Origin of the sequence: Pseudomonas fluorescens (assembly GCF_902497855.1) — a bacterium.
GTDB classification, from domain to species: domain Bacteria; phylum Pseudomonadota; class Gammaproteobacteria; order Pseudomonadales; family Pseudomonadaceae; genus Aquipseudomonas; species Aquipseudomonas fluorescens_BI.
This window is the reverse complement of the sequence record NZ_CABVHU010000010.1, coordinates 115,343-173,013: the sequence shown is the minus strand read 5'-3', so window position 1 is coordinate 173,013 and position 57,671 is coordinate 115,343. Positions and strand designations below refer to the sequence as shown.

General features: G+C 62.7%; 48 protein-coding genes (1 of these 48 cut by a window edge). 13 read left to right on the top strand and 35 right to left on the bottom strand.

What is annotated here, in order from left to right; all coding sequences use genetic code 11:
* Both F8N96_RS20540 and F8N96_RS20535 read right to left on the bottom strand, forming a co-directional pair.
* Nucleotides 1–428 carry the 5' end (the start) of an ABC transporter permease gene (locus F8N96_RS20540; RefSeq protein ID WP_150799459.1) on the bottom strand. The gene continues 2,044 nt to the left of window position 1, outside the view, so the window shows 428 of its 2,472 coding nt (coding positions 1–428); its start codon is at nt 426–428; the stop codon falls past the left edge of the window.
* A gap of 1 nt (nt 429) precedes the next feature.
* Nucleotides 430–1,098, bottom strand: coding sequence for an ABC transporter ATP-binding protein (locus tag F8N96_RS20535; protein ID WP_150799362.1), 669 nt, complete (start codon nt 1,096–1,098; stop codon nt 430–432).
* Between the two features lie 239 nt (nt 1,099–1,337).
* Between F8N96_RS20535 and F8N96_RS20530 the strand changes: the two genes are divergently transcribed.
* Complete coding sequence (locus tag F8N96_RS20530) at nt 1,338–1,724, top strand: hypothetical protein (protein ID WP_150799361.1); 387 nt, start codon at nt 1,338–1,340, stop codon at nt 1,722–1,724.
* Here the strand turns inward: F8N96_RS20530 and F8N96_RS20525 are convergent.
* The 4 genes from F8N96_RS20525 to F8N96_RS20510 all read right to left on the bottom strand — a co-directional run bounded on the left by F8N96_RS20525 (nt 1,715) and on the right by F8N96_RS20510 (nt 7,431).
* Nucleotides 1,715–3,145, bottom strand: a complete 1,431-nt coding sequence (locus tag F8N96_RS20525) for a sigma-54-dependent transcriptional regulator (protein ID WP_150799360.1) — start codon at nt 3,143–3,145, stop codon at nt 1,715–1,717. The genes F8N96_RS20530 and F8N96_RS20525 overlap by 10 nt on opposite strands.
* Complete coding sequence (locus F8N96_RS20520; protein WP_150799359.1) at nt 3,114–4,610, bottom strand: ATP-binding protein; 1,497 nt, start codon at nt 4,608–4,610, stop codon at nt 3,114–3,116. The genes F8N96_RS20525 and F8N96_RS20520 overlap by 32 nt, the downstream gene beginning before the upstream one ends.
* 102 nt (nt 4,611–4,712) lie before the next feature.
* Entirely contained in the window at nt 4,713–5,687 is a 975-nt protein-coding gene (locus F8N96_RS20515) for an SCO family protein (protein ID WP_224794117.1), read from the bottom strand.
* A gap of 295 nt (nt 5,688–5,982) precedes the next feature.
* The gene (locus tag F8N96_RS20510; RefSeq protein ID WP_150799357.1) at nt 5,983–7,431 is read right to left on the bottom strand and encodes a sensor histidine kinase; all 1,449 of its coding nucleotides are present in this window, start codon (nt 7,429–7,431) and stop codon (nt 5,983–5,985) included.
* Between the two features lie 294 nt (nt 7,432–7,725).
* Between F8N96_RS20510 and F8N96_RS20505 the strand changes: the two genes are divergently transcribed.
* From F8N96_RS20505 to F8N96_RS20490, 4 genes are read left to right on the top strand one after another with little or no spacing between them, the layout of a single operon-like run.
* Nucleotides 7,726–9,072 (top strand): hypothetical protein, encoded by a 1,347-nt coding sequence (locus F8N96_RS20505; RefSeq protein WP_150799356.1) that lies wholly within the window; start codon nt 7,726–7,728, stop codon nt 9,070–9,072.
* Between the two features lie 35 nt (nt 9,073–9,107).
* On the top strand, nt 9,108–11,342 hold the full coding sequence (locus tag F8N96_RS20500; protein WP_150799355.1) for an Ig-like domain-containing protein: 2,235 nt from the start codon (nt 9,108–9,110) through the stop codon (nt 11,340–11,342).
* 60 nt (nt 11,343–11,402) lie between these two features.
* On the top strand, nt 11,403–11,864 hold the full coding sequence (locus tag F8N96_RS20495) for a curlin (protein ID WP_150799354.1): 462 nt from the start codon (nt 11,403–11,405) through the stop codon (nt 11,862–11,864).
* Between the two features lie 27 nt (nt 11,865–11,891).
* On the top strand, nt 11,892–13,343 hold the full coding sequence (locus F8N96_RS20490; protein WP_150799353.1) for a curlin: 1,452 nt from the start codon (nt 11,892–11,894) through the stop codon (nt 13,341–13,343).
* A gap of 277 nt (nt 13,344–13,620) precedes the next feature.
* Here the strand turns inward: F8N96_RS20490 and F8N96_RS20485 are convergent, their stop codons facing one another.
* The 21 genes from F8N96_RS20485 to F8N96_RS20380 all read right to left on the bottom strand — a co-directional run bounded on the left by F8N96_RS20485 (nt 13,621) and on the right by F8N96_RS20380 (nt 37,601).
* On the bottom strand, nt 13,621–13,950 hold the full coding sequence (locus F8N96_RS20485; protein ID WP_150799352.1) for a DUF6124 family protein: 330 nt from the start codon (nt 13,948–13,950) through the stop codon (nt 13,621–13,623).
* A gap of 1,280 nt (nt 13,951–15,230) precedes the next feature.
* The gene (locus F8N96_RS20475; RefSeq protein WP_150799350.1) at nt 15,231–16,097 is read right to left on the bottom strand and encodes a CsgG/HfaB family protein; all 867 of its coding nucleotides are present in this window, start codon (nt 16,095–16,097) and stop codon (nt 15,231–15,233) included.
* 29 nt (nt 16,098–16,126) lie between these two features.
* Nucleotides 16,127–16,561: a curli assembly protein CsgF gene (locus F8N96_RS20470; RefSeq protein WP_150799349.1), complete on the bottom strand. Its 435-nt coding sequence runs from the start codon at nt 16,559–16,561 to the stop codon at nt 16,127–16,129.
* A complete protein-coding gene (gene csgE / locus F8N96_RS20465; protein WP_064678367.1) occupies nt 16,558–16,947 on the bottom strand; it encodes a curli production assembly/transport protein CsgE in 390 nt (129 codons plus the stop codon). Before csgE ends, F8N96_RS20470 begins: the two co-directional genes overlap by 4 nt.
* Nucleotides 16,944–17,480: a type II secretion system protein gene (locus F8N96_RS20460; RefSeq protein WP_150799348.1), complete on the bottom strand. Its 537-nt coding sequence runs from the start codon at nt 17,478–17,480 to the stop codon at nt 16,944–16,946. Before F8N96_RS20460 ends, csgE begins: the two co-directional genes overlap by 4 nt.
* On the bottom strand, nt 17,455–17,829 hold the full coding sequence (locus F8N96_RS20455) for a type II secretion system protein (RefSeq protein ID WP_150762702.1): 375 nt from the start codon (nt 17,827–17,829) through the stop codon (nt 17,455–17,457). The genes F8N96_RS20460 and F8N96_RS20455 overlap by 26 nt, the downstream gene beginning before the upstream one ends.
* 3 nt (nt 17,830–17,832) lie before the next feature.
* Entirely contained in the window at nt 17,833–18,306 is a 474-nt protein-coding gene (locus F8N96_RS20450) for a type II secretion system protein (protein ID WP_150799347.1), read from the bottom strand.
* Nucleotides 18,307–18,308: 2 nt separating this feature from the next.
* Nucleotides 18,309–20,156, bottom strand: coding sequence for a secretin N-terminal domain-containing protein (locus F8N96_RS20445; RefSeq protein ID WP_150799346.1), 1,848 nt, complete (start codon nt 20,154–20,156; stop codon nt 18,309–18,311).
* Nucleotides 20,153–20,671 carry a hypothetical protein gene (locus F8N96_RS20440; protein WP_150799345.1) on the bottom strand — a complete coding sequence of 173 codons (519 nt, stop codon included), beginning with the start codon at nt 20,669–20,671 and terminating at the stop codon, nt 20,153–20,155. Before F8N96_RS20440 ends, F8N96_RS20445 begins: the two co-directional genes overlap by 4 nt.
* Nucleotides 20,671–21,219 (bottom strand): GspMb/PilO family protein, encoded by a 549-nt coding sequence (locus F8N96_RS20435; RefSeq protein WP_150799344.1) that lies wholly within the window; start codon nt 21,217–21,219, stop codon nt 20,671–20,673. The genes F8N96_RS20440 and F8N96_RS20435 overlap by 1 nt, the downstream gene beginning before the upstream one ends.
* Complete coding sequence (locus F8N96_RS20430) at nt 21,206–21,751, bottom strand: PilN domain-containing protein (RefSeq protein ID WP_150799343.1); 546 nt, start codon at nt 21,749–21,751, stop codon at nt 21,206–21,208. Before F8N96_RS20430 ends, F8N96_RS20435 begins: the two co-directional genes overlap by 14 nt.
* Before the next feature lies 1 nt (nt 21,752).
* Nucleotides 21,753–22,556, bottom strand: coding sequence for a hypothetical protein (locus F8N96_RS20425; protein WP_150799342.1), 804 nt, complete (start codon nt 22,554–22,556; stop codon nt 21,753–21,755).
* Nucleotides 22,537–24,243, bottom strand: a complete 1,707-nt coding sequence (locus F8N96_RS20420) for a GspE/PulE family protein (protein WP_150799341.1) — start codon at nt 24,241–24,243, stop codon at nt 22,537–22,539. The genes F8N96_RS20425 and F8N96_RS20420 overlap by 20 nt, the downstream gene beginning before the upstream one ends.
* Nucleotides 24,244–24,312: 69 nt before the next feature.
* Nucleotides 24,313–24,846: a response regulator gene (locus tag F8N96_RS20415; RefSeq protein WP_150762710.1), complete on the bottom strand. Its 534-nt coding sequence runs from the start codon at nt 24,844–24,846 to the stop codon at nt 24,313–24,315.
* A gap of 223 nt (nt 24,847–25,069) precedes the next feature.
* Complete coding sequence (locus tag F8N96_RS20410) at nt 25,070–25,813, bottom strand: SurA N-terminal domain-containing protein (protein WP_150799340.1); 744 nt, start codon at nt 25,811–25,813, stop codon at nt 25,070–25,072.
* 13 nt (nt 25,814–25,826) lie between these two features.
* Nucleotides 25,827–27,377 (bottom strand): ABC transporter substrate-binding protein, encoded by a 1,551-nt coding sequence (locus F8N96_RS20405; RefSeq protein ID WP_150799339.1) that lies wholly within the window; start codon nt 27,375–27,377, stop codon nt 25,827–25,829.
* Between the two features lie 9 nt (nt 27,378–27,386).
* The gene (locus F8N96_RS20400) at nt 27,387–28,007 is read right to left on the bottom strand and encodes an SCO family protein (RefSeq protein ID WP_150799338.1); all 621 of its coding nucleotides are present in this window, start codon (nt 28,005–28,007) and stop codon (nt 27,387–27,389) included.
* The gene (locus F8N96_RS20395; RefSeq protein ID WP_150799337.1) at nt 28,004–28,660 is read right to left on the bottom strand and encodes an SCO family protein; all 657 of its coding nucleotides are present in this window, start codon (nt 28,658–28,660) and stop codon (nt 28,004–28,006) included. The genes F8N96_RS20400 and F8N96_RS20395 overlap by 4 nt, the downstream gene beginning before the upstream one ends.
* A 12-nt stretch (nt 28,661–28,672) precedes the next feature.
* A complete protein-coding gene (locus F8N96_RS20390; protein ID WP_150799336.1) occupies nt 28,673–30,625 on the bottom strand; it encodes a YncE family protein in 1,953 nt (650 codons plus the stop codon).
* Between the two features lie 336 nt (nt 30,626–30,961).
* A complete protein-coding gene (gene mnxG, locus F8N96_RS20385; RefSeq protein WP_150799335.1) occupies nt 30,962–36,787 on the bottom strand; it encodes a manganese-oxidizing multicopper oxidase MnxG in 5,826 nt (1,941 codons plus the stop codon).
* Between the two features lie 205 nt (nt 36,788–36,992).
* Nucleotides 36,993–37,601, bottom strand: coding sequence for a lytic transglycosylase domain-containing protein (locus F8N96_RS20380; RefSeq protein ID WP_150762717.1), 609 nt, complete (start codon nt 37,599–37,601; stop codon nt 36,993–36,995).
* A gap of 196 nt (nt 37,602–37,797) precedes the next feature.
* Between F8N96_RS20380 and gspG the strand changes: the two genes are divergently transcribed.
* Together gspG and F8N96_RS20370 are read left to right on the top strand one after the other, a co-directional pair.
* Nucleotides 37,798–38,232, top strand: a complete 435-nt coding sequence (gspG, locus tag F8N96_RS20375; protein ID WP_150799334.1) for a type II secretion system major pseudopilin GspG — start codon at nt 37,798–37,800, stop codon at nt 38,230–38,232.
* A gap of 12 nt (nt 38,233–38,244) precedes the next feature.
* Nucleotides 38,245–39,432, top strand: a complete 1,188-nt coding sequence (locus F8N96_RS20370; RefSeq protein WP_150799333.1) for a type II secretion system F family protein — start codon at nt 38,245–38,247, stop codon at nt 39,430–39,432.
* A gap of 178 nt (nt 39,433–39,610) precedes the next feature.
* Here the strand turns inward: F8N96_RS20370 and F8N96_RS20365 are convergent, their stop codons facing one another.
* Nucleotides 39,611–40,507 (bottom strand): LysR family transcriptional regulator, encoded by an 897-nt coding sequence (locus tag F8N96_RS20365; RefSeq protein ID WP_150799332.1) that lies wholly within the window; start codon nt 40,505–40,507, stop codon nt 39,611–39,613.
* Between the two features lie 123 nt (nt 40,508–40,630).
* On the opposite strand from F8N96_RS20365, the gene F8N96_RS20360 reads away from it, so the two are divergent.
* Nucleotides 40,631–42,058 carry a mechanosensitive ion channel family protein gene (locus F8N96_RS20360; protein ID WP_150799331.1) on the top strand — a complete coding sequence of 476 codons (1,428 nt, stop codon included), beginning with the start codon at nt 40,631–40,633 and terminating at the stop codon, nt 42,056–42,058.
* A 130-nt stretch (nt 42,059–42,188) separates the two neighbouring features.
* Here F8N96_RS20360 and ycaC read toward each other — a convergent pair whose 3' ends face one another.
* The 4 genes from ycaC to F8N96_RS20340 all read right to left on the bottom strand — a co-directional run bounded on the left by ycaC (nt 42,189) and on the right by F8N96_RS20340 (nt 46,386).
* A complete protein-coding gene (ycaC, locus tag F8N96_RS20355; RefSeq protein WP_064678390.1) occupies nt 42,189–42,815 on the bottom strand; it encodes an isochorismate family cysteine hydrolase YcaC in 627 nt (208 codons plus the stop codon).
* Between the two features lie 68 nt (nt 42,816–42,883).
* Nucleotides 42,884–44,722, bottom strand: coding sequence for an amidohydrolase (locus tag F8N96_RS20350; protein ID WP_150799330.1), 1,839 nt, complete (start codon nt 44,720–44,722; stop codon nt 42,884–42,886).
* Nucleotides 44,719–45,309, bottom strand: a complete 591-nt coding sequence (locus F8N96_RS20345; protein WP_150799329.1) for an antibiotic biosynthesis monooxygenase — start codon at nt 45,307–45,309, stop codon at nt 44,719–44,721. The genes F8N96_RS20350 and F8N96_RS20345 overlap by 4 nt, the downstream gene beginning before the upstream one ends.
* Nucleotides 45,310–45,465: 156 nt before the next feature.
* Nucleotides 45,466–46,386: a LysR substrate-binding domain-containing protein gene (locus F8N96_RS20340; RefSeq protein ID WP_150799328.1), complete on the bottom strand. Its 921-nt coding sequence runs from the start codon at nt 46,384–46,386 to the stop codon at nt 45,466–45,468.
* 171 nt (nt 46,387–46,557) lie between these two features.
* Here F8N96_RS20340 and F8N96_RS20335 point away from each other — a divergent pair, with 171 nt between their 5' ends.
* A complete protein-coding gene (locus F8N96_RS20335; RefSeq protein WP_150799327.1) occupies nt 46,558–46,971 on the top strand; it encodes a helix-turn-helix domain-containing protein in 414 nt (137 codons plus the stop codon).
* 411 nt (nt 46,972–47,382) lie between these two features.
* Nucleotides 47,383–50,181, top strand: coding sequence for an ATP-binding protein (locus tag F8N96_RS20330; protein WP_150799326.1), 2,799 nt, complete (start codon nt 47,383–47,385; stop codon nt 50,179–50,181).
* Nucleotides 50,182–50,258: 77 nt separating this feature from the next.
* Here the strand turns inward: F8N96_RS20330 and F8N96_RS20325 are convergent, their stop codons facing one another.
* The gene (locus tag F8N96_RS20325) at nt 50,259–51,806 is read right to left on the bottom strand and encodes an ATP-binding protein (RefSeq protein WP_150799325.1); all 1,548 of its coding nucleotides are present in this window, start codon (nt 51,804–51,806) and stop codon (nt 50,259–50,261) included.
* A 184-nt stretch (nt 51,807–51,990) separates the two neighbouring features.
* Nucleotides 51,991–52,941 carry a GlxA family transcriptional regulator gene (locus tag F8N96_RS20320; protein WP_150799324.1) on the bottom strand — a complete coding sequence of 317 codons (951 nt, stop codon included), beginning with the start codon at nt 52,939–52,941 and terminating at the stop codon, nt 51,991–51,993.
* 315 nt (nt 52,942–53,256) lie between these two features.
* Between F8N96_RS20320 and F8N96_RS20315 the strand changes: the two genes are divergently transcribed.
* Nucleotides 53,257–53,979, top strand: a complete 723-nt coding sequence (locus F8N96_RS20315) for a pirin family protein (RefSeq protein ID WP_150799323.1) — start codon at nt 53,257–53,259, stop codon at nt 53,977–53,979.
* A 101-nt stretch (nt 53,980–54,080) separates the two neighbouring features.
* Here F8N96_RS20315 and F8N96_RS20310 read toward each other — a convergent pair whose 3' ends face one another.
* A complete protein-coding gene (locus tag F8N96_RS20310; RefSeq protein WP_150799322.1) occupies nt 54,081–54,956 on the bottom strand; it encodes a LysR family transcriptional regulator in 876 nt (291 codons plus the stop codon).
* A gap of 111 nt (nt 54,957–55,067) precedes the next feature.
* On the opposite strand from F8N96_RS20310, the gene F8N96_RS20305 reads away from it, so the two are divergent.
* Both F8N96_RS20305 and F8N96_RS20300 read left to right on the top strand, forming a co-directional pair.
* Nucleotides 55,068–56,285 carry a YbfB/YjiJ family MFS transporter gene (locus F8N96_RS20305; RefSeq protein ID WP_150799321.1) on the top strand — a complete coding sequence of 406 codons (1,218 nt, stop codon included), beginning with the start codon at nt 55,068–55,070 and terminating at the stop codon, nt 56,283–56,285.
* 99 nt (nt 56,286–56,384) lie between these two features.
* Nucleotides 56,385–57,383 carry an NAD(P)H-quinone oxidoreductase gene (locus F8N96_RS20300; protein WP_150799320.1) on the top strand — a complete coding sequence of 333 codons (999 nt, stop codon included), beginning with the start codon at nt 56,385–56,387 and terminating at the stop codon, nt 57,381–57,383.
* Nucleotides 57,384–57,671: the final 288 nt, after the last annotated feature.

Sequence of the window (57,671 nt, the reverse complement as noted above, 5' to 3'; positions counted from 1 at the left end):
CAGGTCCTGCCCGGCGGGCTGAAAAATTCGACGATCCGCTCGATCGCCAGTGCCTGCCCGGCCACCGCGGAACCGGCTGGCAGCGACACCGGCTCGATGCCCATCAGTTGCAAGCGCTGGTCTTCATGGCCCTTGAGGGTCAGCCGGCCCTGCAGCACCGGCGACACCGGCCAGCCGGCACGGCGCAGATCGACAAACACTTGCTGGGAGAAGGTTGCGCCGCTGGGGGTACCGAGGCTGGCCTGGGGTTCACCGCCGATCAACTGGCTGGCCCGGGCATAGCTGTCCCGCGCCTGGCTGTTCAGCGCCTGCACGCCGGCCAGCAGACTGGTAGCGAGCCAGAGCCCGGTCAATACGCTGAAAAATTGCACCGGGTGCTGCCGCCAGTGGCTGAGCAGCGCCCGCAAGGTTTCGCCAAGGACCCGCACGTCAGCGTTCGTCCGCGTCAGCCAGCCGGCCACCCTGCAGCACCACTTTTTCCGCCAGTCGCGCCGCGACCCGTTGGCTGTGGGTGACCATCAACAAGGACGTGGGGCTGTCGTCGAGCAGTTCCAGCAACAACTTCAACACCTCGTCGCTGGTGGCTTCATCGAGGCTGCCGGTGGGTTCGTCGGCCAGCAACAGTTTCGGTTGCGACGCCAGCGCCCGGCCCAGCGCCACCCGCTGCTGTTGCCCGCCGGACAACTGCTCCGGATAACGTCGCAGCACATCGGCCAACCCCAGACGCTGCACCAGGTGCGCCTGCCAACGCGGATCATGCCGCCCCGCCAGCCGCGCCTGGAACGCCAGGTTGTCTTCCACGCGCAAGCTGCCTATCAGGTTGAACTGCTGGAACACCAGGCCGATTTCAGTCCGCCGCCAGTTCGCCAGTTGCCCTTCGCTCATCTGTTCCAGGCGATGCCCGCCGCTGACGATGCTGCCGCGATCGACCTTGTCCAGCCCGGCGATCAAATGCAGCAAGGTGCTTTTGCCACTGCCCGACTCGCCCATCAGCGCCAGGCTGCTGCCGGGTTTCAAGGTCAGGTCGACACCTTGTAATACGGGTAATGGACCCTGGGGAGTGGCGTAGCTTTTGAAGACGCCTTGGACCGACAGCATGGGGGCAGGCTCGTTGAGGTCAGTGAGCCTAGGATAGCGGACGGCAGCGGCACCGCGTTATCGTTCTTCGCGGTGGTGCGGCGACCCGGCTTGCCGGCGAAGGCGTCAGTGGCAGCACGCTCCAGAACTCGGGTTTTGTTGGCTTCTTGTAACCGAGGCATCGCAAACGCGAGCCCCTATGCAAGCTATAGTTAATGACCTTGGGGAAATGCGCGAATACCGATTTCGCAGGTGCAACCATGAACAAAACCGATCTGACGCTAGCGTTCGCCCTCTGTCTGTCCACCACCGCCCAGGCGGACGACCTGACCCCCACCACCGATTACAGCAGCGGGTTCAACTATTACGGCGAGAACCAGCCCTTCGCCCATCCCGTTCCACCCTCCCTGAGCACCGTGCCGCCGCGGTCGTATATCCCCACGGCCCCGAAGGAATTCATCCCGATTGCGAGCCAGCATGTGTTCTATGACTCAAGATTGCCAACCGTCGCGGATGCCACCGTGCGGGTGTTCATCCGCTCCTACGACGCCGAACGCGGCGTCTACGTCAACGAAGAAGTGCTCGACCCCACCTGTATGCTCGCCTGCCTCAGCGGCCAGGGACAGGCGAGCGAGGTCTACCACTGACGTTTGTCCGGGCGCGCGAGGCCGAGTTTTTCGATCCGGTACCGCAGCATGTCGCGGCTCAGGCCCAGCAGCCGTGCGGATTTGGTGACGTTCCAGTCGGTCTTGTCGAGCATCTTGCGCACCATGTCGCGCTCCACTTCCGGCAGGTTCATCGACTCGGTGCCGTTGTAGGCCGGGCGCGGTTCGCTGTGTTGGGGTTCCTGCTGGTACGCGAGTGGCTCATCCACCAGGCTCAGGCACACGTTCAACTGGTGGGTGGCAATGGTGTCGTTCTGGGCCAGCAGCACGGTTTGCTCGAGCATGTTGCGCAACTCGCGCACGTTGCCCGGCCAGCTGTAGTTGAGCAGCAACTCTTCGGCCTGGTCGCTGAAATGCAGGTGCGGCTTGCCATAGCGCTTGCCATGGATCGCCAGGAAATGCCGTGCCAGTACCAGGATGTCTTCGCCCCGGGCATACAGGCGCGGCACCTTGATCGAGATGATGCGCAAGCGGAAGAACAGGTCGCGGCGGAACTTGCCCTGCTGCACCATTTGTTCGAGGTTGCAGTTGGTGGCGCTGATCACCCGCAAATCGACCTTGCGCTCCTTCACCGAACCGACCCGGCGAATGGTCCGGTCTTCCAGCAGCTTGAGCAGTTTGGCTTGCAGCAGCAGGTCCATTTCCCCGACTTCATCGAGAAACAGCGTACCGCCATCGGCCGCTTCCACCAGCCCGACCCGACGGTCCTTGGCGTCGGTGAAGGCGCCTTTCTCGTGACCGAACAGCTCCGACTCCACCAGGTTGGAAGGAATCGACGCGCAGTTGAACTCTATGAACGGGCCTTTGCTGCGCGGACCGTCGAAGTGCAGCGCCCGGGCCACCAGTTCCTTGCCGGTGCCGGTCTCGCCTTCGACGAGTACCGGCGGCAGGTCGGTGTTGGCCATGCGCCGCTCGGCGTCGAGTAACTGGCCGAGGGTGTTCTTCAGGTACTGCATGGGCGCCGAGTCGCCGATCAAGGCCTGCACCCCGGACTTCTGCGCTTCGCGTTCCTGATAAAACGACAGCGTGCGTTCCATCCGCTCGGTGGCCAGGGCCTTGTCCAGCAACAGCTTGAGCTCCGGCAGGGCCACCGGCTTGGTGACGTAATGGAACGCGCCCTCTTTCATCGCCGTCACGGCATCTTCGACGTTACCGTAACCGGTCATCATGATCACTTTCAGGTCCGGCGCGCTGATGCGCAGCTTCTGGATCAGGTCGTGACCGCTCATGCCCGGCAACGAATTGTCGGTGAGCACCACCTCCGGCACGAATGTGCTCAATTGCTCCAAAGCATCCTCGGCCGAGTGGCAGACTGTCACCTCGAAGTCTTTGCGCTCCAGGTAGGTCTGAATATTCTCGGCAAGGAGTTCATCATCCTCGACCAGCAGTATGCTGCGCTCCATGTTCCCCTCCCGTTGCCACTATAAAGTTGAGACTGACGCGGGTTCCTTCCTGCTCTCGGCTGGTCAGTTCGACCGAGCCGTCGAAACGCTCCATTATTCGTTTGACCAGGGCCAGGCCTACGCCCAACCCCCCTTGTTTGGTGGTGAAAAACGGCTTGAACACCATTTGTTGCTGCTGCGGGTTCATGCCCTTGCCGGTATCGCTCAGGGTCATGCACACCCGCCCGGGCTGCGGCGATTCGATTTCGATACTGAGCACGCCGCCCTTGGGCATCGCTTCCAGGGCATTGGCGAACAGGCTGTTGAGAATCTGCGTGAGCAACACCCGTTGGCTGACAACCGGCGGACAGCTCTGCGGCGTGAAACGCACCTCGACCCCGCAGCGTTTGATCAGTGCGTCGAAGGCACTCAGGGTGTCGTCGATCGCCAACACCAGTTCCACCGCTTCACCCTCGTCATTCACCGGGCGCAATGACACCAGCAACTCCCGGACCCAGCGCGACATGCGATCGACCTGGTTGATGATGTCGCCGATGTTCTTCTGCGCGCCCTGGCTGGCGATGTCCTGGGCCAGTTCGGCACTGGACCGGATGTTGGCCAGCGGATTGCGCAGGCTGTGAGCCACCGCCGAGGACATTTCCCCAAGGGCGACAAAGGTCTCGTTGCTGATCAGCTGTTTCTGCTGGCTCTCGAGCAGCTTGGCCGCACGCCGCACTATCCAGAACAACGCCAGGTAAATCGCTGCGCCGCCCAGCACGGTCACCAGCCAGATGGCCTTGAAACCGCGCTGGATGCGCGCCACCAGATCCTTCGGTTCCTTGTAGATTTCCACCATGGCGATCACTTGGCTTTTGTCGGCATTGAACATCGGGATGTAATTCTCGATGAACAGGTATTCGGGCTCGCGCAGCAATCGCTGCTCAGGGCGTTCCTCGACGACCTCGTGGTAACTGGTGGACACCGACTCCTTCATGGCGAAGGACTCATCCAGCTCTTCATCGTCCTCGATTCGCACGCCGATCAACTCTGGGTTGGTCGACCAGACGATGGTACGGTCCAGGGCATAGACCGTGGCCAGCAGCAGATCGGGCAGATGCTCCACATGATCGAGAAACTCGACGCGGGCGGCGGCTCGGGTCGCCGGTTCGACGTCGGGATAAGCATGGTCCTGGCGCGGATCGAGCATTTCGCCCATGGTTCGGTTCGGGCTGATCGCAGCATGGCGGATTTCGGCCTCACCCATGGACTGAATGAATTGCGCGGTCAGCATGGAATCGCGTTCGACACTCTCGGTCACCACGAATCGCGTGGAAACAGAGCCCAACCCCAGCGCCACGGCAGCGATGATGAAAAAGCTGCCGAACGAGAACCAGCGCAGCAAATTGAACGGCCCACGCCTGCCCTTGCGTCCTGTAGCCGGCGTCTGCAACGACGCAGCTGTTTGTTGTTGATCCAATATCTGCATGGGTGGGTCCTGGATGCTTGCAACAAGCCTTTTCAGCCGTGTTTCGAATCAGTGTAGGTGGCATTGTTCGAGACTGATGGCGCCATTGATATTATTTGGCCGCTACTGCGTTTTCACAGCCTGCAACGGCTGCTGGCGCTCGGTTTCTTCCTGCAAAAATGCCAGGATGGACTGCGCCGCGTTCTCATCCAGACGCAGGTTGGGCATCGGTATCCGGTCGAAGCGCTCGAACAATTGCATCGCGATCGGGTCCTTTTCCGCCAGCATGCGGTCCGGCTCGCGAATCCAGCGAGCCAGCCAGGCCGGCTCGCGCTGGCGAGTGACGCCGATCAGGTCGGGACCGATGCTGCGCAGGCCGATGCCTTGGCCGTCCTGCGGGCCGAGGCTGTGACACGATGCGCAGCGGGTGCGAAACAATTCTTCGCCGTTGCTGGGCGGCCGCAGCTGCGGCGCATTGGCGTAGCTTTGCTCGACACTGGGCTGCTTCCAGTTCTGCAAGGTGTTGGCCAACTGATCGGCCAGAATCCACGGGTTCTCGAAGGGCGACGCTTTCATCCAGCGGCCCGTGGCCTGGTTGCCGACGATCAGGCTCAGGTTGTGGTCTTTGTTGCGTCCGTTGTCGACGCCTTCGATGAACAGCCCGAGCTTGTGCCGCAGCTCGGTGACAGCGTCGAAGTCGCCGGTGAGAAATAGCCAGCCCGGCCCCGCCTTGAACCGTTGCGCGTAGGACTTGAGCACCGCGGGCGTGTCGCTGAGCGGATCGATGCTGATGGAATAGAAAAAGATGTCCTTGCCGACCCGGTCCCCCGGCAACTGTTGCACCTGACGCAGGCGCGCGGTTTCCAGCGGGCAGGAATCGCTGCACGTAGTGAAGATGAAATTGATCACCACCACCTTGTCCCGGATCAGGTCATCGAAGAAATGCACCTGCCGACCGTCCTGGTCGGTCAGCAGGGTATTGGGAAAATAACCGGCGCCCCAAGGTGTCACGACGTCAGCGGGCGCTTCGACCACCTCGTGAGCCACCAACAACCAGGTAGCCAGCAGACAGCTCACCAGTATCAGTATCAGCTGCATGCCCAAGGCGTTCCGCGCGGCCGGTTTATCGGCGGATTCGTCGTAATACGCGCAAGGGTCGGTGGGTTCGGGCTGTCGTTCGTCACTGAAAGGGAACCGCGCTTTGCTGTCCATCACCCGCCGCCTCGAAGTCATTAAGGGGTATGGGTGATGTGCAAGTAGCTCGCCAGATTTGTAACAGGTTTTTACAATGAATTAACGACTGACAAAACAGTGGCTTATCAACATCAATGTGCCATGACCGGAAAACGATTGGGGAATGACACCCGCTAACGGGGAACGTTCACACCCGTTTTCAGTGCAGCCGTTTGAACGAAAGACGCACCGTCGTGCCCTCGCCCTCGCGGCTTTCCAGGGTCACCGCGCCGCCGAAGCGATCCATGATCCGCTTCACCAGCACCAGTCCGACCCCCAGGCCTGCGCGTTTGGTGGTGTAAAACGGCCGGAAAGCCATGCTGCGTTGCTCTTCGTTCATGCCTTTGCCGGTGTCGCTGACTAACACGCTAATGCCTTGGGCATCGGTCGGCTCCAGGGCGATGGTGAGCGTGCCGCCCTTCTCCATCGCCTCCAGTGCATTGGCCAGCAAGCTGTTGAGGATCTGGGTCAACTGCACCTGCTGGCTCAGGACCATGGGCGTTTCCCTGGGCTCGAACACGACCAGGACGTTGGCCTTGGCGATCTGCTGCTCGAAGGCCATGAGGCTGTCATGCAACGCCACCACCAGATTGACCGACTCCGCCTCGTCGTTGAGCGGGCGCAAGGATTGCAGCAGCTCCCTGACCCATTTCGACATGCGATCGACCTGGCCAATGATGTCGTTGATGTTCTTGTGCGCCGCGCCAGTGTCGAACTCCAGCGCCAGTTCAGCGCTGGAGCGAATGGTCGCCAATGGATTGCGCAGGCTATGGGCCACCGCCGACGACATCTCGCCCAGAGCGACAAAGGTTTCGTTGGTGATCAGTTGCTGCTGTTGCGCCGCCAGCAGAGTCGCTGCCCGGCGCACGATCCAGTACAGCCCCAGGTAAATCAGCCCGCCGCCCAGGGCGGTGGCCAGCCAGATCAATACCAGGCCGCGCTCCATGCGATTGATCAGGTCCTTGGGCTCCTTGTAGATCTCGACCATCGCGGTGACTTTGTCGCCGTCGGCATCGAACAGCGGAATGTAGTTCTCGATGAAGATGTATTCGGGGGGCGTTACGAACTTTTGCTCCATGCGGCTGTGGTCGACGTTGTGATAGCTGGCCGACACCGGAGTCTTGGAGGCAAAGGCTTGGTCCAGGTCGTCGTCGGTATGGATGGTGGTGCCCATCAATGCCGGGTTGGTCGACCAGATCACCATGCGGTCGGGGGCGTAGATGTTGGCGAGGATCACGTCCGGCAAGTGTTCGATATGGTCGAGGAATTCGCCACGGGCATTGGCCCGGGCCATGGGGTCGACGTCGGGGAAGTCCTTGTCCTTGCGTGGGTCGAGCAATTCGCCCATGGTCCGCACGTTGGGAATCGACACATGGCGTACCTCGGCCGAGGCGATCGCCTGAATGAACTGGGACGTCAGCAAGGCATCGCGCTGCACGCTTTCGGTAATCACGAACCGCGTGGACACCGACCCCAGCGCCACGGCAACCGTGCCGATCACCGCCAGGCTGATCAGCGAAAACCAGCGCAACAGATTGAACGGTGGCTTGCGCGAGTGCAGGCGAGTATCGCCCTCCTGCGACTGGAGCGCATTGGTAAGCATGTTCATGGACATTTGTTCCCGACGTTTCCCCTATAGGGTTATAGCCCACTAATGGCCGTTTGCCCGATGTCGGGGTTTGGCCCATGGCAACGATCCCACCGTTCCCCGCTATACCCACCTGCCCCCAATGCTGGGGACAATGGCCCGTTCGCTCGAGCGACGGCCTGACGGCGTTTGTCCGTCCCATGCCCGTGTCCCGGACCTCTCAAGAACGTTTTCGCCGCTTGGTACGGAAGTTGCCGAAGCCCTCTCAACTGACCCATCCCCACGGGACAGGTACTCTGATAGAGGGATTAACTCATGCACCCCTTACTGTCCAAAACTGCGGCCGCCCTGGTCGTGAGTGCTCTGGCCCAAGGCGTCGCCCAGGCAGCGTTGTACGCTGTCGACCCCGGACCTTACCTTCCCGCCAATGGCTCGTTCGCCGCCTGGTATCAGGACACCCACGGTCGAACCCTCGACCTGTGCCTGTCCAAGGCGGTCAGCTCCAGGGCTCCCGGAGCACCCGGCGCGCCGTCGTACATGTGTACGTTGTTGCCGACCCCCGGCGTATTCGACGATGCACAACCCATCGTCTTCCCGACCAACTTCCCTGACGAAGCTTTCTGGTTCACCGCCGACGCGGAAATCGTCGACGCTGCCCGGGGCATCGACCTGTCGTTCGGTACCGCCATCGAAGCAGCCTTCGCCGCTGAAGAACCGGTAGAAGGCGACCAGATGAGTTTTGCCCGGGTACGTATCCGCGTCGACGTGCCCACTGCCGGCACGTACACCATCACCCACCCTTATGGGGTCGACATATTCGACGTGCCCGCCGGGGGCACCCGGGCGATCAACATGACCCGCGACATCGGCATCGGTTCGCCGAAAACCTACGACGGCGCCCTGCGCGGCGACGTCGGCCCCTTCCTGCGCAGCGTCAACGGCCCGTACACCGAGACCAATCCGCTGACCGGTGCGGCCGAGAAATTCATCGGCGACCCGAACCTCGAAGAGGCCATCACCGGCAGTCCGTTCAACACCAACTTCGTGCGCATCGAAGGGCCCAATGGCCTTGATCTGCGCACCACGCTGTTCAGCATCTCCGGCAAGTTATCGACGGTGGTGCGGCCGACGCCGATGATCGCCCAGCGCAGCACCTACTCGCGCAAAGCCGGTGCAAGCGCGCCGATCGCCCAGCAGGACGTGTTCGTCATGGCGCCCCCGCCGCCGGCGACTGCCGCCGTGACCAGCAACAACCCGGTGCTGAACATGAGCGAAGCCACCACCACCGGCAACTGGTACGCGCAGTCCGCGGCCAACCCGACCTTGCCGAGCACGGTGCAGGTGACCGCCGACAACCACCTGGCGATCCCCACCAGCACACCGACCACCCTGTCCATGGCGCTGACCGACCTGGTGGTGATCCAGCGTGCGGAATACAGCCTCAGCAGCGGGCAACTGACCCTCGTGGCCTCGACCAGCGATGAAACCTCGCCGCCGGTGCTGACCGCCGCCTCCGCCAGTGGTGCCGCCATCGGCGCCCTCAGTGGCGAAGGCGCGGTGAAGACCCTGGCCACCGGGATCTCGCCGATACCACCGGCCAGGGTTCGCGTGACGTCATCCAATGGCGGCAGCGACACCGAAGAAGTGGTCATCGTGCAATGAACGCTCACATGCCCAGATCCTCATCAGGAGGCATCATGAACAATTGGCCACGCCTGGCGCTCAACGCCCTGGGACTGACTTTATCGCTGTCCGGCAGCGCATTCGCGCAACTCGCCGCCGTCGACCCCGGCCCTTACACCTTTGCCACGGGGAAATTTCCCATGTGGTATCAGGACAACAATCAATTGAAGCTGGAGCTGTGCCAGTCCCGGGCCGCCAGCTCGCGGGTGCCGGTCACCAACCCACCGTCGTACATGTGCGTCCTGGCGACGGAACCGGGCGTTTACGACGACGCCCAGCCGATGGTCTTCCCCGACAACTGGCCTGGAGAAGCCTTCTGGTTTGCGGCGGAGACCGAGATCCCGCAAGTCGGCAACAGCGGGTATGAACTGGAAGTCTACGTGGCCGCGATCGAGGCGGCATTCGGCGCCGAAACCCCGGTGGACGGTGACCAGGTCTCCTTCGCGCGGATCCGCCTGCGTGTCTCGGTGCCGACGCCAGGGGTCTATACCATCACCCACCCTTACGGGGTGGAAACGATCAACGTCACCACCACGGGTCGGCGCGCCATCAATATGACCCGGGACATCGGCATCGGTGGGCCGGGGAATTTCAGCGGCGTGCTGAACGGCAACGTCGGCCCGTTCCTGCGCAGCGTGAATGGCCCCTACACCGAGATGAACCCGGACACCGGGACCGTAGACACGTTCGTCGGCGATCCGAACCTCACCGAACAGGTCACCGGCAGCCCCAACAACACCAACTTCGTGCGCATCCAGGGACCGGCCGGGACCATCGAGACCAACCTGTTCACGGTGTCCGGCAAAGTCCTCGACAACCGTGCCCAGACCCCGGTGGAAATCGACCGCGCCACCTATCGGCGCACCGGTACCGGCACGCGGGTCGAAGTCTTCGGTAAATCGGGCAACAGCTCGAACCTGTGTTTCCGGGAAAGCATTGCCCTGGTACCCGGCCCACCGCTGTCGCCGTGCCTGATCAACATGACCGGCGACAACAATGGCCTGTTCTTCGGCCAGCGTCAGTTCACCGGCAACGTGCCTCCGGTCGTGGTGGTCACCGCCACCAGCCCGACGGGTACAACCCGGCCGACGGCGGTATCCAGCAAGGTCACGGACGTGGTGAAAGTCCAGACCGCGCGCTACAACTGGAGCAATCACAGCCTGCTGATCGAAGCGACATCGACTGACGAAGTGACGGTGCCGGACATGGTCGCCCAGGGTTACGGTCGCCTGTCGAAGACCGGCACCCTGCAACGCCTGACCGTCGCCGACCTGCCGCAGCCACCCGCCACCGTGACGATCAAATCCGCCGCTGGCGGCAGCGATACCGAACCGGTCGTGGTAGTCGGTTCCGCACCGGATACCGGCGAAAACCAGGCGCCACTGGCCGTGGCCGACACCGGCAGCACCAGCTTCGGGGTGCCGATCACCCTCAACCTGCTGGGCAACGACAGCGACCCGGACGGCAACACGCCACTGAGCATCACCGCGCTGACCCAACCGGCCGCCGGCCAGGGCACCGTCGCCTTGAGCGGCACCGCAGCGGTGGTCTACACCCCACCGGCCGTCGTCAATGCACCGCTGACCACAACCTTCACCTACAAGGCTCAAGACGTCAAAGGCCTGGCCTCGACCGCTCCAGCGACCGTGACCATCACCGTGGCGCCTAACCAGCCTCCGGTGGCCGTCGTCGACAGTATCGCGACCCTGGGCGTGGCGGTACCGATCAACGTGCTGGCCAACGACACCGACCCGGAAGGCAACGTGCCGTTAACCGTCGCCATCCAGACCCAACCGGCGGCCGGTCGCGGCACCGTCAGCACCGACGGCACCGTGATCACCTACACCCCACCGGCCACGGTCACGACGGCCTTCACCACGACCTTCACCTACATCGCCAGGGACAGCTTCGGCGCCCAGTCGGCGCCGGCCACGGTCACGGTGCAAGTCTCGCCAAGGCCTGCAGCGGAAACCTTCGCGGTAACCGCCGCCACCGTCCAGGCCCGCTCCAACAACCGCTTCAACTGGGACTTCTCGGGCACCTCTTCGGTGACTACGGGTAACACCATCACCGTCCAGGTGACCACCCCGACCGGGCTGGTGACCCTGGGTACCACCACCGTGCCGTTGACCGGACGCTGGCGGCTGACGGTGAGCAACAGCACCACGGTGATCCCGTCGGCCAATCCGACGGCGACCATCCGCTCCTCCCAAGGCACCGTGCGCACGGTCGCCGTCACCGTGCAGTAAGCCCTCGCCCCACCGATCTGGCCGATCGGTGGGGCAGGCCTCCTCCCAAAGGACACCGCCATGAAAACGTCGACCGCCACCCTGCTCTGCCTGCTTCTGCTTTGCAGCAGTGCGGGCGTGCGGGCCGATGATCTGATGGAGAACGACGACCTGGCCCCCGGCGCCGACCTCGGCGAGATGCCGGCGCCGATTGGCCAGCAAGCATTGATCGACCAGAACGGCCAGGCCAACGTCGCGCTGCTGCAACAGAACGGCCAGTCGTTGCTCGGTCGCATCGTCCAGTCGGGGAGCAATCAGGAAGCGTTCATCCTGCAGCAAGGCAGCGACCTGATGGCCCTGATCACCCAGCAAGGTTCGGGCAACAACGCCGGGATCACGCAAAACGGCAGCCACAACCGCGCGCAGATTTCCCAGAACGGCAACAACAACGACGCCAGCATCGACCAGGCCGGCACGGGACTCTCGAGTGCCGTGACCCAGTCGGGGGACGGCATGAGCGTTTCGGTCAAACAGTATCGCTAAAGCATTGCACCACTTGGAGGTTTCATCATGTTCAAACTGACGCCCCTCACCGCCGCCATACTGGTCATTGTCAGTGCCCAGGCGATGGCCGATGACAGCCTTTCCACCCAGAACCAGGTCGGGACGGCCAACATCGCCGAAGTGACGCAAATCCAGGCCAGTTTAAGTACCATCACCCAGACACAACTCGGCGAAGGCAACAACGCGGCCGCCAAGCATGACAACGCCACCGGCACCATTACCCAGGATCAACTCGGTAACTTCAACGCCGGCTATGCCGAGCAGTTGTATGAAAACGGCAGCACCATTGTCCAGCAACAGGTCGGCGCCTTGAACACCAGCCATGCCAGCCAGTCGATAGGCGCACTCGGCGCCAACCAGGCGCTGCAACAACAGCAAGGCACCGGCAACTTCTCCTTCATCTACCAGGAAGGCCAGGACGGCAACACCGCCACCAGCGTGCAGCTCGGTGACGACAACCAGGCCAACATCGAGCAACTGCAGTACGGCACCGTCAACAACGCGACCGTCATCCAGTACGGCACCGCGAACTACGGCACCGCCGAACATGTCGGCCACGTGGCCGGCCAGATCAATATCAACCAGGCCGGCGAAGGCAACTACGCCTATGGCGACCAGAGTTTTGGTAACGACGGCACTGTGACCATCAACCAGCTGGGCGACATGAACGGCACCGAAGTCTGGCAGGATTCGCAAGTCGTCAGCAGCAAGGTCACCGTCGACCAGATCGGCCTGACCAACGAAACCATCGTCGACCAGAGCTTCGGCGAAAACAACGTCGCCCAGATCCTGCAAGTCGGCGACCTCAACGCGATTTACGCCGACCAGTTCGAGTCCATCGGCTCGACCCTGGCGCTCTACCAACAGGGCACCAGCAACGTGCACTTCACCTACCAGAGCGGCGACAGCCATGTGCTCAATGCCAACTCGGTGGGTAACGACAACAAGGTCTACGCCAGCAACTGGAAAGGCCCGCAAGCAGGTGGCCAGTTCGGTACCAACCAGCGTGCGACCGTCAACCAGCTCGGCAGCAACAACATCGCCAGCTTCACCCAGGCCGGCGCCGGCCAGATCATGACCACCAACCAGAACGGCACCGGCAACAAGACCACGGTCAGCCAGGCTGACAACTACAACGAGCTGTACTTCGACCAGAACGGCAGCGACAACATCCTCATCGCCTCGCAACGCGGCACCACCAACCTGGCCCAGGGCACCAGCAACGGTTCGGGCAACAGTACCGAGTACGATCAGTCGGGCATGGATAACCAGGCGTTCACTACGCAGTACGGGAGTGATAACCAGATCACTGTGAAACAGGCCGACAACATGAACGTGGCGTATGTGACCCAGGAGGGGGCGGGGAACATTGCCCGTGTCGATCAGGGTGGGATGACGCAGATGGCGAATGTTCAGCAGTATGGGTCGGGTAACCAGGCGACTGTGTTGCAGCAGTAATTTCGTCAACAAAAAAAACCGCGACTCTTTTTAAGGATCGCGGTTTTTTTTCGTCCACATGGACTGAGTGTGCGCCGCAGATCCCTGTAGGAGCTGGCTTGCCAGCGAAGGCGGCTGATCAGTCAACATCATCGTTGAATGTGAAATCGCCTTCGCTGCGGTGCAGCGATCCGAAAAGCCAGCGCCTACAGTGGATCGAGTACGGTCGAAATTGATTGTCGGCTGTCAGGATGTCATCGCAACGCGATCCACCTGACGAGTTCCTGTGCTTGAGGATTCAACCTTGGGGATCGAGGTTATCCAGTGCCCGGTTGACTGCCAGATCAGCCAGCATGATGACCTGCTGGATGCCCAACACCATGCTGCGCTGCGGACCCTCGACAAATGTCGCGAAATCACTGGCCATGACACTCGCGGACGCCAACGACTCACAGGCGTGGGCCAACAGGCTTTCGGTATCGATATCCGGGGCGATGACGAACACTGTGCTGGGTTTGTGGGGAGCGCATGTTTTGAGGATGGCGGGTTTGAGGTGAAGGTTGGAGGCGCAGCTGGCGTTAGTGCTTTCAGTTTGCGATCCCGGGGGATTCGGCGTCGGTTTGGGCATGGTGAAGCTCCTGTAAAAAATGAAACCACCATGACCTGTCGCTAAACAAGCAAGGGTGGCGGCTGTACGAAGGTTAGCGAACCGGGGTACAGGAGAACCCGGCAGACCCGAAAGTCTCCGACGCACAGCCGCCATGATCAAATTGCAGACATAAAAAACCTGCAAAAAAGAGTGGAGTGCTGTTGCTCCCTGTAACTGTTCGGATCGCTAAACCCGATCGCTGAATTGGCAGCGATCGGGCAACGATAAAGACCAGGGACAAAGCGCACAAGCCGGCGGATTCTGGCGTAGTTGTAGGCAATGGCGCAAGGCGATGTAGCCTCAAGTCAGTCCTACAGATGATTACATGCTCCCGTACAAAACTGGCTGGCTGCCGCCTTCGCAGGCAAGCCGGTCTCGCTCCCACAAGAGATCTGGGGACATCTGTGGAATCAGGTCGGCTGTCAGGCCGCCTTCGCTGGCAAGCCAGCTCCTACAAGGTCCGGGTAGATCCGCAAGATCAGGTCGGCTGTCAGGCCGCCTTCGCTGGCAAGCCAGCTCCTACAAGGTCCGGGTAGATCCGCAGGATCAGGTCGGCTGTCAGGCCGCCTTCGCTGGCAAGCCAGCTCCTACAAGGTCCGGGTAGATCCGCAAGATCAGGTCGGCTGTCAGGCCGCCTTCGCTGGCAAGCCAGCTCCTACAAGGTCCGGGTAGATCCGCAAGATCAGGTCGGCTGTCAGGCCGCCTTCGCTGGCAAGCCAGCTCCTACAAGGTCCGGGTAGATCCGCAGGATCAGGTCGGCTGTCAGGCCGCCTTCGCTGGCAAGCCAGCTCCTACAAGGTCCGGGTAGATCCGCAGGATCAGGTCGGCTGTCAGGCCGCCTCGGCTTGGGCGAGTCCATTCAATTACACAGAATCGGCGTACACCTGCGCTCTTCACCACTCATCAGGCCGAGCGTTAGCTCGCCTGCAGCTCTTGATCTTGATCCACCCGCCCCTTCGGGAGGCTGAGTGGAGGTGTTCATCCGGGGAGTGGCGCGCAGCGCCGTTCGACGCAGTCGAACACGCTGCATGTAGGTCGTAGCGAAGCCAACCTGCGGGCTGTGTCCCCGGATGAATACCGGAGCGAAGGAACCCCGAGCCTTAGCGAGGGGCCGGACGCCGGGGCGAGACCTTTTGGTTCCTTTTGGGGCGTTTGCCAAAAGGGACTCGCCGTAAGGGCGAAACCATAAGCCGCCGTTACCGCAGCAACGGATATGTACTCAACCAACAAGAACCTGGTCGGCCCGAAGGCCGCCACGTTCACTCATCCCCACCCTCAGGCACCACCTTGGCCTGAGTCAAATACCGATCCAGCGTCTCATCCTGCAGCGGCGCCGTCTTGTCCCCCGCCACCTGCCACATCTTGCGTTCAATCCCCTGGGCCAACAGATGCCCCACCGCCGCCTCGATCGCCGACAGCACACACAACTGCGCCGGCTCGTTCGTGGTGTAGCCGACCTCGGCCTCAAGCAACTTCTTGAACTCGATAAACTTGAACACCCCGGCACTGCGCGCCACGGAGTAGATGGTCTTGCTGGTCATCACGTTGGCCAGGATCTGCCCGCTGCGCACATCCACCGCCCGCAGGTTCACCGTGACCTGATCCACCCGATATTCGCGAGAAACGTCGATGCCCAGGTAACCGGCCCCTTCCCCGCCGCTGCGCACGTTGGTGTCGTACGCAATGATCCCGCCCTCGAGCATCATGTTCGCCGCCTGCAGCGGTGGCAATTCACCCTGGATATTCATCGGCGTATTCGGCTTTTTCTGCGAGGCGCGGATGATCTTGCGTTCGGTCAGCAGGTTCTGCAGCCCCTCGCGTTCCAGCACCACGAACCAGCCACTGGCCTGCATCGCATCCATCAACATGCTCGCCGCGCCCTGGGTCACGCTGGTGGAAAAGGAACTGGCCGGGGTCGGTTTGTACTGCCCGGTCTGATCCCGGAAGCCGTACACCACCGCCATCAACCGGCCCTTGGGTCGTGGCATGTTCAGCAAGTCGTAATAGGTCGACGCCCGAGGTGTCAGGGTCGGGGTTTCGGTGTCCTGCTCCGCCGACATCGGCTCGCGCAGACTGCACCCTTGTAATGCCGCCAACATCAGCCCTAGCGCAATGATCTTTTTCATGTCCTTGTCTCCCCATTGACCGAGCCCCCTCAAGGGGCCAGGCCATTCACCTGGATTTCCGAAATTTCGCCGGTCGCGCGGTCGGTCACTTCAATGGTCAGTGCGCCGGAGTCGTCGATGACGTTGACGATAAAAGCGTCGGTGGACAGGCTCCCCGTGTTGCCGGTGGAGATGTTGTCCAGCAACTGTCCCAGCAACCGCGATTGCAGCTGGCTGCTGAAGCGTTCGAGGGCTGAGGTCCCGGCCAGCGAGGCCCGGTCTTTCAAGTCCGGATCGTCGTGGTCGTTTTGCGACTGGGCTTTGTTGAGCAGCCAGGTTCCGTTCAACGGGTTGCCGCCGAACGTCGGGTTGATCGGTGTGTACACCAGCTCCGTGGCCTGGACCAGACCGCCACTGGCCAGCCCGAGCAAGCAGATGGCGGCCAATGACAGCCCGGGGCGGTGCAACAATGTTCTCGTTTTCATAATTCGTCCCTCTCTAGGTCCGTGGTGTCCTGCAACAAGGCTTCCAGCTTGCGTTTGACGATCTGCCCGCGCACCCAGTCGGCGGCGTCGGACGCCTCCTCCTTGAGCTCCACAGTGTTCGGCGGCAGAAAGCGCCGATACACCAAACGCTGTTGGTATTCCACGGTCACCAGGCTGCCCCAGCGTGCGGAAGGTCGTTCGCGTACCACCAGGTTGAAATCCATGGGGCTGGTGGCGCGCAGGCGTTCACTGAACGCGTAATAAAACTCGTGGCCGATGTGCGAGATGGTGTCATCGACGATAAAGCCCATCATTTCGTCCTCTTCGGCGGCCGCGGCAAACGGCGTCGCCAGCAGCAGGATCAGGGCCAGGCAGAATCTGTTCATGGCATCACCCCTTGTGGTGACCGGGACGGACTTTTCGGCCCCGACGTGCCCTCGAGGAACGCCTTCTCGGCCACGAACTGCCAGTCCTTGTAACTGGCCATGCCGGTGAAGTCCGACCATTGACTGGGGAAATCCGCCTGTTTGAGCGGCTTGTCCGTCGAGGGGCTGTAGAGGCCGGTGATGCGCCCGTCGAAACCGCGCATCAGCGTCCATTCGCCGCCCCCGATCGGGTCCGGGTACAGCTGGCGGATATGGTGTTTGGCGTTGGGGAAACGTTCGTCCTGCAACAGGTCCGCCAGTTCTTTGGGGTACTGCGCCAGGCCCGGCGAACTGCGGTAATAGCTGCGCAAGGCCTGGGCATATTGGGTACCGACCCAGAGCAACTGGCGTTCACGATCACGGCGCGAGGCGCTCGACCATAATTCGCCGGCACTGGCCAGGCCCATGCCCATCACCATGATCAGGAACAGCACGCCCAGGTAGGTGAAACCCGCCTGGTCCGAAGGCCTACCACTCGGCATAAAGGCTGCCATCACGCGCCCTCCCTGTGGCACCGCTCTTGATATCGGCGACCCCGCCCGGTACCCCGTCCGGCGGTGCCACCAGGACCCACAGGTCCTTGCGCTCGGCAATCGGGTCCATCGGCGGGTTGCGCAGGTAACGCTGCTCCACCAGTTGTTCGATGGAATCGGGGTAGCGCCCGGTGTCGCCGTAGTAGTGGTCCAGCGCCTCGCGCATCGCCGACAGGCTTTGGCGCAGGGTGGTCTCCTTCGAGGCCTCGAGGCTGTTGAAATAACGGGGCAAGGCGATGGTCATCAGCGTCGCGATGATTGCCATGACCACCATCAGTTCCAGCAGGGTGAAACCCTTTTGCCGATGCATAAGTCACCACTCCCGGTAGGCGATGCCGTTGAGACCCTTGCCGCGCGCCTGGGAGTAGACGTCAAAGACGTCTTCGCCCTCCCGCGGGCTTTGAGCCGTACTGTCATAGGAACGCAAGCCCCAGCCGCCTTCGTCGTCGCGCTTGACCGTGGCCAGCGGGTCCCGGGGCACACGACGCAGGAAATAGAACTTGGCGCCCTTGGCGCTGCGCACATCGCGCACGCCGTCCACCAGCACTTGCAGGCTGGGTGGATAGCCGCTGTTGTTCAGCGACTTCTCGATGTAACCGGCGTCGAAGGCGCGTTTGTAGGCGTCGATGGCGTCGCGAATCTGGTACAGCGCCGTGCGCAACTCCTGCTCCTTGCCCCGGCGCACCACCGTCTCGGTCAGCGGCGCGGCCATACCGGCCAGCAGGCCGATCAGGGCCAGCGTCACCACGACTTCGATCAGGGTGAAACCACGTTGCGAGGCGTTCATGATCAAGGCTTCTCGATAACGACTTGGGTGGTGACCGCGACCGGCCGATCGATCGCCGCAGGCGCAGCAGCAGATTCCAGCCGACGGTCCGGCGCCTGGATGTGCATGCTGGTTTCGGTGCCGGTAGGGAACTCCATGTCCGACGGGCTCTGGTATGGCAGGTTGCGCACGATCCGCGGGGTGATCGACAGCACCAGTTCCGACTTGCCGATGGTGTCCTTGTTGCTGCCGAACAAACGGCCCAACCCGGGAATGTCGCCAAAGCCAGGGATCTTGTTGCCGGTAGCGCCATGGTCGTTGCGCATCAGGCCGGCGAGAATCTGGGTTTCGCCGTCATGCAGGCGCAGGGTGGTCTGGGCGTTGCGGGTGTCGACCTGCACCGGAATCGTGCCCTGGCGGGTCGGTTCCAGCGGGGTGGCGTTACTCACTTCCAGGGCGATCTTGATCGCCACTTCGTTGTTCAGGTGCACGGTCGGCTGCACTTCCAGTTTCAGGCCGACATCCAGGTAAGTGACGCTTTCGGTGATCACCGGGCCCTGGGTCGACGGCACCGAGGTGGCGCTGATGATCGGCACGCGCTGACCAATGTGGATGCGTGCCTGCTCGCGGTTGCTGACGCGAATCACCGGGCTGGCCAGGGTGTTGATGTCGTTGTCCTGGGCGTTGATCTTGGCCTGGGGCGATGGATTGATGGTGATCCGGCCGGAGTTGATGCCTTTGAGCTGATCGAGCAAGGTCACTGCCGAACCGTCGCTGTTGAGCACGCCGAAGGTGTTCGGCCACTGCAGGCCCAGGTCGAGAATCCGCTGGGTGGCGACTTCCATCACCTCCACTTCGAGCACCACTTCGGGGTTGGACTGGTCTTGCGATTGCAGGAGTTTCTCCGCCATGCGCACGGCGTCTTCGCTGTCGCGCATGGTCAGGGTATTGAGGCGCTCATCGACGAATACGTCGCGGGTCTTGAGCATGGTCTTGATCATGTTCAGCGCGGTGTTGGCATCGATGCTGGTCAGGTAGAAGGTGCGCATCACCAGCTCTTGATAGTCCTTGACCTTCTGCGGCGAGTCCGGGTAGATCAGCAAGGTGTTTTCGTTCACCACTTTCTGGTGCAGCTGGTTCTGTTGCAGCAGTAATTCCACGGCGTCTTCAATGCGCACGTCGCGCACGAAGATGGTGGCTTTCATGTCCGGGCGCAGGTCCTTGTCGAAGATGAAATTCAAACCGGCGACCTGGGACAGCACTTCGAAAATCACCTTCAGGTTGGCGTCGCGAAACTCCAGGGTCACCGGCCGGTCCAGGCGGGTGCGCAGCTGTGGATACGCGATCACATTGCGGCTCTGCACCAGGCGGATGTTGCCTTGCAGCTCCAGCGCGCCGTCATTCTTCGGGTCGAGTTCGAGAATTTGTTTCACCTGGCGGTCGGCGCCGTAGATGTCGCCGCGACGCAGGTCGCCACGGGCCAGTTCGAGCTTGTCATCCATGCTGCGCAGGTAGTCGAGTTGGCGTATGGCGTCCTGGGCACGGCGGTTGTTGGGCTCAATGGTCAGCACCCGGCTGTAGGCCATGCGTGCCGAGGCGAAATCCCTGCGTGCGCGATCGGTGTCGGCCTGGGTCAGCAACGCGGTGATCGCCTTGGCGCGGCCGCTATTGAGCAGCAGGTGCAACTCGGTATCGCGAGGGTTTTCCCGCAGCCCTTCCTCGACCCGGGCCAGGCCGGCTTCGTACTGGCCCTGTTCGATCAGCTCGGACGCTTCCTCGTTGGCCACTTGCGCCGAACTGCACGCGGTCAGCGCTGTGCACAGGCAAAGGCTCATCAGCGCGCCTAGCGTATTACGGCAGGATCTGTTCATTGCGTGCTCCCCACAGACAAGGTCTGGGACAAATGCAGCGGCAGGTAGATAAAGCTCAGTTCCACATCGGAAATGCCTTCGATCCGCCAGGTTTCGTCGATCACATCCCCTTTGCGCACGACGTATATTTTTTCGCCGTTCTGCAAAAACACTTGCAGGTCGGAACGGTCATCCAGCCTGCCAATGAACTGGAATGGCATCGGCGGTGCGCTGGGGGCTTGCACCACCGGGGTGACGTTGACGGGTTGTTCGGTGACCGTGGCAAGCGTCGGGGCGGCCTTCCAGCTGCGGGCGGCGAACAGGTCGCCAGCCGGGGTCAGATCCTTGACCACCGCCGGTTTTTTAGCGGCCGACGCCGCTGGCAGTGCGCCGCGGGCTTTGCCTGTGCTCGAGGTGGACGCGGTGGCCACCGAGACCTCGGCTTCCTCCGACGGCATCCAGTAATCGGGCAACCAGGTCAGCGCCGCCGCCACGCCAAAGAACGCCACCCAACCCACTACGCGCTTGGTATTCATCATGACCTCGACAGGTAAAGGGTCATGCGGATCCGCCCGGTCAGGTCGGTGTCGGCGATTTTCTTGCGCTGGAACTCCACGTCCTCCACCACCACCGCCGGCAACTGGCCGAGCAAGGCATGCAGGAAGCGCCGCAGTTGCGGGTAGGTGCCACGCACCGGCAGCAGGATCTGATAGCGGGCCAGATGCGTCTTGGGGTCGATGCCCAGGGAATATTCACCGCGGGCCAGGGTGATGCGTTCCTGGGCCGCCAGCGCGTAGATCTTGTCGATGGCGACCGTGGCCTGGGGCTGCGACGGCAGCTTGCTGCGAAAATCGTCCAGCTGCCGTTGCGGCACCACCGGGGCGGCGACGCTGCCGTCTTCGACCCGGGCCAGGTACTCGCCGGCTTCGCGGGTCTGCTGGCTGAGGGTTTGCAACGCCTGCCAGTCCGGCATCAGGCCCACCAGGCCATACATCAGTGCCAGCAGCAGCATTGCCAGCCCGGCCAGGCCGGGTACACCCAGGCCTTGCAAATATTCGTGGACGATCAATCTAGAGATTTGCATCACCGATCTCCCAGCTGGCCGACAGGTTGAATTGCACCGGTTGCTCCGGCGATTTGACGACGATTTCGTGGCTGAGCAGCGACACATCGGACAGCTCGTCGCTGGCTTCGAGGCGCTGGTGGAACGCGAGCATGGCTTCCAGGTCCCGTGCCTCGGCGCTGATCCGCACCTGGCCCTTACGCGCATCCGGGGTCAGGGTCAGCAAGGCGATGTCATCCCGGGGCATCGTTTCGAGCATGGCGAACAGCCGTTCCCAGGGCCGACGCAGTTGCTGCGACACCTTGCGCATCTCGGCCAGGTTCTGCGCCTGCTCCCGGGTTTCGGCCGGGGTCAGGCTGGTCTTGGCGCCGGAGTCGCCGGTGAGGACGCGCTGGGCGGTCTGCAGATGGCCTTGCTGTTGCGCGGCCTGTTCACTGAGGTGCTGCTGGACGAAGAAGCAGCCCAGGGTCAGCACCAGGCCACCGGCCAGCAGACTCCAGCCCAAGGGGCCCGAGCGGCGGCGCGGCTGGAAGTCGAGCATCAGGGCGCGCATGTCAGGCCACCGCCCGGGACATGACGTACAAGGCATCGCGTACGCCGGTCCGGTCCTCTTCAAGGGTGCGCAGGTGCACGCCGGGTACGTCGGGCTGGACCTCGATCCGCGCCGGCGCATGCAGGTAGACGCTCAATGGCCGCTCGCTGGTGGAGGCTTGCAATTGGCTTTCGCGACCGATCAGCGCGGTCAGTGCGGCGTCGCTGTCGCCGGTGCCGACCGAGCGCAATGCGGCCCAGCGCCCTTCCCGGGCCAGCAGCAACACACTGCGCACCGGCTCGGCGACCACGAACAGGAAGTCGCCGGCGTCGAGGCTTTTATCGAAGTGATTGAAGGCGGCCATCAGGTACGGCTGCACCGAACGCAAACGCAGGCCGCGCTCGCTGGCCAGGCTACGCAGGCGCGCCAGCAGGTCTTGCGGCAGCGCGCTGGCGACACGGTCGTAGCCCGCAGGCTCGGCCGACAGCACCAGGTTCCAGGGTTGAGCCGGTACGCCGTAGAGGTCTTCGAAACACAGGTGCGCGAACCCCTGCAGTTCATCAGGGCTGCTGATCTGGTCGCTCCAGGGCACCAGGCAGAAACGGCTGAAGTGCCCGGAAATCACCACGCTCAATTCGGCACCGGCCCGGGTGTGTTCAGCCAGCAACCGGTCGAGGGTGTCCAGGGCCACGGCCCAGGCATGGAAGCCTTCGTCGATAAAACCGACGCTGCCCAGCCACAGGGTTTCGTTGCCCTTGCGCTGGCCCAGGCCGACGCTGCTGGCGCCGAGCACGGCGACAAAACGATCACGAGACAAAAGTGACACGATTGATCTCCTCGAGCGTGGTCCGCCCCTCTGCAACCAGTTCCAGCGCCGACTCGCGCAACAGGCGCAAGCCACGTGTGCAAGCGTGTGCCTTGATTTTCGAAACGGGTTGGCGCTCGACGATCATCTGCCGCAGCTCGTCGTCCAGGTGCAGCAGCTCGGCGATTGCGGTACGTCCGCGGTACCCGGTGCCCCGGCAATGGCCGCAGCCCTTGCCGTGGACGAAGTGGTAATGATCGACCCGCTGTGGATCGAGTCCGCTGAGGCGCAGTTCCTCATCGGTCGGATAGCTCGGCGCGCTGCAACTGGCGCAGACCAGGCGGATCAGGCGCTGGGCCAGCACCGCGTTGAGCGCCGAGACCAGGCTGTAGGGGTCGATTTCCATCTGGGTGAAGCGGCCGATCACGTCGAATACGTTGTTGGCGTGAATGGTGGTGAACACCAGGTGCCCGGTGAGCGCCGACTGAACGGCGATCTGCGCCGTATCGGGATCGCGGATTTCACCGACCATGATCTTGTCCGGGTCATGGCGCAGGATCGAGCGCAGGCCGCGGGCGAAGGTCAGGCCTTTCTTTTCGTTGACCGGGATTTGCAGCACACCGGGCAGTTGGTATTCCACCGGGTCTTCGATGGTGATGATCTTGTCCACGCCGTGGTTGATCTCGGTGATCATCGCGTACAGGGTGGTGGTCTTGCCGCTGCCGGTGGGACCGGTGACCAGCACCATGCCGTAGGGCTCGGCGGCCAGCCGGCGCAGCTGGCGCAGGGTGTGTTCTTCAAAGCCCAGGGCCTGCAACTGCACGCCGCTGACCTTGTCCGCCAGGTCCTGTTTGTCCAGCACCCGCAGCACCGCGTCCTCGCCGAAAATGCTCGGCATGATCGACACCCGGAAGTCGATCTGCCGGCCGCTGATGCCGATCTTGAAACGACCGTCCTGGGGCACGCGTTTTTCGCCGATGTCCAGCTCGGCCATGACCTTGACCCGGGAAATCACCTGTTCAGCGAACTCGCTGCCCTGGATCTTGCTGATGTTGTTCAGCACCCCGTCGATCCGGTACTTGATCACCAGGCCGCTGCCGGTGGTGCCCAGGTGGATGTCGCTGGCGTGCATTTTCAGCGCGTCGTACAGGGTCGAGTTGACCAGCTTGACCACCACGCTGGCGTCTTCGCTGATGCTGGTCAGGGACAGGCTTTGCAGGGTATCGATTTCGATGTTGGCATCGGCCTGGGCGTTGAGCGATTCCACCGCGTGGAAGCTCTCTTCGTGGCGCGCCAGGTAGGCTTTCAGGTCGTCGGCATGCACCAGGTACAGCGGCGCGCCATGCAGGCAGTCATCGATCCAGGCCAGGCGCGAGGTGTCGAAGGGGTCGGCGAACACACCGATGACCGCATCGGCGTGGCGCAGCAGGATGAATTCGCGCTTGAGGCATTGGGCCAGGGTGACCCGGTCGAACACCGGGTTGGCCTGAAACAGGCTGTCGGTGTCGAGCACCGGATAATGCAGGGTCGCGCCGAGGCACTGGATGAAGGGCATGGGGGCCAGTTCGCACAGCACCCCGAGGGCTTCCAGTACCCGCTCCCCGGAACTGGTGGCCCGGGCCCGGGCCTGGGCCAGTTGCTCACTGGAAAAACGAGACGGTACACAGTCCAGCAGCGCCGGTTCGACGGCAAGGGATAGACGGTCCATGGCATGCTCTCCAACGCCGGGGGCTTTGAGCCCTGTCGACGCGGCGAGCCATTACAGCCTGTCGCGCCCCTAATCCCCGGTGAGCAATTGTCCGTCGTCTGGTGCATTGGACGTCGATGGAATACGTCGACGATCTGCCAGCACCCAACTGCCGTCGTACAACTGCAGCGGGAAACTTTCGGTCCTGCTCTGGCGTCGTTCGACAAAACCTTCGGCGCTGCCCATGCCTGTTTTGGATTCGCGTTCCATGCCCAGAAGATCGCAGACTGCTCGGGCCAATTCCGCCATTGGAAAGGGTTTGAACAGGATATGACTGACTCCCAGTTGCCGGGCCCGCTCACAGACTTCTGCGGTCGGGTGCCCTGTGATCAGTACAAAATGACACTTCCTGTTCCGGCGGACCGCATCGAGCACCTCAAAGCCTTCCATATCGGGCAAGCGGTAATCGAACACCATCACATCAGGTTCGAACAGTTCGGCTTCGCCGATACCCGTCGCACCGTCATGTGCAATCCGGACGTCCAGCGCTTGCGCCTGAAGGTAATCCTTGAGGTTTTCGGCAAGGAGCTGTTCGTCTTCGACAACCAGTACTTTGTTTAACAAGGTCGACTCCTTGAAACCGCAGGTCCGATGTTCCAGCCCTGGGAGTGCGTCCCTTGACAGGACTAACGCACACTTCATGCCAGGCTGGGCGCCGGTACTATTATCTCTTCATGTCCTTGAATTTGAAGACAATGCCCTATCGTCCAGCCACCCCTCCCCCCAAAGGCGGGGAAGCGTGTGGATGGGCACTGAAGTTCTTTCCCCACTAGTGGGGGGTAAACCTTCATTCATCGTCAATTCGCTCGATTTTATTACTGGAACGTAACTGCGCCAGAACGTCTCGACGGGCCTGAGCCTGTTGTTGCCGGGCAAGGTACGTCCGGACCATCTCAAGCCCTTGCTCCTCCGAGACATCGGTCGCCTCCAGTTGGTTCTGCTCCAAGCGTAGTCGCGCGGCTTCAACTGTGGAAGGGTCGGCACCCTGCGCCACCTTGTTCAGGTTATGCCGGGCCTGGACTTCCTCTGGGCGGTTCATCTCGGCACGATGCTCTTCATAGAAGGCGCGGACCTGCTTTTCGTCCGGCCCGGCGACCTGGGTCAGGTCGACGAACACCTGACGGGCGGCGAGTTCACGGCGGGTGTATTCGATATAACCGGCTTCATCGAAGCCGGCGTCTTCCAGGCGCCGGGCGAACTTATCGGCACCGCCGATGGCTTGCCGGGTCTGTTCGACCTGGCTGTGCACCATGGCGTCGCTGATCACCACCCCGCGCTTGACCGCTTCCTGCCACAGCAACTCGCGGTCGATCAGTGCGTCGAGGGCGGCCTGACGCAATTGTTTGTAGGCCTTGGGATTGCGAATGCTGGCCACTGCCCGGCCCTGGTCCTCGAGGAATTCGGCGAAATAACGCTCCAGGCGCCATTCGGAAATTTCCTCGCCGTTGACCCGGGCGGCGGCCGGGCCATTGCCGCAGTACGCCACGGGCACCCACATCGCCAGCAACATCAGCACAGTGTTGAGTTTCATCATCGACCTCCGGTCAGGGCGTGGCGGCAATGGGTTTGTAGGGTGCCACCAGATAGAAGTGCTGGCCGGGCAGGTCGACGGTGACAATGTGCGCCCCGCTCAAGCCCTGGCGGCGCCCCGGACCGAAGCTGATCCTGGGGGTCAGCCCGGTCTCGAAGTCATGCAGGCCCTCGAGGGCGCTGACGAGCTTCTCGCGGCTGGCGTCGCGTCCGGCCTGCTTCATGCCCTCGCTGAACAGCAGCATCGAACTGAACGCGCCGACTTGCAGCACCGCGTGCTGACCGCCGAGCCCCTGGTGCTCGCGCATTCGGGTCAGCGCCAGGCGGCCGCCCAGCGTCCAGTCACTGGGCACGAACGGATAGGCGAGAAACACCCGCCGGGAAAAACCACTGGGCACTTGCGACAGATCGCCGGCCACCTGGTTCGATGCGGCGAACAGGTAGGGCACCTGCCCCGCGGACTGCAAGCGTGTGGCGAGGCGACTGAAACCGCCGCCGTTGCCCAGGTAGAACACCGAGCGCGAGCCCAGTGGCAACTCATCCTGCTCCGGGCCGTAGGCTTGCAGCCGGACCTTTTGCCAGGCGTGGTCCTGCAGATACTGGCCGAGGTTCTGCGCCGCCAGCCGCTGCCCGGGCTCGTCCGCAAAGGTGATCAGCGTCGGCCCCTGAAGCACTCGCAAACTGCCGGTGGCGTAATCGGCCAGGGCGATCAGCTGTTCACGCAAACCCGGCAGCGGCTCGAAAATCTGCCGACTGGCCTGGGCCGTCCCTTGCAGCGACAGCGGTCCGATCAGGGGAATACCGGCCCGATCCAGGCGTGCAGCCAGGTCCGAGTCCAGTGCCGGGACCAGCGGCGCGATCAACGCGAATACCTGCTCCTGATCGATCAATTGGTCCAGCGCCTGCTCGGCACTGGCGCGGTCCGGACCCGGGTCGACAATCGTCAGGTACAACTGCCGGCCATGAATCCCGCCCGCATCGTTGATGCGCGCCACACTGCCCCTGAGCACCGCAGCCACCGTGGCGCCCTCCTCGCTCAACGGTCCCTCGCGTGGCAATAATGTGCCCAGATGCAGGTTCCCGGCGGTCAGGCCCGGGTCGCGGTCATCGGCCAGGCGCTTGAGGTAGGCCGTGAGGTTGCGCTGATCATTCATCGACAACACGAACCGCGGCATCGCCGGATCGAGCCGGTTGTTGCCCGGATCGAGCCCCTCCTGGATCGCCCGCGCCAACAGGCCGTCGGTATACGCCGGATAGTCACGGCCATTGATTTGCTGCTGACCATAGCGGCTGGTGAGTCGCGACCAGTTCAGGTCCGGCGGCCGCACCCCGCCTTCCGGCCGCCCCTCGCCGTCGGCGCCATGGCAGTTGGCGCACGGCAGGCTGCTGGCCGGCAGCAACATATTCGCCGCGCCGACCCGGGCCATGACCGGCTCACCGCTGCCCGACACCCCCTCGCGATACAGCCGTTTACCGGCGCTTTCGCTGGGGCTCAGGGGCTGCCCATGGGCGGCGAGGCTGATGCCGCCGAGCAGTAGCAGGCCGAGGATGAGTAAGGTCTTCATGGCGCGGGCTCAACGTCCGGCCACGGGCATTGTCAGCAACTGCAAGCGCTGGGCAATGGCGGCGGCCGGGGCATCGGGACGGATCTTGCTCCAGCGCTTGTTGGCCACGTCACCGACGATCAACTGGGTGGAATGCTGCTCGGGGCTCGGCAGGATCTGGCCGATGCGGCTCAATACAAGGTCGATCTGCGCCTTGTCACCAGTGAGAAAAAGCCAGTGGGGCCCATCGACGCCCTGCTTCAAGGTGTAAGCCTTGAGTACCGCCGGGGTGTCCCGCAGCGGATCACTGGTAAGGGAGATAAAGGTGATGCCGTCGGCCTTGTCACCCAGCACCTCGCGAACCTCCTTGAGTTTGCGGGTGATCAGCGGGCAGGCATCCGTGCAACTGGTGAAAATCACGTTAAGCAGCACCACACGGTTCTGCAACGCGTCGCTGTAGAAGCGCAGGGTGTTGCCGTTCTGGTCCTGCAGCGGCGTGTCGGTGAACCAGGTTTGCGCATCGCGGGTGCCGCCAGCCGGTTGCGCAGCGGCCACCGCAGGCGCGGCGCTCGCGTGCCCTTCGTGGGAGAACGCCCTGTCGCTGCTTACGCAAAAGCCCATCGTCAGGAGAATCAAGGCGAGCGCTTTCATGGGTGACGCTCCATGGCAATGGCCGTGTGCTTGGTGCGTGTGTTGCGCTGGCCGCTGAGTTTTTCCACTTCACGGCTCAACAGGGCCGGGTCGGTGAACCCGTAGTAACGAGTCCAGTTGCGGCTATTGCCGTCCCCCACCAGGATCAATGGCTGATGGCTTTTGAAGTCGCCGCTGAAGCTGCCGAGCCCCTTGAGCGTTTCGTTGACCGACTGGACACTGCCGGTGAGCCAGCTCCAGCCCGGACCGTTCTGGAAGGTGCTGGCATAGTCGTTCAGGCGTTTGGCGTCATCTCGCTGCGGGTCGATACTGATGGAGACCAGCTGCACTTCGGAACCGACCCGGGCGCCAAGCTGTTTCTGTACCTTGGCCATGATCGAGGACACCACCGGGCAGACCGTGGTGCAACTGGTGTAGATGAAGCTCATGACCACGATCTTGTCGGTCACCAGGTCCTTTTCCAGACGCACCGACTGACCGTCCTGATCAACCAGGGCGACGTCGGCGAACTTGACCTGGGCGCTTTCCGAGCTGGCGCTGGTGGCCGGCATTTCGTGGCCGGCGTGCTCATCCTTCGAGTGGGCCTGGACCTGAGCGATACCGGCGGCTAACAGGCAGAACGTCAACAGTCCACGGTGTGCGAATCGGTTCATGTCAGTTTCCTCTTATTGGGTATCGCCGGGCAGGACCCGAACGCTGGCAAACGTCTTGTCGTCGAAACTCGCGCCGAGGGACGCGGCGCGTACATGCAGGTACCAGGCGCCGTTCTGGTCGAGGGTCACCGGGGCTTCATAAACCCCGTCCCCCACCTCCAGGGCAGCGACTTCCTGAGCGCGGGACGTCGGGGCGCGGAAGTAGCGCACCTGGACGTCCTTCACGCCACTGCGCTGGGCCTTCTGTTTGCCGTGGACGATGCGAAAGCGCACGACGTAAGGGCTGCCGAGCATCGCCGTGGCTTTGTCGAGCATGAACTCAACCTTCGGCATGCCCAGGTGTTGGCTACGGGTTTTGTCCGGCTCGACCAACGCCGTGAAACAATGGATGATGTTCGGCTGGTTGAGCAGGAAGGCCACGTCAAACCACCCGGCGTCCGGCAGCTTGATCCGGGCGCTGTACAACCCCGGCTCTACTTCGCGCAGGCTGCGGTCGATGACCAGCGCCGCACGGGCCACTTGGCCGTGATTAGGGTAACCGGACATCGGCGCATTCATGCCTTCAGCATAGAAGTAAGTGGTGTTGTCCACCGGGTTGACTACAAACACCGCGTTGTCGTCCCGCGACACCGCCAGGCTCGACGCCAGCGGCAAGTCACCGGCCAGGCGCGGCGCCTGCGGCCCTGCTTCGAAACCCTGGCTGATCGGCTTGCGGCCTTCACCCAGGGACGACAGGTTGACCATCGTCACCTTGGCCGAGGCCAGCCCGCGAATGTAGGCATAGGCCTTGGTGAACACCACTTGATAGGGTTCGGCGGACACCTCCAGTTCATGGATCAATGAATCGGTGGCCGCGTCTATCACCGCGGCCTGGTTCTCCAGGGTGTTGAGCACGATGCCGAAACGTCCGTCGGCGCTGAAACCCATCGGGCCGAGCCCCTGTTTGATCTTGATCACCCGGCGCACCGCCAGGCTGGTGTCATCGACCACGGTCACCGTGCCGTCCTGGCCGTCGCTGACATACACCGCCTGGGACAGCGACGAGTAAGCGGCCGATAACGGGTGCGAACCGGTCTTCAATTGTTTTCTGAGGGTCAGGCTGGCAATGTCGATGATGCTCAGGGTGCCGTCGTCGCGGTTGGTGACGAAGGCATGACGGCTGTCCTTGCTGAACGTGATTTCGTGGTGCCCGGCACCGGTGGCCAGGTGCTTGAGAACCTTGAGGCTTTGGGTGTCGATCACCGTGACCCCGGATGCCTCGGCGGTCGTGGCGTTATTGCCGACCCACAGCAGGCGTTCGTCCGGCTGCAACGCCAACCGCACCGGGTTGTTGCCGGCGGCTACCGAGTCGATCAACTTGAATTGCTCGCTGTCGATCACCGCCACCTCCCCGGCAGTGGGCATCGACACGAATACGCGTTTGTTGTCCCGGGGCGTCACCCAGTCCATCGGCGGTTGCTTGATATCGATCCGGGCCATGGTGCTGGTGATCCCGCCCACCGATACCGAAGGGTCGACCACCGAGACGCTGGCATCGCGGTTCATCACCAGCAGGAAGTAGCTGTTGAGGTCGAGCAGCGGCCGTGCGCCGATGCTCGATTTCAGGAACACCCCGACCCGGGACTTGCAGCTTTGCTCACGACCCTGGGCCTGGTCGGCGGCTATGGCTTGCGGGTCGAGCCAGGCACCGGGGGCGACGCCCGACAGGGGCTGACCGGACGCGCTGTCCGTGATCCGAAAACGCACGTCGGCGAACTCACCCTCGCGCAGCACGGCGTTTGCGGCCAGCGGCTTCAGCTCAAACGCCACCGTCACCCCGTCACGCACCAGGGTGTTCTTGCTCCAGGTCTTCGGCACCGCCGCCTCGCTTAGCATCACCGGCTGCCACGCTCGCCATACGCCCAGCCAGATCAGCGCCAACCCTACGAGCAGCGCCCAAACGGCGACTATGATGGTCCTGTTCATATCGTTCTCCCCTTACAGATCTGTGCCTGCCTAACCGCCCCCCGCCCCCCTGTAGGAGCGAGGCTTGCCCGCGAAGGCGTCATTCGCTGCCCCGGCTAAACCGAGGTGAACCCTTCGCGGGCAAGCCTCGCTCCTACAGGGGTGGCGTCATTCGCCACCCCCGCCAAACCGAGGTGGCTCCTTCGCTGTAGGAGCGAGGCTTGCCCGCGAAGGCGTCATTCGCTGCCCCGCCTAAACCGAGGTGAACCCTTCGCGGGCAAGCCTCGCTCCTACAGGGGTGGCGTCATTCGCCACCCCGCCAAACCGAGGTGATCCCATCGCGGGTCAGCCGTGCCCCTACGGGGCCGGAGCCGGTTCTGGTTCGTTGGTTACCCGCAGCAATCCCCACAGCCCGGCCGTGTTGCCGTAGGCGCCGTAGTCACGGAACAGGTAGTCGCCCGGTATCGCATTGCTGCCCCCGGCGCTCGGGTGCATGAAGCTGAAGTGCGCCGCCGGCAGGATGCTTTCATGGGCGCCGATGTACATCGACATCGGGTTGTAGCCGAACCGCACCGAACCCACCCCGGGTGTCGCCATCGGGTAACCGCCGGTATCGCTTTTCTCCGACTGGAACGGGTTGACCGACCAGACGTGACCGTCAAGCTGGAAGGTGGTACCGCGGCTGCCACCGGTAGGCATCATGATGTGGGTGCGGAACGGTTGCCCCGGCTTCACATACAGCACCGGCGTTTGCGGATCGCCGCCCACCAGCGCGTTGCTGTAGGCCATGTGCGCATTGGGCACGTCACCGTAACCATGGCCATCGGCATGCCCGAATGGCGCATCCGGTGCCAGCCCGAAGCGGAACCACAGCGGCTCGGCCTTGTAGTTGATGGCCATGCTCGAGTTGTCCTGCGGGTCGGTAGGCACACCCAGGCCTTCGGCGGCAATGCCTTCCACCGGCCGACCATTGGCCCAACGGATGTTCAGGGCTTTCTGCCAGACCATCGCAAAGTCGCGGTAGGTGGTTTGCCCCGGTGCGGTGACCGTGGCCGTCACTTTGCGCGCATCGTCAACCCAGGTCGCGCCGATCGGCAGAATGCTCATCGCCCCGCCCAGGCCTTTCTGCGGCTGTTTGATGACGTCCGCCGGGGTGAAATTCAACCCGCCGAACTCCACCGCCGTGGCGTTGATGTTGTCGACATTGCGGCCCAGTTGCGTGATCGGCTTGCCTTCACGCTCCAGGTGTCCGGCGTAATACTGATAGGCACGCGTCGGGTAAGCGCCGACGTTGCCCACCCGTGGTGGCACGGTCTGGATCGGGTTGGCGCCGACGTTGGTGCCGTCGGACTTGGTGATGTCATAGGCCAGCAGTTGCGCGTGCAGGCCAACGTGGCTGGACGGCCGCATCAGGTTGTTGCTGAAGGTGGTCGCGCCCAGGCCGCTGTTGCGATCGCGCTTGACCATGCCTTGCATCACCGCGGTCTGGGTCAGGTCCGGCATGATCAGGGGCAGACGGTTTTCCAGGGTGATGTTGATGCAGTCACCGGCCGTCGCGCGCAGTACCAGCGGTTCGACAGGCACGCCGGGTTTGAGCTTGCCGGTGATCGGATCGAGATCGCCCTTGCGCACATACAGGATCGCCGTCGGGTCATGCAGCGGCCCGCTTTGCCCACCGATGGTGAAAGTCTCGCCGTCTTCGGGATCGGTCACGGTGACCTGCGGAATGCTGACGCTCCGCGAGTTGAACACCAGGGTGCCGCCCGCCGGATTCAACGGCCCGCCGACGTGTTGCCCGAGCCCGGCCGGATCGCCGATGGCCAGGTTCAGCGGGTTGCGCAGAATGTCGTTGGCCAGCGCCGCGACCACTTCATAGTTGCGTTGCACGGTCGGCCGGGTACCGATGCCATTCGGGTTGGCACTGTATCGTGGACAGATGCCATCGAACGCCACTGTATTGCGCATACCCATCGGTTTCGGGTTGTTCGGCACCGCGAACAGATCGCTGCGCTGGGCCGTGTAGTTGCGCATCACGCCCCAGATCCCGCTCCAGTAACCTTCCAGGGAAGCGTCCATCGAGTACAGGTAGTCACCCGTGGTCGCGGCCGAGCTGGACATCATCGACACCGGCGCATTGAAGCCCATCTGTTCGGAGATCCCGATCATCTGCGACGAGCGCCAGCCCGAGTTGGAGCTGTTGCCGAACCCGGAACCGCTTTGCAACCATTTCACGCCGTGCAGGGTCACGTTGTGCTCTTCTTCGTGACCGCCGGCATGCACCCGCAGCCGCACGTTGTCACCGGTGTAGGTGCGCAGCATCGGGGTGAACGGGTCACCCGGCTCCGCGCCGCCGCGGTTGATGTGCGGCGGGAACAGTGTGGTGCCGCCGGTGGGGCCGGTGGCTGCGGTGACCAGGTTCGGCGCCAGGTTCATCGCCGGGATCGCACGGTCGGTACGGCTTTGCATGGCATACGCCAGGTCGCCGCCGAGGCCGTCGGCCTGCATGCCGCGCTTGCCGTCCGGGCCGACCTTGTTCGGGTCGTACACCCGCAGGGCCAGCGGTTCGTTGCGGTAATTGACCACGAACATGCCCGGGTCATCGACCGAGATCGCCTGTGGGCATGGCCGGCTTGGGCAGCCCGGAACCTGCCCGCCCTGCACTTCGACAACCCCTTCCAACAGGGTGCTGGCGTTATTGCGCACCGGCGGGTTGATGGCGTAGCGGAAACTGTCGGCGGTGGCCGGGAAGGCTTGCGGGTTGGGCACGCCATTGGGGCCGGCACCGACATACACCCCGGCTTCATAGGCGTGCTGGAAGTCGCTGTACTCAAGGAAGAACTCACGGAAGCTGTCGTTCTTGCCGTCGCCGTCCAGGTCACCGGTGGTCACCACCGCTTGCCATGAGGTCGGCCCGCCGTCCTGCCGCGCGCCGCTGTACAACGGCTCGCCGGTTTCGGCGTGGAACCAGGTGGAGCCGGCAGGTTCGGCCAATACAGTGGCGTACAGACCAATCTGTTGGTGAGTCGATGGGCCTAAGTGGTCGTGGGTAAAAATGGTCCCCAGGCCACGGTCGACACCTTTGGCGTTCACCACCGGATCGACGAACCAGCGCTGCATCGCCGTCCGCGCGCCGACCCAGTCGGCCCGGCCGTACTGGCTGAAGAACGGGTGCGCCTTGGCTTTCGGGCAAGCCGGTGTGCCGTCGCGCGGGTCGGTGCCTGTGCACTGGTTGAACGCGCGAATGGCGTGGATGCGTTCTTGCACGGCACCTGGGGAAAGTACGCCGTCTTCGTAGTTCCAGCCGTTGGCCGAACCATCGGCGGCGGTCAGGTCCCATTTCGGCAGGTGAATGTGCTGGCCGATCACGTCGGTCGGCGTGCGCACCTGATAGTCGTCCATCTCATAGGTGGCCGGCACCAGGTTGGTTTGCTGGTACTGCACGCAGTCGAAGGTGTTCATGCGCATCACCAGCGGCTCTGGTGGACGCTGCTTGGTGATCACCGGCCAGGCGTCTTCCCATAGCGCCAGGATGCGCGCTTGCGGGAAGTGGTAGCCGACCTTGTTGTACACCGCGTCGAACTGGATGTTCGCCGCTTTATAGACCCGTGGACGGTCGGCGGTGAAGGTCGAGGCACCGGTGTAGGACATGCCGTCAACCCGTTCACCGCTATTGAACTCGCCGGTGCCGGCGCTGCTGGTCAGGCGTTTTTGCCGGTCATCCATGCACGGTTCGTAATACGGTGCGCCTGCAATCGGCAAGGCACCGTTGGTGCGGAAGTTGCGCGCCACCACCTGCTTGCCCGGCAGCACGGCAAAGCTTGGGTGGTCTTTCTTGGCGTGGAACGCCATGGCCGCCTGTTCGACTTCGGTGCCCTCTTCCGGCATGTAAATCGGTTTGGCACGGGTCACTTCCTTGGAGAAATCCAGGGAAGTGGTAATGGTGTGCGCCTGGCCACCGGAGGAGAAACCATCCAGGGAATGGCGCCCCAGGCCACCGTCCCAGCCACCGGACTGAGCCGGGTCGAGGTTGGCCCACAAGGCATTACCGCTGGTTTTCAAGGACTGAGCCTTGGCCGCATCCAGCATGTCCAGGGGTGGGGTCGGTGGGCGTTGGCCGACCGAGGTTTCCATGCCGCCGATCCAGAACGGATAGCCCGGGTTTTTCAGGCTGCCGTCGGCATTGCGGTTGGCTTCACTGCGATCGACCAGGGCCAGGGAACCGATGGCCTGGGCGCCGCCGCTGCCGCCGTGGTGTTCGCCGTCGTCAGCCTCCTCGTCATCATCACCACCGGCCACCAGGGTTTCGCCGATTTTCGGCACCACCGCGACCTTGCCCGGCATCGGTGCCATGGCTTTGCCTGGCAACGGCACTACAGCGGGGATCGGTGTACCGGCAACGATCTCGCCATCGGGCAAGGCCCGTGCGCCAGCCGCCGGTTTACCGCTGCGCAGGGCGTAAGGTTCACTGTGATAACCGTCTTGCCCCTGTTGCGAGACTTCCAGGCGGGTGCCTTCTTCGAAGACGTCATGCACCCGCCACATGCTCCACATGCCCTGGGCGAAATGCGGGTAGAAGTGGCAGTGATAGATGGCATCGCCGGCGACGCGGTTGCGGTTGCCCGAACCACCGTTGGCGATTTCATAGGTGTAGCCAGCGCCCGGGCCGATGCCCTGTGCATCCATATAATCGGAGTTGTCGTCGTTGGGGTTGAACAGCCACTGGTGCCCGTGCAGGTGGAAAATATGCTGCTCGTGGCCGTTGTGGGTGTTGCGGAATTTGACGAAGTCGCCGATGTAGCTGTGGTTGACGTTGGACGGCTCGGACGGGTACAGCGCCATGGTCGCCTTGACCCCGATCTGATCGGCGTTCGGCACCTGACCCGGAAGAATGCCTTCCAGGCCGGCGTTGGCCGGTACGTCCACCAGCATCGCCACGTCGCCGACGGTGTGGGAGCTGAGGAAGAACTCTTCGTAGGCGCAGGACAGGCAGTCGTGCATCGGCCCGACGCCCAATCGGTTGGCCACCACCTCGGCCCCCATGCCGCCGGAGCCGTAGTTGATCATGAACGAGTCGCGGGTCGGCTCCAGCACGTGGGCCATCACCGGGTCTGCCCAATACGCGGGGAACGCCTGGGTCGCGGCGGTTTCATCCTGGAACTGCGAAGCAAAATCGCGGAACGGCTCCAGGCGATTGGGGATCGCCGGGTTGCGTTTGCCGATGGCTTCCAGCGGGTAGGTCGAAGGCGGGAAACTGCCGTCGGCATTGCTGCCCATCACGATCGCGTCGCTCTCGCTGGAAATGATTTCGTTGCCGTCGACCATATTGATGATCGGCGTGCCGGCCTTGCCTTCACGGATCCACGGCTCGCGCTGCGGGTAACGCGCCTGGTAGTCGACGATCGGGTGACCGGCCGGGGTGCGGCCGGCGCTGGCCAGGCGCATTTCTTCTTCGGTCACGGTGTTGCGATAAGTGCGGCCGCCCTTGGGCACCACCACTACCTGGCCAAACAGGCCGTTGGCAACGTTGCCCGCATCCCCTTCACCACCAAAGGTCGCGCCGCGGCTGCTGGCGGCGAACGCCCCTTCGCGCTCGGCGTACAAGGTGTAGGAACGGCTGGCACCTGGAGCAATCAAGGTATTGGCGTTGCGCCCGGTATAGGACGCGATGTCGTCAATGCTGTTGACGGCCTGCATGCCGTTGACCTGGAAGCCGACGTGACGGTCCTTGACCTGCTCGTCGACCTTGAAGTTGTCTTCGTTACCGATTTCAACTTCCTCTTCCTCACCCTCTTCTTCCTCGCCGTCCTCATGCGAACCAGGGTTGGCCTGGTACGCCAGCAGGTTCTGCAGGTTGATGGTCAGGCAATCACCCGCCGCGACGCGCAGCACCAGCGGCCGCGGACGCTTGTCGGGCCGCAGCGAGACCTTGCCCGGCACCGCCGCCCCGCCCTGGGCCAGGGACCGGTCATGGTCGTCGACCACGTCGCGGCGCAGGGCGAACATCATGCCGTTGACGTTCTGCGCGCCGAGGCGGTTGAACATCAGTGGCTGATCCAGTGCCACGACGTTGGCCACCAGATTGCGTTCGCAGCGCAGCGCCGCTTCGGCTACCCCGATGCCGAGCATCGACGCCACCAACAGCAGCAATTTGAAAAGGGACTGAGCCTGGGGTATGCCGGTCATGATCACGGGCCTCGCTGTGGGTGCTCACAGGAATAATTCTCGACAAATCCCGTGGAGCAATCCGCATGCCATAAAAATTATTGTTGTTTATCAATCAGTTAGTGTTGTCACTTGATAATCCGGGGGATATTCCCCACCCATTCCCCCTTTTACGGGTCGGGTCTTCTTGCCCCACTGTTGGGGAAACGTGCCCCACAGCTGCCGATCACAACGGTGCATCCACGGCCAGGCCCTGCAAGCGTCGGTACTGGCGCAACACGCTCGGCACATAACGCTGGGTTTCGGCGAACGGCGGGATCACCCCGCCACGGCTGAGCACCGCTTGCGGCCCGGCGTTGTAGGCCGCCACGGCGAGGCTGATATCGTTGTCGAAGAGGGTCATCAGGCGCTTGAGATAACGGGCGCCACCCTGGATGTTGGCCTTGGGGTCGTACACGTCGGTCACCCCCATTTCCCGGGCGGTGTCGGGCATCAATTGCATCAGCCCGCCGGCCCCCTTGGGTGAGATTGCGCTGGCGTTGTAGCTGGACTCGGTCTGGATCACGGCATGCAACAGCGCCGCCGGCAGATGGTTGGCCGTGGCAGCCGCCGAGACCAGCTCGGCATAGGGTTGCCGGGCAATCATCTGCGGTTGCCGGTCGCTGCTGACCTGAGCGGATTCAGGCTCATGTATCACCCGTTCATAGGTGCGACCGGGACGGTGGACGTTGGACAACACGTAGCTGCCATTGGCGTCCACGGACACGAACACATCGGCCTGTACGACGTCGGTCAGCATCAGCAGCCCGAGCAGTCCCATGGTAAGTGTTTTCATTGTTCAGCCTCCCCTGACCGCCCCCGAAAAATGGGGCTAATGCCCCAATGGCCGGTCGTACACCTGCCATACGCAAGCACTGTGCCGACTGGGCGAAGGCCCGTGATTCCGGGGGTTACGGCAGGTTGCCCGGGCGTGAGCATGGCAATTGCATACGCCAACATGGCGACCCTTCCGCCCACTGTGTGAGGTCATCATGAATCAACGTCTTTGTTGCACCCCGCGTACGCAAAGCGGGTTCACCCTGCTCGAACTGTTGGTGGTGCTGGTCGTGCTCGGGCTATTGGCCGGCATCGTCGCACCGAAGTATTTCGCCCAGTTGGGGCGTTCCGAAGTCAAGGTGGCCAAGGCGCAAATCGAAGGCCTGGGCAAGGCCCTGGACCTGTACCGGCTGGAGGTCGGCCATTACCCGTCGACCGAACAGGGCTTGCAGGCACTGGTCACCGCGCCGAGCGACGAGACCCGCTGGACCGGTCCTTATTTGCAGAAAAAACTGCCGCAGGATCCATGGGGCCGCAACTACACCTACCGCCACCCCGGCGAGAACGGCGAGTACGACCTGCTGTCCATGGGCAAGGACGGCCAACCCGGCGGCGAAGGCGAAAACGCCGAAATCACCAGCTGGCAATGACGAGGGACGAACATGCGCTTTCACCTCAAGGCCGTGGGCAAGGCTGGCGTGGTCTCGATGACAGTCGAGGCCCCCGGCCACAGCGAAGCCCGGCGCATCGTCGAAGACCAGGGCTTGCGGGTGGTGAGCCTGCACGTCGAACGGCATTGGCGGGCATTGCGCCTGCACAAGCGCGAGACGTTCAACCTGGTGCTGTTCAGCCAGGAACTGACCACCTTGCTCAATGCCGGCCTGCCGTTGATCGATGCGCTGGAAAGCCTGGCAGAAAAAGAGCATGCGCCCCAGGCCCGCAAGACCTTGAGCGAACTGGTGCGCCTGCTGTATGAAGGCAAGTCGTTCTCCCAGGCCCTCGGGCAATTGTCGGCGGTGTTCCCGCCGCTCTATGTCGCGCTGGTGCAATCGAGTGAAAAAACCGGCGCCGTGGGCGATGCCCTCGGCCGCTATGTCAGCTATCGCCAGCGCATGGACGAGGTTCGACAGAAGATCGTCAGCGCGTCGATCTACCCCCTGCTGTTGCTGGTGGTGGGCAGCGGCGTGGTGCTGTTTCTGATGGGCTACGTGGTGCCGCGTTTCAGCCTGGTGTTCGAAGGCCTGGGCTCGAACCTGCCGTGGCTGTCGCAGATCCTGATGAGCGGCGGGATGTTCCTGCACGCCCACCAGGGTGAATTCTTCGGCGCCTTGGTCGCGATCATCGTCGCCCTCGCCTTCCTCCAGCGCCAACCGGCCTTTCGCCGAGGCCTGGACCGGGTCATCGAAAAACTCCCGGCGGTCCATCAACGCATCTTCATGTACGAACTGGCGCGTTTCTACCGCTCCCTGGGTATCCTGCTGCAAGGCGGCATCCCCCTCGTCACCGCCATGGGCATGGTCCGCGGCCTGCTGACCGTCGCCTCGCGCGCGCGCCTGGACCAGGCCTGCGAACGGGTGCGCGAAGGACAATCACTGTCGGCCGCGCTGGAGCTCAACCACCTGGTGACACCGGTATCCCTGCGCCTGCTGCGCGCCGGCGAACAGTCCGGCAACCTCGGGCAGATGATGGAGCGCAGCGCCGACTTCTACGACGAAGAAATCAGCCGCTGGATCGAATGGTTCGTGCGGCTGTTCGAACCCCTGCTCATGACCTTTATCGGCCTGCTGATCGGGGTCATCGTGATTTTGATGTACATCCCGATTTTTGAATTGGCTTCGAGTATTCATTGATGGACCCAGGCACATCCGGCGGACGCCGAAACCGACGCCCACACCACACATCTCCCCTGTAAGACCTGGCTTTTCGGATCGCCGCACCGCAGCGAAAGCGGTCTGCCAGTCAACACCTCTGCCGAATGTGCCGCCGTCTTCGCCAGCAAGCCGGCTCCTACATGGGATCGGTGGCGTTCTACAACGGCTCGTCAGCTCGATCCAGCTGCTCACGCAAGAACTCGATCAACGCCCGCACCGGCCTCGACCCCTGCCGATGCTGCGGATACACCGCCGATAACGTCAGCGGCTCAGGCCGAAAATCGTCCAGCACCGGCACCAGCCTGCCATCCTTCAACGCCGCGCCGACAATGAACGTCGGCAAGTAGGTAATCCCCATCCCGGCGATCGCTGCATCCTTGAGCAACTCACCGTTGTTGACCCGCATCCGCCCGGTGACGTTGACCGCCAGCGGCTTGCCCTGCCCAACAAATCGCCACTGCACCTGACGACCATGGCCATACGGCAGGCAGTCATGGCTGTGCAAATCTTCGGGCTTGAGCGGCGTGCCGCGTTCGGCCAGGTACGCCGGGCTGGCGCAGTACACCCGCTGGATGGAGGCGATACGTCGGGCGATCAGCGTCGAGTCTTCCAGAATGCCGATGCGCAGGGCCAGGTCGTAGCCCTCGCTGAGCAGGTCCACTGGCCTGTCGCTCAAGTCGACTTCCACCGTGACGTCGCGGTAACGCTGCAAGAACAGCGGCAGCAGACAGCCCAGGTGCGCCAGTGCGAACGACAATGGCGCACTCACGCGAATGGTGCCCCGCGGCTCGGTGGTCTGGCCGGCGATACCTTGCTCGACCTGCTCCACTTCACCGAGCAGGCGCAAGGCCGACTCGTAGTAACTCTGCCCCAGGGGAGTAACGTCCAGGCGCCGGGTAGACCGGTTGAGCAAACGCACGCCCAGACGTGCTTCGAGCTGCATCAGCCGCCGGCTGACGAATTGCTTGGACAGACCCAATTGATCGGCGGCAGCAGTGAAGCTGCCCGAGTCCATGACCTGGCAAAAAATACGCATGTCTTCGAAAGGGTTCATTGTCACATCCTGGTTGACAGTCATACACTTTATAGCCGCTTTTTCCCTTTCCAGCACCCTATTAATCTGTGTCACAACGCTCGTATCGCCTGATCCGCACCCCTCTTGCCGCCGGAGTCTCCCATGTCCTTCTTGCTTGCTCACCTGCTGTCTTGGAGCACCCTGCTGCTGGTGATCGATGCCCTGCTCTGGCACCTCGCCCCGTACAAACATCGCGTCATGCGCGTGGGTGTGCGCCTGGCGGTGTTCCTGGCTTTCAGCGCGCTCATCATCAACGCCGGCGTCAGCCCGTTGCAGGCGCCGGTGTTTGCCGATGATCGCGCGGCCCAACTGGGTGCCACGGCGCTGGGGATTCTCTGGTGGCTGTACGCCGCGCGGGTGCTCACCGAAGTCATCGGCCTGGTGCTGATGCGTCGTATCGGTCACAGCGGCCGGCTGCTGCAGGATGTCATTGGTGCGCTGGTATTTCTGATCGCCATTGTGGCAGCGGCCGGCTATGTGCTGGAGTTGCCGGTGAAAGGCTTGCTGGCGACGTCCGGGGTGGTGGCGATCGTGGTCGGTCTGGCGCTGCAGAGCACGTTGAGCGATGTGTTTTCCGGCATCGTGCTCAACACCACCAAGCCCTATCAGGTGGATGACTGGATCATGATCGACGGCGTGGAAGGCAAGGTGCTGGACATCGACTGGCGCGCCACCCACCTGCTGACCAGTGCCGGCAGCACGGCAGTGGTGCCGAACTCGGTGGCGGCCAAGGCGAAGATCGTCAACCTGAGTCGTCCCAGCAACATGCATGGCGTGTCGATCAGCATTCGGGTGCCCAACCACATTCGTCCACGTCGGGTGCTCGATGCGCTTGATCGCACGCTGCAGGGCAGCAGCAGTCTGCTGCTCAACCCGGCCCCGAAAGCGGTGCTCAAGGAAGCCGGCGACAGCATGTCCGAATACGTGGCCAGCGGCTTTATCACCGAGCTGGGCAAAAAAAGCGAAGTGCGCAATCAACTGTTTGACCTGGCCCATCGGCACCTGGAAGCGGCGGGTATTTCCCGGCAGCTCGATGGCGTGATCGAGCCCTCGACCCGCGCCCGGGCATTGCTCGATGAAGTGAAAGTCTTCCGTTCCCTGAGCGAAGAGGAACGCGATCAAATGGCTCAGTGCATGGTTGCACAGCAATACGCGGCCGGTCAGGTGGTGCTGGAACTGGGTGAAGTGCCGGACAGTCTGATGGTCATCGCCACGGGCGTGGTCAGCGCGACCGTGCCTGATGGCAGCGGGCACGTTGAAGCTGGCCGCATGGGGCCGAGCGAGGTGATGGGCGAACAGAGCATTCTTGCCGATACGCCGTCACAGGCGACGTTCACTACGTTGACCTCGTGCATCATTTACCGGATCGATAAATCCCTGGCCCGCAGCTGCATGGAACAGCGCGCCGAGGTGGGTCGGGCGTTGAACAAGTTGCAGGCGGTGCGGCAGCAGAACAGCCGGTTGGCATTGTTGGCCAAGCCGGTGCCGATCAAGAAAGGCGGTTTTCTGGGGTGGTTGCACAAGCGTTGAATGGCGGGTGCACACATTCACCCTGTAGGAGCTGGCTTGCCAGCGAAGGCGGTGTGTCAGTTAATACATGTGTCGACTGACCCACCGCTTTCGCTGGCAAGCCAGCTCCTACAGGGTGTGCGTTGACTTCTTATTTGGAGGTCAGCACCGAATAGCTGTTCATCAAGTTGCGGTAGTTGGGAATGCGCGGCGACAGCAAGTTCGCCAGGCCTTCCATGTCGTTGCGCCAGTCGCCCTGCAGCTCACACGCCACCGAGAACCAGTTCACCAGCTGTGCACCGGCTGCCGCCATGCGCGCCCAGGCTGCCTGTTGCACGGTTTCGTTGAAGGTGCCGGATGCGTCGGTCACCACGAACACTTCAAAACCTTCAGCCAATGCCGACAGGGTCGGGAAGGTCACGCACACATCGGTCACCACACCGGCGATGATCAGTTGCTTGCGGCCAGTGGCTTTCACGGCGTTGACGAAATCTTCATTGTCCCAGGCATTGATCTGGCCTGGACGCGGAATGTACGGCGCGTCCGGGAACTGCTCTTTCAACTCAGGCACGATCGGGCCGTTCGGGCCGTTTTCGAAGCTGGTGGTCAGGATGGTCGGCAGCTTGAAGAATTTGGCCACGTCGCCCAGGGCCAGCACGTTGTTCTTGAATTCATTCGGCGAAAAATCCTGGACCAACGAAATCAGGCCGGTCTGGTGGTCGACCAACAGCACAACGGCGTCGTCTTTGTTCAGGCGTTTGTAGGGAACGTTGCTCATGGAAAACTCCTCGGTGGATGGTTGTCGCTTGGAACGCCGGTCCAGCGGGCCGGCGTTTTTGGGATGGGTCAGAAGGCAAAACACGAGCAGCCAAAGGCGCCCCAGAAACCGGCGAAATCGCTGACCGGCGCGTTGGACAACCGCGCCCGTTCATGGCTGTGGGAGTGCACCGCGCACGGCCCGCTGCAATGGTGAACCTGCGCCTGCATCGGCGAAGTCGGGCGCCAGTGGCCCGGCACCTTGACCACCGGCGACCAGTCCGGCAGCACCGGCACGCTGACGGGCCCCAGTTTTTCGAAATCACCGGCGGCGTACACCACCTTGCCGCCGACCACGGTCAACACCGATTCGATCCACTTGATCGCTTCTTCGTCGACACTGAAAAAGTCCGCGCTCAGGGCCGCCAGGTCAGCCAGTTGGCCGACCTTGATCATGCCTTTTTTTCCCTGTTCGGAAGAAAACCAGGCGCTGCCATGGGTGAACAACTCCAGCGCGGTCTGGCGGGAAAGTCCTTCGCTGTGCAGTTCCAGGCCGCCGACGGTGCGACCGCTGACCATCCAGTACAACGAGGTCCAGGGGTTGTAGCTGGACACCCGCGTGGCGTCGGTGCCAGCGCCGACCGGCACCCCTTCGGCCAGCATGCGCTTGATCGGCGGCGTGGCTTCGGCGGCCTTGGCGCCGTAACGCTCGACGAAATATTCGCCTTGGAACGCCATGCGATCCTGGATCGCAATCCCGCCGCCCAGCGCCCTCACCCGCTCGATGTTCTGCGGGGTGATGGTTTCGGCGTGGTCGAAAAACCAGGGCAAACCATTGAACGGAATATCGCGATTGACCTTCTCGAACACGTCGAGCATGCGGCTGATGGATTCGTCGTAGGTGGCGTGCAGGCGGAATGGCCAGCGCTGCTCGACCAGATGGCGAACCACCGGTTCCAGTTCGTCTTCCATGGTCTGTGGCAGGTCCGGGCGCGGCTCGAGGAAATCTTCGAAATCCGCCGCCGAGAACACCAGCATTTCCCCGGCGCCGTTGTGGCGCAGGTAATCGTCACCCTGGTGCAAGGTGACGCTGCTGGTCCAGTTCTTGAAGTCGGTCAGCTCTTCCTTGGGCTTCTGGGTGAACAGGTTGTAGGCGATGCGAATGGTCAGTAGCTGGTCCTTGGCCAGCTGTTCGATCACCTGGTAATCGTCCGGATAGTTCTGGAAACCACCGCCGGCATCGATGGCGCTGGTCAGGCCCAGACGGTTGAGTTCGCGCATGAACTGGCGGGTCGAGTTGACCTGATATTCCAGCGGCAGCTTCGGCCCCTTGGCCAGGGTCGAGTACAGAATCATCGCGTTGGGCCGCGCCACCAGCATGCCCGTCGGCTCGCCGTTGGCATCGCGCACAATCTCGCCGCCCGGCGGGTTCGGCGTATTGCGGGTGTAACCGGCCACGCGCAACGCTGCGCGATTGAGCAAGGCGCGGTCGTACAAATGCAGCACAAACACCGGCGTGTCGGGCGCCGCCTGGTTGAGCTCTTCCAGGGTCGGCATGCGTTTTTCGGCGAACTGGAATTCGTTCCAGCCACCCACCACCCGCACCCACTGCGGCGTCGGCGTACGGTCGGCCTGATCCTTGAGCATGCGCAGCGCATCGACCACCGACGGCACGCCTTCCCAGCGCAATTCGAGGTTGTAGTTCAAGCCGCCGCGGATCAGGTGCAGGTGGGAGTCGTTGAGGCCAGGGATAATGCAGCGACTCTTGAGGTCGATGACCTGGGTGCCCGAACCGCGCAGGGCCATGGCTTCGGCGTCGGTGCCGACCACGACGAAGCGGCCGTCGCTGATGGCCACGGCGCTGGCACGCGGATTTTCCCGGTCAACGGTATGAAACTGGCCATTGAATAAAATCAGATCGGCGCTCATCGCGTTTCCTTAGGCTGAGTGGAAGAGGAAAGCCAAGGCGCAAACAGACGCGTCGCCATCGGCATGAACAGGTACACCACCGACACCACAATGGTCAGGGTGATCAGGAACGTCGCGACCACGTAGTGCGAGAGGAACGCGTTGAGCTGCAACAGCGGTCCCCAGATCAGCGGCACCAGCAGGGTGTGCGGCAGTATCACCAGCAGCGTCACCACTGCCTGCTTCCAGCGTGGCGGCGGCGAACCCGCATCGGCCTGGGGGGCGAACCAGAATTCATTGACCGGGTTGACCTCGGTCTGGTCACCGTCCGCCAGCATCGGCGTGGCTTGCTCGACCAGCGTCTGGCGTTGCGACGAATCGAGCCAGCGTTGCATCGCCTCGGTGGAGCAGAAACGCAGCACGCAGGTGTACAGGTCGAGACCGGCGTTCTTGCCGCGCATCACATCCACCCCCAGGTGCCCTTCCTGCTGGCCGGCAATGCTGACGATGTTGCGCAACCAGGCTTCGTAAGGCACCTCGAACCCGGCCTTGATCCGGTGTTTGATGACCAGGGTCACGACTTCTTCGAAACGATTGACTTCAGGCATGACGCGAGGCTCCGCAGAGACGAACATTGAACGCCAGCCGGCCCGGAGATAAGGATGCTGGTGAAACAAATCAGAAACTACCGGCGTCGATGCGCCGGGACCGGGTTTGATAGTGCCGGGGTGGAGGCGGGGAAAATTGGATGTACGTGCTCTTTTTCAGGTCGGAATGTTCAGCGGCTCAGACATGAACTGACCGATGCGCGATCGTAACCACTTCTCCGCCGGATCATTGTCATGCACCCCGCTCCATGCCATGGAAAGCTGCGCCGCCTCGATCGAAAACGGCGGATCTTCCGCGCGCAAGGCACAACCCTCGACCAACGCGCACGCGGCATAATCGGGAACCGTCGCAATCATCTCCGTCCCGGCCAGCAACGCCCGCAACCCACTGAATTGCGGGACCCCAAGCACCACCCGTCGACACCGTCCGATCTTGGCCAGGTCCAGATCAATGTTGCCACTCAGATCACCGGAGAACGACACCATCGCATGGGGCCGTTCACAGTACTGGTCAAGCGTCAGCGTCCCCGGCCGCTTGTCCCCGCGCAGCACCTTGCAGGGGATATCCCGCAACTTCTTGCACTTGGCATTCGCCGGCAACTCCGTGGTGTAACTCACCCCTACGGATATTTCTCCCGAGGCCAGCAACGCCGGCATCAGCAGATAATTGGCGCGACGCACCACCACCACGATCCCCGGCGCCTCTTCCTGCAGCTGGCGCAGCAACGGCGCAAACAACCCAAACTCGGCATCGTCAGACAGTCCGATGCGAAACACATCGCGGCTCGTCGCCGGATCAAATTCTTTCGCCCGGCTGACCGCCCCGGAAATGACATCCATCGCCGGCTGCAACTCTTTGAGAATCGCCAGCGCGCGCGCCGTCGGTTCCATCCCGCGACCGTTGCGCAGCAACAACGGATCGTCGAACAAATTGCGCAATCGTCCCAGCGCCGCACTCACCGCCGGTTGGCCCATGAACAGCTTTTCCGCTACACGGGTCAGGTTCTTTTCGAACATCAGGGCCTCGAAAATCACCAGCAGGTTCATGTCGACGCGGCGCAGATCGTTACGGTTCATAAGTATGGCTCATAGGTATGGTTCCGTTGTGTGTTCAGCCAGGCACGGGGGCGAAGAGTGTGTCTGACTTTGCTCAAGACTGCCTGCCACGAACGAAGAATTAACAACGTTTAACTCGCCTGCCAGAGCGCCCCGGAACAAGAATGACTCTCACCGACACGGACACCTGCCATGGCTCAATTTCAGCAAAGCGCCGCTCGCGCGCCCGTCACTGAAACCAAGAAAAACACCGGCGGCCTCACCCCGTGGCGCGAAAGCCTGGTCAAGCAACTGATCCTCGACCGCCTCGGTGAGCCGCTGGAAGTGACCGAACTGGCCCAGGCCTGCGCGCTCTCGCGCAGTCATTTCTCCCGCGCGTTCAAGTGCAGTACCGGCCTCTCGCCCCAGGACTGGATTCGGCACCAGCGCATTGCGCGGGCCAAACAACTGATACGCACCACTGACTTGACGCTCACGCAGATAAGCCTGGAATGTGGCTTCTGCGACCAGGCGCATTTCTGCCATAACTTCACCCGTAGCGAGGGCATCAATCCGTTTGCCTGGCGCTGTCAGACCTTGCGTGCCCTCCCCCGCACCAACCTGTAGGAGCTGGCTTGCCAGCGAAGGCGGCTTCGAGTCCTGCAGCGCCCTTGAAGACGCCTTCGCCGGCAAGCCGGGCTCCTACAGGGTTTGGCGCTGCTCACAATTTGTCGGTACGCAGGTGATCCTGTAGGAGCTGGCTTGTCGGATCGCCGCACCGCAGCGAAGGCAGCCTCAAGTCCTGCGGTGGTCATGAAGACGCCTTCGCCGGCAAGCCGGCTCCTACAGGGTTTGGCGTTGCCCACAATTTGTCGGTACGCAGGTGGTTCGCGTCGCGATACAGTGGCTCATGAGCTACGCCAGACGCGCCACGGGATCTTTGGCACACTCTTGACGCATCAGCCCCGATAGGAGAGTTTTGGGCGCAGACCTGAAGCAGTAAGAGTTAATCGTTGTGAATTTCCGCGGAGTGCCCCGTTGACCCTTTCCCCTGAACAGGCCATCCATTTTGGCCCCTACCGGATCTACCCTGGCCAGCGCCTGGTGATGGAGGCCGACCAGCCATTGCGCCTGGGCCGACGCGCCCTGGACATTCTGTTGATCCTGCTGGAACACGCCGGGAATGTGGTCAGCAAACAAGCGCTGATCGCCCGGGTCTGGCCAAAAAGCATCGTGGAAGACATCAACCTGCGTGTGCACATGGCGGCGTTGCGCAAAGCCCTCGGCGATGGTCAGGCCGGCCAGCGCTACATCGTCACTGTCGCCCAGCGTGGCTACAGTTTTGTAGCGCCCTATTCACTGGAGCAGGTCGCGCCCCCTCCCGGCAACGACGCCCCCCCACCGAGCGGCCACAACCTGCCCGTGCGCCGCACCCGCCCGATCGGGCGCCAGTCATTGGTCGACAGTCTGGTGGTGCAACTGGCGCGCCAGCGCTTCATTACCCTGGTCGGCCCCGGCGGCATCGGCAAGACCACCGTGGCGTTGCGCGTCGCCGAACAACTGATCGGGCGCTACCGGGACGGCATTCGCCTGCTGGACCTGGCACCGATCAACGACCCGTCGGTGATCATCCACCACCTGGCGACATTGCTTGACCTGTCCCTGCACGATGCCGAACCCACGAGCGGCCTCGCGGCGTGCCTGCGCGAGCGGCAGATGCTGCTGGTGATCGATAACTGTGAACACCTGATCGACGCCGTCGCGCTACTGAGCGAAAGCATCCTTCGCGGCGCACCCCAGGTGCATATCCTGGCCACCAGCCGCGAGAGCCTGCGGGCCGAAGGCGAATACGTCCAGCGCCTGGACTCGCTGGACTGCCCTCCCCCCATTGCCGACCGCGCCCAGGCCCTGGGCTTTTCTGCGTTGCAATTGTTCGTCGAGCGGGCGATGGCCAGCCATGACAGCTTCGAACTGACCGATGACGAGTTGCCCCTGGCGATTGAAATCTGCCGTCGTCTGGACGGCATTCCGCTGGCCATCGAACTGGCGGCGGCGCAGGTCGGCAGCCAGGGCCTGGGCGGTCTGCTGGAGCAACTGCAAGGCAGTTTTCGCCTGCTCACCCAACGTGGTCATTCGACGCCGGGGCGCCATCAAACCCTTCGCGCCACGCTGGACTGGAGCTTCGAACTGCTCAGCCCGTGCGAGCAGACCTGCCTGCGCCGACTGGGGATGTTCCGGGGTGGCTTCACCCTGGCGTCGGCGGCGGCGGTAATTGTCGGCGAACACATCGAACCCCGCGAGGTGTTTGGCTCGATCACGCAACTGGTGGCCAAATCGCTGCTCAACGTGGAAGTGGGCGACGAAGAAGTGTTTTACCGTCTGCTCGACACCACACGCAGCTATGCCCTGGAGAAACTCGACCAGGCCGCCGATGTGCAGGGCACCCGGGAACGCCATGCCGAACACTGTCTGACGCTGATGCGTCAGGCCCGGCACGACTGGGAGCTGATCACGACCAGGCTATGGATCGAGCGCTATGCCCGCAGCCTGGAAGACATTCGCTCGGCCCTCGACTGGGGCCTGACTGCCCAAGGACCGCAGACCTTGGCGATCCATCTGGCCGCGACGTCTACGCCGCTGTGGCAGGAACTGTCGCTGCTCAAGGAACACGGGGCCTATGTGCGCAAGGCTCTGGCTTTGCTCGACGCAGCGCCCGAGCCCTGCGCGCAATTGAAAATGACCCTCAAGCTGGCCCTTGGCAGTTCGTGCTACCACACCCAGGGCGGTACGGCGGAAACGGTCGAAGCCTTCGTCGACGCACGGGCGCTGGCCAAATCGTGCAACAACCTGGACGGTCAACTGCGAGCGGTGTCCGGGCACATGGCGGTCAACCTCGGTTGCGCCAACTATCAAACGGCGCTGGAGCAGAGCCGACAATTCGACCGACTGGGGTTGCAGGGCGATGCGCTGTTGTCCCTCAGCGCGCAGCGCTTGCGGGTGCTGGCCCTGCACTTCGCCGGCGATCAGCCAGCGGCACGGGTGAATGCCGAACAGGTCCTGCAGCGCATGGCCCAGAGCGGGCACCTCAATCGCTTCACCCATGGTTTTGGCGTGCAGTACGACCAGAGCGTTGCCGCCCTGACCATCCTGGCGCGCATTCTCTGGCTGCAGGGTCAACCGGAACAGGCTTGGCGCACCGCCCGCCAGGCGCTGGATATCGCGATCCAGATCGACCACGGCACGTCCATCTGCTACACCCTGGCGCTGGCCGGCTGCCCGATCGCCCACTACAACGGCGACACCCGAACCGCCCGCGAGCTGTTGCGCCTGCTGCTGGAACAAGCCCAGAAACATTCGGTGCTGCTGTTCTACACCTGGGCTCGCCACTATGCGCAGGTGATCGACCAAGCCGAAGCGCGGCCGCTGCCACAACCGGGCAGCGGGTTGATCAAGGACATCATGGTCACGCTGGACAGCGGTTTCGTCGATGACGCTTTGCTGCATCGGGCCGATACCGGCGCCGCAGGCTGGAGCACGGCGGAGATTCTGCGGGCCAGGGCGCAAGTACTGCCAAGCGAAGACTGCCCGTTGAAAACCGCAGCGGCCGAGGCGGTATTGATCAGGGCGCTCAACGTGGCAAAAACCCAGGGCGCCCTGGCCTGGGAACTGCGCAGCGCCACGGCGCTGGCACAGTTGTGGCTGCTTCAGGGCCGTTACGGTGAAGCCCATGAGCTGCTGGCCCCGATCTACCAACGCTTCACCGAAGGCTTTACCACACCGGACCTGACGACAGCCCGTCGCTTACTCGACCGCCTGCAGCGCCAGCTGGCCGCTTGAAGTCCAGCGCACCCGGCTGATGTAGCGGCGTAGGGCATTTCGAAGGCACGCATGTCCCCCTCCTGTTGTAATGCCGTTCAGTTAAGCGCAATGCGCTTCCCTGTAGGAGCGAGCTTGCTCGCGATGGTCGTTAACGATAACGCGTGTTTACTGGCTAAACGCGGTGCTCTTGAGTCCATCGCGAGCAAGCTCGCTCCTACAGTTAAGCGCATCGCGCTTAACTGAACAGCGTTACCCTCGTGCTGGAGTTTTTCCAGGGCGTAGCTGCGAGTGGTGTTGAGGAAACGGTAACGAGTCACGCCGCTGCCCTGCTCCAGCGAGAGCAAGGATTTGAGCGCCAGGCGTTCGATCACTTCGACCAGGCGGCCAGGCAGCAGTTGCGCGCAACCGATCACGCCGATTGCCGCTTCCAGAGTAAAGGCCCTCTTGAACACTGCCAGGCGCTGCAATACGGTTTGCTCCAGCGGACTCAGTTGTTCATAGCTCCAGTCCAGCGCCGCTTTCAGGGTTTGATGCCGTGGCACCGCAGTGCGCCGACCCTGGGTCAGCAGCTGACAACAATTGTCTAGCTGGGCTTGCAGACCGACCATCGCCAATGCGTCGATTTGCGCTGCCGCCAGTTCGATGGCCAGGGGCAAACCATCGAGCCGCCGACAGATTTCCCCCACGGCCTGGAGGTCCTGTTCGCGTAGGGTAAAGCCTTGCTGACGGGCACGGGCACGGCTGACGAACAACTGCACCGCCGAGTAGCCCATGACCTCGGTCACGCTGTGCAACGCCAAAACCGGCGGCACCGCCAGTGGCGGCAAATGCTGCACCGTTTCCCCCTGCGCCTTCAGCGGTTCGCGACTGGTCACCAGGATCGACAACCGGGGCGCTGCCATCAGCAGGTCCTCGACCAAAGTCCGGCAGGGTTCGAGCAGGTGTTCGCAGTTATCGAGCAGCAGCAACGTATGCCGTTGCGCCAACACATCAAGGCGGGTGCCAATGTCCAGTTCGAGCGCACGGGTCAGATGATCGACCAGTAGCGCCGGGTCATCGATCGTCGCCAGGTCGATCAGCCAGACGCCATCCTGGTAGTGCTGCAACAACAACTCGGCCACGCGCAATGCCACGGTGGTCTTGCCAATGCCGGCGGGACCGACCAGGGTCATCAGCCGGCGAACTGGCAGCTGCCGCACCAGGCTGCCGACGATCGAGTCGCGACCCGTCACCGGCGAGAGCCGCGCAGGCAGGTTGTGCCGGGTTTTCTGCAGCGTCTGGAGCGAGACCGGCGCACCGTCCGGTTCGTGCTGCACTGGCGCGATGAAGCTATAGCCGCGCTGCGGAATATTGACGATATAGCACTGTCCGTCCTGGCCGTCGGCCAACGCCCGGCGCAACGCGGCAATGTGCACCCGCAGGTTGATGTCCTCGACCACCGACGTCGGCCAGACCCGCGCGATCAGCTCGTCCTTGCTGACCACTGTGCCGGCACGCTCCACCAGCACCTGCAAAATATCCAGGGCCCGTCCGCCCATGCGCAGCGGCCGATCACCCTGCAGGACCAGTCGCTGGCGCAGGTGGAACACATAGGGGCCGAATCGCAGCAGCGCTTCGCTGTTCAAATCCGTGAGGCTGTTCATGCACGTTCTCGTGCTGAAACCTGGCCGGCGCACAGTGCAGCAACGCTCCATCGCACGCGCCATCCAGGCTCCCGCATCTCCATCGCAAAGGGTTCAGCGCTATCTTGGCAGGCCTCGGTGACGGTACAACCACCTCGGTGGGAGCGTCGCGGCCATCAGGGGGCGCATAACGGACAAGAGCGCTCTAGCTGAACTGTTCGCGGTACTGGGTCGGGGTCAGGCCGAGCTTTTCACTGAACAGGAAACGCATGTGCCGCACGCTGCCGAAGCCACTTTTGAAGGCTACGGTCTTGAGTGGCAGGTCGCTGGTTTCCAGCAGGTTCCTCGCGCAATCGATTCGCGCACTCTGCAAAAACTCCATGGGCGTCATGTTCACTTCCCGGGCAAAAACCCTGGCAAAATGGCGTGGGCTCATAGCTACCAAGCCGGCCATGCGCTCAATGCTGAAGGCCTCATCAAGATGCTCGAGCATATAGTTCTGCACGCGGGTCACTGGCGTTTCCTGGGGCGCGACGGCGGCCGTCAACGGACTGAATTGCGCCTGTCCGCCCTGGCGTTTCATCACCACCAGCAACACCTTGGCCACGTCCTGGGCGACTTTCTTGCCATGGTCTTCGGCGACCACCGCCAGGGCCAGGTCGATGCCGGCAGTGACACCGCCGGACGTGATGAGGTTGCGGTCCAGCACGTAGATCTGGTCGGTCTCTACCCTTGCCTTGGGAAAACCCTTGATCAGCCGTTCGGTGTAGTGCCAGTGGGTGGTGACGCGGTAGCCGTCGAGCAGCCCGGCATGGCCCAGCACGAAGGCGCCGGTGCAGATCGAACCATAACGGCCTGCGCGGCTGACAGCGCCGTGCAGCCAGCCAAGCAATGGCGGATGTTTTTCGTTATAGGCACCGGGGCCACCGGGTACCAGTAACAAGTCATAGGCCCCGCTGGCCTGATCGATGTGCCGGTCGGCCTGGACGCTGACGCCGTTGGAGGCCCGCAGCGCGCCGTGCTCGGTGCCGATGGTCGACAGCTCATAGCGCTCCGTCGGCGGCAGATAACGGTTGGCGATGGAAAACACCTCCATGGGCCCGGCCATGTCGAGCAGGAGGAAGTCGGGGAACAGCACCATTGCCACGGTTTTCATGGGTCAAAAATCACTGAGGTCAAAAAAAGAAATTGGCAAGGTACATGACCCTGTGGGAGCGAGCCTGCTCGCGAAAGCGGTCTGACAGTCACCATCATTGTTGAATGTGAATCTGCTTTCGCGAGCAGGCTCGCTCCCACAAGGTATGCACATGGCATTAAGAAATGCATTGGATAAGGATACCCGATTGCCCATCTATTACTGTCAACCTGAACAAGACAGTATTTCAATTTTCAGCCACTTATTGCATCCGCCAGTAACCATTAACCTTCTCCTCACTCGGACGAATCAGCGTCCCCACAGGAGAACTTCATCATGCTGACCCTTCGCAAGGCTTCTGATCGCGGCACCGCCAATCACGGTTGGTTGAAGTCCTTTCATACCTTTTCCTTCGCCAGCTACCGCAACCCGAAAGAACAGGGATTTTCCGACCTGCTGGTGATCAACGATGACCGCGTGGCGGCAGGCAAAGGCTTTGGCCAGCACCCGCACCGTGACATGGAAATTTTCTCCTACGTGCTCGAAGGCGCCCTGGAACACAAGGACACCCTGGGCACCGGGTCGGTGATCCGCCCCGGCGATGTGCAACTGATGAGCGCCGGTAGTGGCGTCGCCCACAGCGAGTACAACCACTCGGCGACACGGCCGGTGCATTTCCTGCAAATCTGGATCGTGCCGGAACTGAGCGGCGCCAAACCGCGTTATCAGCAGGAGCATTTCAGCACGCAGAAGAAGCGCGGGCGTCTGCAGCTGATCATCTCCCCTGAAGGGACCCATGGTTCGCTGAAAGTGCGCCAGGATGCGCGGGTGTATGCCGGCCTGATCGACGGCAAGGAAAGCGCCAGCCTGGAGCTGGGTGCGAATCGCTATGCCTACGTGCACGTGGCCCGTGGCAGCGTCGAACTCAACGGCGTGCCGTTGCAGGAAGGCGATGGGGTGCGGGTTCGCGATGAACAGCTGTTGACCTTGAGCAAGGGTGTGGATGCCGAGGTGTTGGTGTTCGACCTGCGCCCGCAAGAACTGCCGCAAATGCCATGAGATCAAAAGATCGCAGCCTCGCTCCGCTCGAGAGCGCCCGCAGGGAACGCCAATCCCCGGTAGGCGCTTTCGAGCGGAGCGAGGCTGCGCTCTTTTAAACGTTACTCACCCGTCCCCGCAAACACCGCGACAATTTCATCGATGACCACACGCACCCTGGCTGTATGCCGCAAGTCGGCGTGGGTCACCAGCCACACGTCATAAGGCACCGGTCGCGTGCGCTCCGGCCATAGCCTGACCAGCCCGTCCCTCTCTCCCATGTACACCGGAATTTCCCCCAGCCCGATCCCCGCGGCAATCGATCGGCGCACCAGCAGGCTGGAGCTCAGGCTCGATACGATCCGCCCGCGGCCCGGCGGCTCCGAGACCAGGGTCATGTCCTTGTTGCCCTGCAGGTACGGCTGATAAACCACCAGATCATGGCCCTCGAAGGCCGAACCCGGCTCCGGCACGCCGCGGGCGTCCACATACGCTTGAGACGCAAACAGGCCCACCGGCCAGCGCGCGATGCGCCGGGCGATCAGGTCCGGATTGTCCGGCCGGGAATTGCGCACCGCGATGTCTGCTTCGCGTTTGGACAGACTGAGAATCTGCGTTGAGGCGTCCAGCTGCACCCGCACGTCAGGGTGCTGCCGATGCAAGCGGGCAATGGCCGGAATCAGGAAATCGATGGCCAGGGAATCGGTGGTACTGACCCGAACGATACCCGTCAGCCGATCGTCGAGGCCTTGAATGCGGCGCTGCAGCTCCAGCGCTGAATGCTCCATCTTTTCCACGGCTTTCAATGCCGCCTCGCCGACGGCGGTCAGCGCATAACCCTCCGAGGTGCGCAGGAACAATGTCGCATTCAAGGACTTTTCCAGCGCGGTGATCCGGCGGCCGACGGTTGCCTGGTCCACATTCAGCACCCGTGCGGCGCCCCTGAGCGTGGACTCACGGCAAACCGCGAGAAATACCCGTGCGTCATCCCAATTCATAGCGTCTTCCGATGCTGTGTATTTGCATCAGCATAACGCAAAATCGCTGCATTATTGCATCATGGAATCTCGATATGCTGAACACCTGAGAACACTCCCGGGACACCGCTCATGCACAGCACATCGACCACCCCACGCAGCGCGACCTGGCTGCCGATCTTCGCTGGCCTCTGCGCCAGCCTGGTCAGCATCGGCCTGGCGCGGTTTGCCTACACGCCATTGATTCCATCCCTGATCCAGGCCCACTGGTTTTCCGCCAATGACGTGGTCTACCTCGGCGCGGCCAATCTGGTGGGCTACCTGATCGGTGCCTTGATCGGCCATCCGCTGGCCCGTCGCACCTCCAACAAAACCGCCCTGCGCCTGATGATGCTGGCGGTGACGCTGGCGTTTTTCGCCTGTGGCTTTCCGTTGTCGCTGAGTTGGTTCTTCGGGTGGCGCCTGCTGTCCGGCGTGGCCGGCGGCGCAATCATGGTGCTGGTGGCCGCCACGGTATTGCCCCAAGTACCGGCGTCTCGCAAAGGACTGGCCAGCGGTGCGATTTTTCTGGGCATAGGCTTGGGCATTGCCGGATCGGGGACCCTCGTTCCGCCGCTGCTGAGCCTTGGCTTGCAGAACACCTGGTTCGGCCTTGGCGTGCTGGCATTGGTGCTGACTGCCGCGAGCTGGTTCGGCTGGCCGGCCGCCGTCCATCATGCGACGACTGTGCAGGACAACAATGCGAGTCCAGCGACCCCACCTGGCGTCTATCTGTTGTTTGCCCAATATGCCTTCATGGCGGCGGGCCTGGTGCCGGCAATGGTGTTCCTGGTGGATTACGTGGCCCGCGGGCTCGGTGCCGGCCCCCACATCGGCGCGCTGATTTGGGTGATGTACGGCCTTGGCGCGATCATCGGGCCGGTGAGCTATGGTTTTCTCGCCGATCAATTGGGCGCACGCTTGAGCATTCGGCTGGTGCTGGTGGTGCAGGCCATGGCTGTTGGCGCGCTGTCAGTCTCCAGTTCTTTCACCGCGCTGGCGCTGCTGGCGGTGATTCTGGGTTCATTCCCGCCGGGCATCGTCCCGCTGGCGCTGGCCCGGGTGCATGAACTGATCCCGAACCCTCATCAGCAGCAGATCGCCTGGAGCCGCGCCACGGTTTCGTTCGCCACGTTCCAGGCGATCGCAGGGTTTGCCTATTCGGCGTTGTTCAACGCCAGTGGCGGGCAGCATGCCGTGCTGTTTGTGATTGCGGCGGGGGCGATTGTAGTGGCGCTGTTGTTGGAATTGGGTATGCGGCTGCTGTACCGGCCAGCGACTGGAGCCCTGTGCCGATCACAACCCGCCTGAGCAAGCCCGATCCCACATTTTTGATCGGTGTAACGAACTGAATGATTTTTACATTCAAGTGATCCCATCTACAGATCACCTTCCAGACAGGTAGACGACATGACTTTGCCCCAAACCATGACCCAGATCGAGATCACCCAACCCGGCGGCCCCGAGGTCCTGCAACCACGCCAGGTACCCGTTCCCACCGTAGCGGCTGGCGAAATACTGATCCGCGTCCACGCCGCCGGCGTCAACCGCCCCGACGTGATCCAGCGCGCCGGCAAGTACCCGATGAAGCCCGGCATGAGCCCGATCCCCGGGCTGGAAGTGGCCGGTGAAGTCGTGGCGATCGGCCAGGGCGTCACTGAATTCATCCTCGGCGATAGCGTATGTGCGCTGACCAATGGCGGCGGCTATGCGCAATATTGCGTCGCTCCGGCCAGTCAGGCGCTGCCGATTCCCGATGGCATGGACTGGGTGCAAGCCGCGGCGGTCCCGGAAACCTTCTTCACCGTGTGGGCCAACCTGTTCGACATCGGTGGCGCCAGCCAGGGCCAGCGCGCATTGATCCATGGCGGTACCAGCGGCATCGGCACCACCGCGCTGATGTTGTGTCGAGAGTTCGGAATCAAGGCCTTCGCCACCGCGGGCAGTGAAGACAAGTGTGCGGCGATTCGCAAGCTGGGGGCCGAGGCGATCAACTATCGCGAGCAGGATTTCGTCCAGGTCATCCAGGAGAAAACCGCCGGCAAAGGCGTCAATGTGATCCTCGACATCATGGGCGGCTCGTACCTGAACCCGAATCTCGCGGCGCTGGGCATGGACGGTCGACTGGTGATGCTGGGTTTTCTCGGCGGCGCCCAAGCCAAAGAGGTCGACCTGATGGCGATCCTGGGCAAGCGCGCGACGATCACCGGTTCCCTGATGCGCGCGCGCACCCGCGAAGAAAAAGCCTCGATTGCCGAGCAGTTGCGCGAGTACGTCTGGCCCGTCCTCGCCGCCGGGCGTTGCCTGCCGATGATCGACAAGGTTTTTCCGCTGGACCAGGCCGCGCATGCCCATGCGCGGATGGAAGCGGGCGAGCACATTGGCAAGATTGTGTTGCAGGTGGATTGAGCCCGATCCTGAAACTACCCAGAACCCTGCAGGACGAGCCTGCTCGCGAAAAACGCAGGAACGACGCAGGAACGACGCAGGCTATCTGATGGGGTGAACAACGCCATCGTGTAGGAGCCGGCTTGCCGGCGAAGGCGGTGGCACATTCAGTAAATGTGTTGGCTGACAGACCGCTTTCGCCGGCAAGCCGGCTCCTACAGGGTTCGGGTGAACGGCTGTCGAAATTTTTCCCGCCCTGCGCACGCTTCTGTTAAAACCCGAACTTCGGTTTTTTTACCGGGGACCGCC

Bases quoted from the DNA above. Each gene is read 5' to 3' on its own strand.
- F8N96_RS20535 (WP_150799362.1), bottom strand. From the start codon at position 1,098: ATGCTGTCGGTCCAAGGCGTCTTCAAAAGCTACGCCACTCCCCAGGGT.
- F8N96_RS20530 (WP_150799361.1), top strand. From the start codon at position 1,338: ATGAACAAAACCGATCTGACGCTAGCGTTCGCCCTCTGTCTGTCCACC.
- F8N96_RS20525 (WP_150799360.1), bottom strand. From the start codon at position 3,145: ATGGAGCGCAGCATACTGCTGGTCGAGGATGATGAACTCCTTGCCGAG.
- F8N96_RS20520 (WP_150799359.1), bottom strand. From the start codon at position 4,610: ATGCAGATATTGGATCAACAACAAACAGCTGCGTCGTTGCAGACGCCG.
- F8N96_RS20515 (WP_224794117.1), bottom strand. From the start codon at position 5,687: ATGCAGCTGATACTGATACTGGTGAGCTGTCTGCTGGCTACCTGGTTG.
- F8N96_RS20510 (WP_150799357.1), bottom strand. From the start codon at position 7,431: ATGAACATGCTTACCAATGCGCTCCAGTCGCAGGAGGGCGATACTCGC.
- F8N96_RS20505 (WP_150799356.1), top strand. From the start codon at position 7,726: ATGCACCCCTTACTGTCCAAAACTGCGGCCGCCCTGGTCGTGAGTGCT.
- F8N96_RS20500 (WP_150799355.1), top strand. From the start codon at position 9,108: ATGAACAATTGGCCACGCCTGGCGCTCAACGCCCTGGGACTGACTTTA.
- F8N96_RS20495 (WP_150799354.1), top strand. From the start codon at position 11,403: ATGAAAACGTCGACCGCCACCCTGCTCTGCCTGCTTCTGCTTTGCAGC.
- F8N96_RS20490 (WP_150799353.1), top strand. From the start codon at position 11,892: ATGTTCAAACTGACGCCCCTCACCGCCGCCATACTGGTCATTGTCAGT.
- F8N96_RS20485 (WP_150799352.1), bottom strand. From the start codon at position 13,950: ATGCCCAAACCGACGCCGAATCCCCCGGGATCGCAAACTGAAAGCACT.
- F8N96_RS20475 (WP_150799350.1), bottom strand. From the start codon at position 16,097: ATGAAAAAGATCATTGCGCTAGGGCTGATGTTGGCGGCATTACAAGGG.
- F8N96_RS20470 (WP_150799349.1), bottom strand. From the start codon at position 16,561: ATGAAAACGAGAACATTGTTGCACCGCCCCGGGCTGTCATTGGCCGCC.
- csgE (WP_064678367.1), bottom strand. From the start codon at position 16,947: ATGAACAGATTCTGCCTGGCCCTGATCCTGCTGCTGGCGACGCCGTTT.
- F8N96_RS20460 (WP_150799348.1), bottom strand. From the start codon at position 17,480: ATGGCAGCCTTTATGCCGAGTGGTAGGCCTTCGGACCAGGCGGGTTTC.
- F8N96_RS20455 (WP_150762702.1), bottom strand. From the start codon at position 17,829: ATGCATCGGCAAAAGGGTTTCACCCTGCTGGAACTGATGGTGGTCATG.
- F8N96_RS20450 (WP_150799347.1), bottom strand. From the start codon at position 18,306: ATGAACGCCTCGCAACGTGGTTTCACCCTGATCGAAGTCGTGGTGACG.
- F8N96_RS20445 (WP_150799346.1), bottom strand. From the start codon at position 20,156: ATGAACAGATCCTGCCGTAATACGCTAGGCGCGCTGATGAGCCTTTGC.
- F8N96_RS20440 (WP_150799345.1), bottom strand. From the start codon at position 20,671: ATGAATACCAAGCGCGTAGTGGGTTGGGTGGCGTTCTTTGGCGTGGCG.
- F8N96_RS20435 (WP_150799344.1), bottom strand. From the start codon at position 21,219: ATGCAAATCTCTAGATTGATCGTCCACGAATATTTGCAAGGCCTGGGT.
- F8N96_RS20430 (WP_150799343.1), bottom strand. From the start codon at position 21,751: ATGCGCGCCCTGATGCTCGACTTCCAGCCGCGCCGCCGCTCGGGCCCC.
- F8N96_RS20420 (WP_150799341.1), bottom strand. From the start codon at position 24,243: ATGGACCGTCTATCCCTTGCCGTCGAACCGGCGCTGCTGGACTGTGTA.
- F8N96_RS20410 (WP_150799340.1), bottom strand. From the start codon at position 25,813: ATGAAACTCAACACTGTGCTGATGTTGCTGGCGATGTGGGTGCCCGTG.
- F8N96_RS20405 (WP_150799339.1), bottom strand. From the start codon at position 27,377: ATGAAGACCTTACTCATCCTCGGCCTGCTACTGCTCGGCGGCATCAGC.
- F8N96_RS20400 (WP_150799338.1), bottom strand. From the start codon at position 28,007: ATGAAAGCGCTCGCCTTGATTCTCCTGACGATGGGCTTTTGCGTAAGC.
- F8N96_RS20395 (WP_150799337.1), bottom strand. From the start codon at position 28,660: ATGAACCGATTCGCACACCGTGGACTGTTGACGTTCTGCCTGTTAGCC.
- F8N96_RS20390 (WP_150799336.1), bottom strand. From the start codon at position 30,625: ATGAACAGGACCATCATAGTCGCCGTTTGGGCGCTGCTCGTAGGGTTG.
- mnxG (WP_150799335.1), bottom strand. From the start codon at position 36,787: ATGACCGGCATACCCCAGGCTCAGTCCCTTTTCAAATTGCTGCTGTTG.
- F8N96_RS20380 (WP_150762717.1), bottom strand. From the start codon at position 37,601: ATGAAAACACTTACCATGGGACTGCTCGGGCTGCTGATGCTGACCGAC.
- gspG (WP_150799334.1), top strand. From the start codon at position 37,798: ATGAATCAACGTCTTTGTTGCACCCCGCGTACGCAAAGCGGGTTCACC.
- F8N96_RS20370 (WP_150799333.1), top strand. From the start codon at position 38,245: ATGCGCTTTCACCTCAAGGCCGTGGGCAAGGCTGGCGTGGTCTCGATG.
- F8N96_RS20365 (WP_150799332.1), bottom strand. From the start codon at position 40,507: ATGAACCCTTTCGAAGACATGCGTATTTTTTGCCAGGTCATGGACTCG.
- F8N96_RS20360 (WP_150799331.1), top strand. From the start codon at position 40,631: ATGTCCTTCTTGCTTGCTCACCTGCTGTCTTGGAGCACCCTGCTGCTG.
- ycaC (WP_064678390.1), bottom strand. From the start codon at position 42,815: ATGAGCAACGTTCCCTACAAACGCCTGAACAAAGACGACGCCGTTGTG.
- F8N96_RS20350 (WP_150799330.1), bottom strand. From the start codon at position 44,722: ATGAGCGCCGATCTGATTTTATTCAATGGCCAGTTTCATACCGTTGAC.
- F8N96_RS20345 (WP_150799329.1), bottom strand. From the start codon at position 45,309: ATGCCTGAAGTCAATCGTTTCGAAGAAGTCGTGACCCTGGTCATCAAA.
- F8N96_RS20340 (WP_150799328.1), bottom strand. From the start codon at position 46,386: ATGAACCGTAACGATCTGCGCCGCGTCGACATGAACCTGCTGGTGATT.
- F8N96_RS20335 (WP_150799327.1), top strand. From the start codon at position 46,558: ATGGCTCAATTTCAGCAAAGCGCCGCTCGCGCGCCCGTCACTGAAACC.
- F8N96_RS20325 (WP_150799325.1), bottom strand. From the start codon at position 51,806: ATGAACAGCCTCACGGATTTGAACAGCGAAGCGCTGCTGCGATTCGGC.
- F8N96_RS20320 (WP_150799324.1), bottom strand. From the start codon at position 52,941: ATGAAAACCGTGGCAATGGTGCTGTTCCCCGACTTCCTCCTGCTCGAC.
- F8N96_RS20315 (WP_150799323.1), top strand. From the start codon at position 53,257: ATGCTGACCCTTCGCAAGGCTTCTGATCGCGGCACCGCCAATCACGGT.
- F8N96_RS20310 (WP_150799322.1), bottom strand. From the start codon at position 54,956: ATGAATTGGGATGACGCACGGGTATTTCTCGCGGTTTGCCGTGAGTCC.
- F8N96_RS20305 (WP_150799321.1), top strand. From the start codon at position 55,068: ATGCACAGCACATCGACCACCCCACGCAGCGCGACCTGGCTGCCGATC.
- F8N96_RS20300 (WP_150799320.1), top strand. From the start codon at position 56,385: ATGACTTTGCCCCAAACCATGACCCAGATCGAGATCACCCAACCCGGC.